General features: G+C 69.4%; 49 protein-coding genes, 6 pseudogenes and 1 other annotated feature (2 of these 56 cut by a window edge). Of the genes and pseudogenes, 28 read left to right on the forward strand and 27 right to left on the reverse strand.

Features of this window, described 5'->3' with window-relative positions:
• The 3 genes and pseudogenes from bpln_RS35955 to bpln_RS35960 form a co-directional block, all read left to right on the forward strand.
• On the forward strand, positions 1–9 hold the end of the coding sequence (locus bpln_RS35955) for a hypothetical protein (RefSeq protein WP_148654129.1). Its footprint begins 828 nt before the window's first position; only the last 9 of its 837 coding nucleotides appear in the window; the start codon falls outside the window, past its left edge; the stop codon is at positions 7–9.
• Positions 10–147: 138 nt separating this feature from the next.
• Positions 148–1,387 (forward strand): annotated as a pseudogene (locus bpln_RS34375) (IS3 family transposase).
• Positions 429–545 (forward strand) — a sequence feature (AL1L pseudoknot). It overlaps the preceding pseudogene by 117 nt.
• A 318-nt stretch (positions 1,388–1,705) precedes the next feature.
• Positions 1,706–2,458 (forward strand): hypothetical protein, encoded by a 753-nt coding sequence (locus tag bpln_RS35960; protein WP_148654130.1) that lies wholly within the window; start codon positions 1,706–1,708, stop codon positions 2,456–2,458.
• Between the two features lie 190 nt (positions 2,459–2,648).
• Here the strand turns inward: bpln_RS35960 and bpln_RS22445 are convergent.
• Positions 2,649–3,676: pseudogene (locus bpln_RS22445) on the reverse strand (IS256 family transposase); the annotation flags it as partial.
• A 322-nt stretch (positions 3,677–3,998) separates the two neighbouring features.
• Between bpln_RS22445 and bpln_RS34380 the strand changes: the two are divergent.
• Complete coding sequence (locus tag bpln_RS34380; protein ID WP_148654131.1) at positions 3,999–4,601, forward strand: c-type cytochrome; 603 nt, start codon at positions 3,999–4,001, stop codon at positions 4,599–4,601.
• On the opposite strand, the gene bpln_RS22455 is transcribed toward bpln_RS34380, so the two are convergent.
• Positions 4,564–5,784: an ISL3 family transposase gene (locus bpln_RS22455; RefSeq protein WP_055139483.1), complete on the reverse strand. Its 1,221-nt coding sequence runs from the start codon at positions 5,782–5,784 to the stop codon at positions 4,564–4,566. The two genes, bpln_RS34380 and bpln_RS22455, sit on opposite strands and share 38 nt — an antisense overlap.
• A 569-nt stretch (positions 5,785–6,353) precedes the next feature.
• Between bpln_RS22455 and bpln_RS22460 the strand changes: the two genes are divergently transcribed.
• A complete protein-coding gene (locus tag bpln_RS22460) occupies positions 6,354–7,382 on the forward strand; it encodes a LacI family DNA-binding transcriptional regulator (RefSeq protein ID WP_338025997.1) in 1,029 nt (342 codons plus the stop codon).
• Between the two features lie 272 nt (positions 7,383–7,654).
• The gene (locus tag bpln_RS22465; RefSeq protein ID WP_042627480.1) at positions 7,655–9,439 is read left to right on the forward strand and encodes an IlvD/Edd family dehydratase; all 1,785 of its coding nucleotides are present in this window, start codon (positions 7,655–7,657) and stop codon (positions 9,437–9,439) included.
• Between the two features lie 226 nt (positions 9,440–9,665).
• Here the strand turns inward: bpln_RS22465 and bpln_RS22470 are convergent, their stop codons facing one another.
• The 4 genes from bpln_RS22470 to bpln_RS22485 form a co-directional block, all read right to left on the reverse strand.
• Positions 9,666–10,400, reverse strand: coding sequence for a FadR/GntR family transcriptional regulator (locus tag bpln_RS22470; protein WP_055140050.1), 735 nt, complete (start codon positions 10,398–10,400; stop codon positions 9,666–9,668).
• Between the two features lie 166 nt (positions 10,401–10,566).
• Positions 10,567–11,415: a fumarylacetoacetate hydrolase family protein gene (locus bpln_RS22475; RefSeq protein WP_055140051.1), complete on the reverse strand. Its 849-nt coding sequence runs from the start codon at positions 11,413–11,415 to the stop codon at positions 10,567–10,569.
• 43 nt (positions 11,416–11,458) lie between these two features.
• Entirely contained in the window at positions 11,459–12,193 is a 735-nt protein-coding gene (locus bpln_RS22480) for an SDR family oxidoreductase (RefSeq protein WP_055140052.1), read from the reverse strand.
• 345 nt (positions 12,194–12,538) lie between these two features.
• Entirely contained in the window at positions 12,539–13,618 is a 1,080-nt protein-coding gene (locus tag bpln_RS22485; RefSeq protein WP_055140053.1) for a linear amide C-N hydrolase, read from the reverse strand.
• Positions 13,619–13,640: 22 nt separating this feature from the next.
• On the opposite strand from bpln_RS22485, the gene bpln_RS22490 reads away from it, so the two are divergent.
• Complete coding sequence (locus bpln_RS22490) at positions 13,641–14,378, forward strand: pyridoxal-phosphate dependent enzyme (protein WP_244131881.1); 738 nt, start codon at positions 13,641–13,643, stop codon at positions 14,376–14,378.
• 14 nt (positions 14,379–14,392) lie between these two features.
• Here the strand turns inward: bpln_RS22490 and bpln_RS22495 are convergent, their stop codons facing one another.
• Positions 14,393–14,953 carry a DUF4337 domain-containing protein gene (locus tag bpln_RS22495; protein ID WP_042627485.1) on the reverse strand — a complete coding sequence of 187 codons (561 nt, stop codon included), beginning with the start codon at positions 14,951–14,953 and terminating at the stop codon, positions 14,393–14,395.
• Between the two features lie 242 nt (positions 14,954–15,195).
• On the opposite strand from bpln_RS22495, the gene bpln_RS22500 reads away from it, so the two are divergent.
• Both bpln_RS22500 and blaOXA read left to right on the forward strand, forming a co-directional pair.
• The gene (locus bpln_RS22500) at positions 15,196–15,696 is read left to right on the forward strand and encodes a methylated-DNA--[protein]-cysteine S-methyltransferase (RefSeq protein WP_042627486.1); all 501 of its coding nucleotides are present in this window, start codon (positions 15,196–15,198) and stop codon (positions 15,694–15,696) included.
• Between the two features lie 138 nt (positions 15,697–15,834).
• A complete protein-coding gene (blaOXA, locus tag bpln_RS22505; protein WP_063891315.1) occupies positions 15,835–16,680 on the forward strand; it encodes a class D beta-lactamase in 846 nt (281 codons plus the stop codon).
• A gap of 101 nt (positions 16,681–16,781) precedes the next feature.
• Here the strand turns inward: blaOXA and msrA are convergent, their stop codons facing one another.
• From msrA to msrB, 3 genes are read right to left on the reverse strand one after another with little or no spacing between them, the layout of a single operon-like run.
• The gene (msrA, locus tag bpln_RS22510) at positions 16,782–17,546 is read right to left on the reverse strand and encodes a peptide-methionine (S)-S-oxide reductase MsrA (RefSeq protein WP_055140055.1); all 765 of its coding nucleotides are present in this window, start codon (positions 17,544–17,546) and stop codon (positions 16,782–16,784) included.
• 43 nt (positions 17,547–17,589) lie between these two features.
• Positions 17,590–19,620, reverse strand: coding sequence for a cytochrome c biogenesis protein DipZ (locus bpln_RS22515; RefSeq protein WP_042627487.1), 2,031 nt, complete (start codon positions 19,618–19,620; stop codon positions 17,590–17,592).
• A gap of 33 nt (positions 19,621–19,653) precedes the next feature.
• Entirely contained in the window at positions 19,654–20,157 is a 504-nt protein-coding gene (gene msrB, locus bpln_RS22520) for a peptide-methionine (R)-S-oxide reductase MsrB (protein WP_042627488.1), read from the reverse strand.
• Positions 20,158–20,530: 373 nt separating this feature from the next.
• Between msrB and bpln_RS22525 the strand changes: the two genes are divergently transcribed.
• From bpln_RS22525 to bpln_RS22535, 3 genes are read left to right on the forward strand one after another with little or no spacing between them, the layout of a single operon-like run.
• The gene (locus bpln_RS22525; protein WP_055140056.1) at positions 20,531–21,265 is read left to right on the forward strand and encodes a response regulator transcription factor; all 735 of its coding nucleotides are present in this window, start codon (positions 20,531–20,533) and stop codon (positions 21,263–21,265) included.
• Entirely contained in the window at positions 21,265–22,776 is a 1,512-nt protein-coding gene (locus bpln_RS22530) for a sensor histidine kinase (RefSeq protein WP_055141177.1), read from the forward strand. Before bpln_RS22525 ends, bpln_RS22530 begins: the two co-directional genes overlap by 1 nt.
• Before the next feature lie 55 nt (positions 22,777–22,831).
• Entirely contained in the window at positions 22,832–23,467 is a 636-nt protein-coding gene (locus bpln_RS22535) for a DNA-3-methyladenine glycosylase I (RefSeq protein WP_055140057.1), read from the forward strand.
• 33 nt (positions 23,468–23,500) lie between these two features.
• On the opposite strand, the gene bpln_RS22540 is transcribed toward bpln_RS22535, so the two are convergent.
• Positions 23,501–24,217, reverse strand: a complete 717-nt coding sequence (locus bpln_RS22540) for a GNAT family N-acetyltransferase (protein ID WP_055140058.1) — start codon at positions 24,215–24,217, stop codon at positions 23,501–23,503.
• A gap of 137 nt (positions 24,218–24,354) precedes the next feature.
• A complete protein-coding gene (locus bpln_RS22545) occupies positions 24,355–24,999 on the reverse strand; it encodes a DsbA family oxidoreductase (protein ID WP_042627492.1) in 645 nt (214 codons plus the stop codon).
• 220 nt (positions 25,000–25,219) lie between these two features.
• Between bpln_RS22545 and bpln_RS22550 the strand changes: the two genes are divergently transcribed.
• Positions 25,220–26,191, forward strand: a complete 972-nt coding sequence (locus bpln_RS22550) for an SMP-30/gluconolactonase/LRE family protein (RefSeq protein ID WP_055140059.1) — start codon at positions 25,220–25,222, stop codon at positions 26,189–26,191.
• Between the two features lie 415 nt (positions 26,192–26,606).
• On the opposite strand, the pseudogene bpln_RS34385 reads toward bpln_RS22550, so the two are convergent.
• Positions 26,607–27,200: pseudogene (locus bpln_RS34385) on the reverse strand (nucleotidyltransferase family protein); the annotation flags it as partial.
• 116 nt (positions 27,201–27,316) lie between these two features.
• Positions 27,317–27,952, reverse strand: coding sequence for a TetR/AcrR family transcriptional regulator (locus bpln_RS22560; protein ID WP_042627495.1), 636 nt, complete (start codon positions 27,950–27,952; stop codon positions 27,317–27,319).
• A gap of 83 nt (positions 27,953–28,035) precedes the next feature.
• Between bpln_RS22560 and bpln_RS22565 the strand changes: the two genes are divergently transcribed.
• Positions 28,036–29,160, forward strand: a complete 1,125-nt coding sequence (locus bpln_RS22565; protein WP_055141178.1) for an MBL fold metallo-hydrolase — start codon at positions 28,036–28,038, stop codon at positions 29,158–29,160.
• A gap of 154 nt (positions 29,161–29,314) precedes the next feature.
• On the opposite strand, the gene bpln_RS22570 is transcribed toward bpln_RS22565, so the two are convergent.
• Positions 29,315–30,319, reverse strand: coding sequence for a GlxA family transcriptional regulator (locus bpln_RS22570; RefSeq protein ID WP_055140060.1), 1,005 nt, complete (start codon positions 30,317–30,319; stop codon positions 29,315–29,317).
• 173 nt (positions 30,320–30,492) lie between these two features.
• Here bpln_RS22570 and bpln_RS22575 point away from each other — a divergent pair, with 173 nt between their 5' ends.
• Complete coding sequence (locus tag bpln_RS22575; protein ID WP_042627497.1) at positions 30,493–31,134, forward strand: HD domain-containing protein; 642 nt, start codon at positions 30,493–30,495, stop codon at positions 31,132–31,134.
• Between the two features lie 15 nt (positions 31,135–31,149).
• Here bpln_RS22575 and bpln_RS22580 read toward each other — a convergent pair whose 3' ends face one another.
• Positions 31,150–31,659, reverse strand: a complete 510-nt coding sequence (locus tag bpln_RS22580) for a GAF domain-containing protein (RefSeq protein WP_055140061.1) — start codon at positions 31,657–31,659, stop codon at positions 31,150–31,152.
• On the opposite strand from bpln_RS22580, the gene bpln_RS35965 reads away from it, so the two are divergent.
• Positions 31,651–31,944, forward strand: a complete 294-nt coding sequence (locus tag bpln_RS35965; protein WP_420807381.1) for a methyl-accepting chemotaxis protein — start codon at positions 31,651–31,653, stop codon at positions 31,942–31,944. The genes bpln_RS22580 and bpln_RS35965 overlap by 9 nt on opposite strands.
• Before the next feature lie 367 nt (positions 31,945–32,311).
• On the opposite strand, the pseudogene bpln_RS38460 reads toward bpln_RS35965, so the two are convergent.
• The 4 genes and pseudogenes from bpln_RS38460 to bpln_RS22595 all read right to left on the reverse strand — a co-directional run.
• A pseudogene (locus bpln_RS38460) lies at positions 32,312–33,283 on the reverse strand (Lhr family helicase); the annotation flags it as partial.
• A 120-nt stretch (positions 33,284–33,403) separates the two neighbouring features.
• Positions 33,404–36,502 (reverse strand): annotated as a pseudogene (locus bpln_RS38465) (Lhr family ATP-dependent helicase); the annotation flags it as partial.
• A gap of 192 nt (positions 36,503–36,694) precedes the next feature.
• A pseudogene (locus tag bpln_RS38470) lies at positions 36,695–37,420 on the reverse strand (DEAD/DEAH box helicase); the annotation flags it as partial.
• 307 nt (positions 37,421–37,727) lie between these two features.
• Positions 37,728–38,585 (reverse strand): helix-turn-helix transcriptional regulator, encoded by an 858-nt coding sequence (locus bpln_RS22595; protein WP_042627499.1) that lies wholly within the window; start codon positions 38,583–38,585, stop codon positions 37,728–37,730.
• A 136-nt stretch (positions 38,586–38,721) separates the two neighbouring features.
• Here bpln_RS22595 and bpln_RS22600 point away from each other — a divergent pair, with 136 nt between their 5' ends.
• The 3 genes from bpln_RS22600 (at position 38,722) to bpln_RS22610 (ending at position 42,004) form a co-directional block, all read left to right on the forward strand.
• Positions 38,722–39,570 carry a carbon-nitrogen hydrolase family protein gene (locus tag bpln_RS22600; protein WP_055140063.1) on the forward strand — a complete coding sequence of 283 codons (849 nt, stop codon included), beginning with the start codon at positions 38,722–38,724 and terminating at the stop codon, positions 39,568–39,570.
• A gap of 288 nt (positions 39,571–39,858) precedes the next feature.
• Positions 39,859–41,214 carry an APC family permease gene (locus bpln_RS22605; RefSeq protein WP_042627501.1) on the forward strand — a complete coding sequence of 452 codons (1,356 nt, stop codon included), beginning with the start codon at positions 39,859–39,861 and terminating at the stop codon, positions 41,212–41,214.
• A gap of 163 nt (positions 41,215–41,377) precedes the next feature.
• Complete coding sequence (locus bpln_RS22610) at positions 41,378–42,004, forward strand: LysE family translocator (protein ID WP_042629336.1); 627 nt, start codon at positions 41,378–41,380, stop codon at positions 42,002–42,004.
• Between the two features lie 118 nt (positions 42,005–42,122).
• Here bpln_RS22610 and bpln_RS22615 read toward each other — a convergent pair whose 3' ends face one another.
• Positions 42,123–42,641, reverse strand: coding sequence for a metal-dependent hydrolase (locus bpln_RS22615; RefSeq protein ID WP_055140064.1), 519 nt, complete (start codon positions 42,639–42,641; stop codon positions 42,123–42,125).
• Positions 42,642–42,910: 269 nt separating this feature from the next.
• On the opposite strand from bpln_RS22615, the gene ggt reads away from it, so the two are divergent.
• Positions 42,911–44,644: a gamma-glutamyltransferase gene (gene ggt, locus bpln_RS22620; RefSeq protein WP_055140065.1), complete on the forward strand. Its 1,734-nt coding sequence runs from the start codon at positions 42,911–42,913 to the stop codon at positions 44,642–44,644.
• Here ggt and bpln_RS22625 read toward each other — a convergent pair.
• The 3 genes from bpln_RS22625 to bpln_RS22635 all read right to left on the reverse strand — a co-directional run bounded on the left by bpln_RS22625 (position 44,625) and on the right by bpln_RS22635 (position 47,236).
• Positions 44,625–45,581: a dihydrodipicolinate synthase family protein gene (locus bpln_RS22625; protein WP_082465401.1), complete on the reverse strand. Its 957-nt coding sequence runs from the start codon at positions 45,579–45,581 to the stop codon at positions 44,625–44,627. The two genes, ggt and bpln_RS22625, sit on opposite strands and share 20 nt — an antisense overlap.
• A gap of 272 nt (positions 45,582–45,853) precedes the next feature.
• Positions 45,854–46,747 (reverse strand): LysR family transcriptional regulator, encoded by an 894-nt coding sequence (locus bpln_RS22630; RefSeq protein ID WP_055140066.1) that lies wholly within the window; start codon positions 46,745–46,747, stop codon positions 45,854–45,856.
• Positions 46,748–46,960: 213 nt separating this feature from the next.
• A complete protein-coding gene (locus bpln_RS22635; RefSeq protein ID WP_042627506.1) occupies positions 46,961–47,236 on the reverse strand; it encodes a hypothetical protein in 276 nt (91 codons plus the stop codon).
• Between the two features lie 266 nt (positions 47,237–47,502).
• Between bpln_RS22635 and bpln_RS35970 the strand changes: the two genes are divergently transcribed.
• The 4 genes from bpln_RS35970 (at position 47,503) to bpln_RS22650 (ending at position 49,381) form a co-directional block, all read left to right on the forward strand.
• Positions 47,503–47,739 carry a hypothetical protein gene (locus tag bpln_RS35970; protein ID WP_123863716.1) on the forward strand — a complete coding sequence of 79 codons (237 nt, stop codon included), beginning with the start codon at positions 47,503–47,505 and terminating at the stop codon, positions 47,737–47,739.
• A 135-nt stretch (positions 47,740–47,874) separates the two neighbouring features.
• A complete protein-coding gene (locus bpln_RS22640) occupies positions 47,875–48,078 on the forward strand; it encodes a cold-shock protein (protein WP_015877559.1) in 204 nt (67 codons plus the stop codon).
• Positions 48,079–48,350: 272 nt separating this feature from the next.
• Positions 48,351–48,617 carry a translation initiation factor IF-1 gene (gene infA, locus bpln_RS22645; protein ID WP_042627507.1) on the forward strand — a complete coding sequence of 89 codons (267 nt, stop codon included), beginning with the start codon at positions 48,351–48,353 and terminating at the stop codon, positions 48,615–48,617.
• 539 nt (positions 48,618–49,156) lie between these two features.
• Positions 49,157–49,381 carry a hypothetical protein gene (locus bpln_RS22650; RefSeq protein WP_055140067.1) on the forward strand — a complete coding sequence of 75 codons (225 nt, stop codon included), beginning with the start codon at positions 49,157–49,159 and terminating at the stop codon, positions 49,379–49,381.
• 270 nt (positions 49,382–49,651) lie between these two features.
• Here the strand turns inward: bpln_RS22650 and bpln_RS22655 are convergent, their stop codons facing one another.
• Positions 49,652–51,082 (reverse strand): hypothetical protein, encoded by a 1,431-nt coding sequence (locus tag bpln_RS22655; RefSeq protein WP_148654133.1) that lies wholly within the window; start codon positions 51,080–51,082, stop codon positions 49,652–49,654.
• 430 nt (positions 51,083–51,512) lie between these two features.
• Between bpln_RS22655 and ppk2 the strand changes: the two genes are divergently transcribed.
• Together ppk2 and ilvA are read left to right on the forward strand one after the other, a co-directional pair.
• Entirely contained in the window at positions 51,513–52,448 is a 936-nt protein-coding gene (ppk2, locus tag bpln_RS22660) for a polyphosphate kinase 2 (RefSeq protein WP_042627509.1), read from the forward strand.
• Between the two features lie 208 nt (positions 52,449–52,656).
• Complete coding sequence (ilvA, locus tag bpln_RS22665) at positions 52,657–54,285, forward strand: threonine ammonia-lyase, biosynthetic (RefSeq protein ID WP_244486988.1); 1,629 nt, start codon at positions 52,657–52,659, stop codon at positions 54,283–54,285.
• A 58-nt stretch (positions 54,286–54,343) separates the two neighbouring features.
• On the opposite strand, the gene bpln_RS22670 is transcribed toward ilvA, so the two are convergent.
• Together bpln_RS22670 and bpln_RS22675 are read right to left on the reverse strand one after the other, a co-directional pair.
• Positions 54,344–54,934, reverse strand: coding sequence for an IMPACT family protein (locus bpln_RS22670; RefSeq protein WP_055140068.1), 591 nt, complete (start codon positions 54,932–54,934; stop codon positions 54,344–54,346).
• A 190-nt stretch (positions 54,935–55,124) separates the two neighbouring features.
• Positions 55,125–55,940, reverse strand: coding sequence for a class I SAM-dependent methyltransferase (locus bpln_RS22675; protein ID WP_055140069.1), 816 nt, complete (start codon positions 55,938–55,940; stop codon positions 55,125–55,127).
• Positions 55,941–56,232: 292 nt separating this feature from the next.
• Between bpln_RS22675 and bpln_RS22680 the strand changes: the two genes are divergently transcribed.
• Both bpln_RS22680 and bpln_RS22685 read left to right on the forward strand, forming a co-directional pair.
• Complete coding sequence (locus tag bpln_RS22680) at positions 56,233–56,643, forward strand: YybH family protein (protein WP_055140070.1); 411 nt, start codon at positions 56,233–56,235, stop codon at positions 56,641–56,643.
• Positions 56,644–56,728: 85 nt separating this feature from the next.
• On the forward strand, positions 56,729–56,764 hold the 5' portion of the coding sequence (locus tag bpln_RS22685; protein WP_055140071.1) for a purine-cytosine permease family protein. The gene runs 1,422 nt beyond the window's last position; only the first 36 of its 1,458 coding nucleotides appear in the window; it begins with the start codon at positions 56,729–56,731; the stop codon falls past the right edge of the window.

Genomic DNA, 56,764 nt, shown 5'->3' on the forward strand with positions numbered 1-56,764 from the left:
GCCGAGTGAGGGAAAGGGTTTTGTCACGTTGCCGTTCGGACTGACATCAAGAACAGCAGAGATACACTGTCAGCTGGCGTCGGACGGATTTTGGGCATGAACCGCACTGGATTTTGTGGAGGCTCGTATTCTTGAGAGAATCGAGCTATGAACAAGAAGCCAAGCAAGTTTTCCCCGGAAGTCCGAGAGCGCGCTGTGCGCCTCGTACGCGAGCAGCGTAGCGAGCACCCGTCGATGTGGGCGGCAGTCGAATCGATTGCGCCGATGATCGGCTGCACGCCGCAGACGTTGTTGGATTGGGTTAAGCGCGACGAGGTCGACCGTGGAGAGCGCGATGGCGTGAGTACGGCCGAGCGTGAACGCATCAAGGCCTTGGAGCGCGAGGTCAAGGAACTGCGCCGGACCAATGAGATTCTCAAACTGGCGAGCGCGTTTTTCGCCCAGGCGGAGCTCGACCGCCGTTTCAAGTCCTGAAGGCCTTCATTGATCAGCATCGCGACACCTTCGGGGTCGAGCCGATCTGCAAGGTTTTGCGGATTGCCCCGTCGGGCTACCGACGCCATGCAGCACAACTTCGCGATCCGTCGAAGCGCTGCGCCCGCGCGAAACGCGATGAGCTTTTGCAACCGGAGATCAAGCGTGTCTGGCAGGCCAACATGCAGGTCTACGGCGTGCCGAAGGTCTGGAAGCAGATGAACCGGGAGGGCATTGCAGTGGCACGCTGCACGGTCGGACGGTTGATGAAACTGCAGGGCTTGCGTGGCGCAGTTCGCGGTAAGCGTGTTCGCACGACGATTCTCGAGGTGACCGCGCCGCGCCCGCTGGACCGAGTCAACCGGCAGTTCAAGGCTGACCGACCGAATCAGCTCTGGGTGTCGGATTTTACGTATGTCTCGACATGGCAAGGCTGGCTGTACGTGGCATTCGTGATCGACGTGTTTGCCCGCCGTATTGTTGGCTGGCGCGTCAACTCGTCGATGACCACGGACTTCGTTCTGGATGCACTTGAACAAGCGCTGTACGCCCGCCAACCGGGTGAGGACGGGACTTTGATTCATCATTCGGCGTCAGAGGGTCTCAATACGTCAGCATCCGCTACAGCGAACGGCTGGCTGAGGCCGGCATCGAGCCGTCGGTCGGCAGCCGGGGCGACAGCTACGACAATGCGCTGGCCGAGACGATCAACGGCCTGTACAAGACGGAACTGATTCATCGGCGCGCCCCTTGGAAAACGAGGGAATCCGTCGAACTGGCAACGCTGGAATGGGTCGCCTGGTACAACCGTCATCGGCTGATGGAACCGCTCGGCTATATCCCGCCTGCTGAAACTGAGGCAAACTACTACAGGCAACTCAGAAATGCCGCTGACGTGTCCGCATTAACTTAAACCAACCAGCCTCCACGATTCCCGGTGCGGTTCAGGTGCCGTCTGGATTTGTGGCGGAAGACATCAATGGAAATCTGCTCTTAAATACGAACGGCAACCCGATAACATCGTTCAGTCTAAACTCTCAAGGTCAAGCTATCGTAGAAATCAAGACTGGCGGAGCTTCGTTGACTTCGAATCAGTCAATCGTATATCCGGCTGTGCAGGCTGGAGTAGCAACGCCCGTGGGAGGCAAAGCGACAGGCACGTTTGGCGCACCGCTTCCCAGCACACTTTCGCCTACACCGGTCATCGTTCTGCGAAAAAAATGAGTTAAATATGAATACTTTTAAATCTAATATTTATGAAATATGTAGCGAGGTGGCCGGAGAATTTCCAGGGTGGAAATTTGTATCTGGTCGATTCAAGAACGGGGCGTTGAAACACTCAGAACTGATCATAGATCCTGGTTTATTTTTCGAGCGCGGCTTCACAAGTATGCAACCCTCCATTTGCATACGAAACAAGCGTTGTGAGGCCTTGTATTCAAAGATTTTCGAAATAAAGAAGCCCCAAATTATACCTGTGTCTCTAGTCAATTTTCAGGTCATCGCTGATTCTCTGGAATACATGCCTGAGGCAATGAGAGTCAGGTGCTTGATTTGCGAAGACAAGATTTCTTACTTGATGGCGATTAAAGGATCGACGGATGCCAGCGAGGAAATGAAGATGAATTTACAGAATGCGGCGGTTGGCGTTGGAGATGCTCGATCAGTTCTTGTAAACATGGTGAAAGATGGTATTTCATTTATCGCGAATCACTACGATTTAAGCAGTGAAGAGAATCTCCTGCGGGGGTTGCCAGCGAAGTACCTGACACGGAACAAGATTCCATACGATGAGATGGAAAAGCAAAAGGGGGTAATTCTTTGCGTCGTTCGCATTCTCCTCGGTGATTTCGACTTCGTTGAGCGCTATGCGGACGCTGACTTCAAGACGATTTTCCCCAAGCGTACGGACGAACTCGACAGGATTGTCGCGGCGTTGCCGGAGTTGAAGAAACTTTACGCCGAAGCCGGTTCGGTCATCTAGGGAAACACTGATCAATTCGTCTCGGTGGTCATCGCAGACTGGGCCGAGGGCGTTATAGAAGGAAATTCACGGAAAGGTGCCAAGCTCATGAAGCGGCAGATCGGTTTTGCAGAAGCGGAACGCCTGGGCAAGAAGCGCGTGACCCGGCGTCAGCGCTTCCTGGATGTCAACGCCGACTGAAAACTGACCCGTAGAACGGTACGACGTGTTCCCATGCACGCTGCCACGATGGCACGATGATCGGGTATTTCTCGCCCCAGGGGCCTTCAGCGAAGTCCTGTAGCGCCTGTCTTGCCGCGTCTTCACTGGCGGCCGCGTAGATCGGGCGCAGTGCTGCCGCGAGGCCCTTGCGGTCCTTGTGGCTGGCGTACTCGAGACTGTTACGTATCAAATGCACGATGCAGGTCTGGACCGTCGTCTTGGGATAGGCAGCACCGACCGCCTCGGTCGGACCCTTCAGGCCGTCGACCACGGCGATCAGGATGTCCTGGCATCGCGAGCCTTGAGTTCGTTGAATACCTTGAGCCAGAACTTGGCGCCTTCGGTCTGCTCGATCCAGAGGCCCGGCACGTCGCGCTGGCCGTCGGCCTGGATGCCCAAGGCCAGATAGACGGCCTTGTTGCCGACCACGCCGTCGTCGCGGATCTTGACCCGCAGCGCGTCGAAGAACACCACCGGATACATGGGCTCGAGTGAGCGGCTTTGCCAGCTCAGTGCTTCGGCCATCACCTCGTCCATGACCGAGCTGATGAAGTCGGGCGAGACCTCGGTACCGCAGCTTTCGGCCAGAAACGCCCGAAGCTCGCGCACGCTCATGCCGCGCGCGTACATCGCGATGATGCGTTCATCGAATCCGGTGAAACGGCGCTCGTGCTTGGGAATCAGGATGGGCTCAAAGCTACCGTCTCGATCACGGGGGACGTCGAGCCGGACTGGGCCGCGATCGGGGATGACCGTCTTGCCGCTGGCGCCGTTGCGCTCGTTGGCTTGGCCGGGTGGCTTGGGCTGGCCCGGCGGGTAACCCGGATGCAGATTCATCTCGGCGCCCATCGCGCGTTCGATGACCGCCTTGTTGAATGCCAGCATCAGATCCTGCACTTCGGATGGCGACATCGGCCCCTTGACCAATCGGTCCAGCAGTTCCTTGGGCAGTTCAGGCAGCGCCCCTCGGGCCGCAGCTTGACGCGCCACCGTTTGCCTTTTCTTCTTCATCGGCATACCCATGACTTTTACACCTCATGATATGCCTCGCCCACGAAATCACGGATAGGCCCAAGAACGCTATCGACATCAGTTGCGAGCGCTCGTCTTCGCTCAGTACCAGTTCTGCCTGCGGTCGTCCCATTGGCATGCTGACGTTTCCCATTTCGTTGACGCCAACACGCCAGGCGAATATGGATTGGCTAACAACGGAACGGAACACCAGCCGTGGGGACGTCACCTTCGAGGCAGGTGACAAATCCGTAATCGACGCGTCACGGTTCGGCATGCAGGGCCGCGGAGAATAGGCGTTCCACAAACGCTATGCGGCATAAACATCGTGTTTTCCCTTCGTTCCAGAATTGCGACAGTTGTTGTCACCGTTGCAGCGTTGTTCGTTTTGCTCGCCGCTGCGGGGTTGGCCTTCATGTACTCCGGGGTGTATGACGTCTCGGCAAGTTCCGCAGACAATCCGATCGTAGCGAAACTGCTGCACGGAACATACGAAGCCTCGTTGCACCGGCACGCTGGATCGGACGTTGCGCCTGCCGACCTGCTATCGCTTGAAAACATTCGTCTGGGTGCGCGAACTTACGACGCGAGCTGTGCCCTCTGCCACGGTGCGCCAGACCGGCCGCTGAGTTCGATCGGACAGGGTATTCAGCCCTCCGCGCCTTCACTCCTGGCAGCGAGCCGGCGGAATAATCCGATGCTGATGTTTTGGACGATCAAGCATGGCGTGAACATGACGGCCATGCCTTCCTTCGGGAAGACGCAGTCGGATCGGGCGATTTGGCAAGTGGCCGGGTTTATCTACGCCGAGCGCGGAATATCGAAGGAGAAATACGACCTGCTCTTGGGCGGTAGCGCACACGCCGACAACGCTGCCGCACCTATTAAAAGGTTCATCGCGGATTACCGGGGAACGCGGCGCGGATTTTGAGGAAGAAATACTCCTCGTCGCGATACCCATAAGCGCGGCGCTTGATGACCTTGATCGTGTTGTTGATGCCCTCGACCACGCTGGTATTGAGCGGGTGCCGGCAGCGCGCGACGATGCCGTGCCAATAGCCTTGCAGGCGCCGGGCGAACAACTCGAGCGCAGCGATCCCGCTTTGCGCCGCCTGCTCTATCCAATGCTCCCAGGCCTTTTGGGCCCACGCCGGTTTGCGATAGAACCAGAGCCGCTTGAGTTCATCGCGTAGCAGATAGACACATAACAGCGGCTGGTTGGCCTCCAGCAACTCCTTCAGATGCACCGACTGTTCCGGTTTGAGATTGCGCCGGTTGCGCAGCAGCAGCCAGCGGCTGGACTTCAGAACCTTTCGCGCCGGCCGGTCGTGGCGCAGTTGATTGGCTTGATCGACACGAACGCGGTCAATGACCTCGCGTCCGTATTTGGCAACGACATGGAACAGGTCGTAGACGATCTCGGCCTGTGGGCAATGCGCATTGATCTCCAGCTCGTAGGCCGTCGTCATGTCGATGGCAACCGCTTCGATGCGCTTGGCGACGCCTGGCGGAAGCTGCTCGAAGAAGGCTCGGGCCGTCTCGCGTGAGCGTCCCTGACCGATCCACAGCACTTGACGGCCAATCGGATCGACGACCACCGTGGCGTAACGGTGACCTTTGTGAAGTGCGAATTCGTCCATCGCCAAATAGCGGATGGATGACCAGTCCGGATCCCTTACTCGAGCACGCAAACGGGCCTTGTCGATCGATTTGACTGTATGCCAGCCTAAATCGTAAAAGGCCGCCACTGCCTGCACACTGGCCGCCTGAAGCAGCTTCTCGCAGGCTTTGGCAAACCGCTCCGTGACACGCTGGTAGCGGCCCAACCAGTCCAGTTTCTCCAGTCTCGGACCGCCACAGTGATCGCACCACACTCGTCGACGCGGCACGTGCAACACGACACGATATTCAAACAGTGGCAGATCGCGCACTCTGCGAATCGACGTCTCGTGGATCTGCGAGCAACGCGCCCCGCATTGCTCGCAGAGCATCACCTTGCCTACCGGTTTCAGATACAGCGCGAGCGTGCGGCCTTCGCCTTGTGGCCACTCCACCCGCTCCAGCCGATAGCCCGTCCAGCAGCCCAGCGCTTGCAATGCCTTGCGATCGAGCACTTCATCCTCCAACGCCTTGCTTGAAAGACGTCAGATTACAAAACTGCTCGCCACGGCTCCACGGAATCCTGCGATGAACCTATTAAAAGCCCGACACCCGAGCCTGGCAAAGACTGACTGCAAGGCATCGCGAGGCGGAGCATGTGCGATTCGCCAGAACATGGGTACGACCTGCTTCACGTTGCGGGCAAGTACGGGCGCGAGGTGATCGTAGCGTGACGAGGAGTGCGTCTTCCTCGAGATCCGCGCCGCGTTTCCCGGTAACCCCGATGAACCTTTCATCGACGTTCGGCCGCGCCGTCGCCTTCGCGGCCCGCCCGAAACGAGGAGCCGCACGCGCGAACTGCCATCGCTTTCGTCAATGATCCCGGCGATCGATTCGCGATTGCGCCCGCCACGCGCCGCATGAATCACCAGACGAATGAGGCATCGCGCAATTTCGCCTCAGGCGGTCCCGGATCGGAAGGGAGTCCCGTATGATGTCGGCCGAATTGAGCACCGAGACCTTTTCGTCGCCCAAACCTGCGGGACTCCTATCGATGGCCAATGCCAGTCAAACCGTTCCAGCAATGCATCTGATCCGCCCCGACGGGCCGCCGCGCATGTCCGACGTCGCGAAGCTCGCGGGCGTGTCGAAGATGACGGTGTCGCGCGTGCTCGCCGGCCATGCCGTGGTGGCGGCCGAGACGCGCGAGCGCGTGCTGCGCGCGGTCGAGGCGCTCGGCTATGTCGCCGACGCGGCGGCGGGCACGCTGTCGTCGGGGCGCTCGGATTTCGTCGCGGTGCTGGTGCCGTCGCTGTCGAGTTCTAACTTCTCGGACACGGTGCGCGGGCTGTCGGCGGCGCTCGAGCCGAAGGGCTTGCAACTGCTGATCGGCGACACCGATTACGACATCGAGCGCGAGGAGCGCCTCGTGCGTTCGCTGCTGCGCTACCAGCCGCGCAGCGTCGCGCTGACGGGCGCATTCCACACCGAGGCCACCACCGCGCTGCTGCGGCGCGCCGGCGTGCCGATCGTCGAGATGTGGGACCTGCCGGCCGATCCGATCGACGCGGCGGTGGGCTTCTCGAACCAGCGCGCGGCGCGCGAGATGCTGGTCTATCTGCATGCGCGCGGCTATCGCCGGATCGGCTTCATCGGCGGCGCGAGCAACGCCGACCGGCGCGGCGCCGAGCGGCTCAAGGGCTACCGGCTCGGCATGCGCGCGCTCGGCCTCGGCGAGCCGCGCGTGGTGCAGCTCGGGCAGTCGCCGGCCACCATGGTCCACGGCGGCCCGGCACTCGACCAGCTGCTCGAGCGCTGGCCCGATACCGACGCGGTGATGGCCGTCAGCGACCTGTCCGCGTTCGGCGCGATCATGCAGTGCCACCGGCGCGGGCTGCGCGTGCCCGAGGACATCGCGGTGGCCGGCTTCGGCGATTTCGAGGTGGCCGAATGCTCGCGTCCCAGCATCACCACGGTGACGGTCGATGCGCACGGCATCGGCCTGATGACGGGCGACGTGCTGTGCGCGGCGATGGCGGGCGGCACGGCCGCGAGCGCCGCCACGCGTCATTTCAAGATCCGTTATTCGGTGGTGCCGCGCGAGAGCGCGTGAACCCGAGGGCGGCGCCGCGCGGGGCCATCGGGGTGCCCCGGCACCGGCCACTGCCCGTGTCGCCGAACCGTTTGCCAACACTCGCGGACCGGCTTCAGGCGTGCTACCATCTGCGGCGAGGTTACCGGTAACCAAATGAGTCGATCCGATCGCGTCGATCCGACCGAAATCGACGCGACGACACCGGGACACGTATCGAGAGGAGACGGTCGCGGCAGGGCGCCGGCGCGGCACCGCGACGTCGGGAACGACCAGGACACGGAGAAGGCAAGATGACGCAAAACACCACGCGGCGGCTGCGCAGCCAGGAGTGGTTCGACGATCCGGCGCACGCCGACATGACGGCGCTGTACGTCGAGCGTTTCATGAACTACGGGCTGACGCGCGAGGAAATCCAGTCGGGCCGCCCGATCATCGGCATCGCGCAGACGGGCAGCGACCTCGCGCCCTGCAACCGCCATCACATCGCGCTGGCCGAGCGTACCAAGGCCGGCATCCGCGACGCGGGCGGCATCCCGATGGAATTCCCCGTGCATCCGCTCGCCGAGCAGAGCCGCCGGCCCACCGCCGCGCTCGACCGCAACCTCGCCTACCTCGGCCTCGTGGAAGTGCTGCACGGCTTCCCGCTCGACGGCGTGGTGCTGACCACCGGCTGCGACAAGACCACCCCGGCCTGCCTGATGGCGGCCGCCACCGTGGACATGCCGGCCATCGTGCTGTCCGGCGGCCCGATGCTCGACGGCTGGCACCAGGGCAAGCGGGTCGGCTCGGGCACCGTGATCTGGCATGCGCGCAACCTGCTCGCGGCCGGCGAGATCGACTACGAAGGCTTCATGGAGCTGACCACGGCCTCGTCGCCGTCGATCGGCCACTGCAACACGATGGGCACCGCGCTGTCGATGAACAGCCTCGCCGAGGCGCTCGGCATGTCGCTGCCGGGCTGCGCGAGCATTCCGGCCGCCTACCGCGAGCGCGGCCAGATGGCCTACGCCACCGGCAAGCGGATCGTCGACCTCGTGCGCGAGGACGTGCGGCCGTCGCAGATCATGACCAAGCCGGCCTTCGAGAACGCGATCGTGATCGCCTCGGCGCTCGGCGCGTCCACCAACTGCCCGCCGCACCTGATCGCGATCGCGCGCCACGTGGGCGTGGAGCTGTCGCTCGACGACTGGCAGCGCGTGGGCGAGGCGGTGCCGCTGATCGTCAACTGCATGCCGGCCGGTGACTATCTCGGCGAGAGCTTCCACCGCGCGGGCGGCGTGCCGGCCGTGTTCCACGAGCTGTCGAAAGCGGGCCTCGTGCATCGCGACTGCCGCACCGTGTCCGGCGACACGATCGGCCGGATCGCGGACCGCTCGGCCACCTCGGACCGCGACGTGATCCGCACCACCGACGCGCCGCTCAAGCACGGCGCCGGCTTCATGGTGCTGTCGGGCAACTTCTTCGACAGCGCGATCATGAAGATGTCGGTGGTGGGCGAGGCGTTCCGCCAGACCTACCTGAGCGAGCCGGGCAGCGAGAACGCGTTCGAGGCGCGCGCGATCGTGTTCGACGGCCCGGAGGACTATCACGCGCGCATCAACGATCCGTCGCTCGAGATCGACCAGCACTGCATCCTGGTGATCCGCGGCACCGGCACGGTCGGCTATCCGGGCAGCGCCGAGGTGGTGAACATGGCGCCGCCGGCCGCGCTGGTGCGCGACGGCATCACCTCGCTGCCGACGCTCGGCGACGGCCGCCAGAGCGGCACCTCGGCGAGCCCGTCGATCCTCAACATGTCGCCCGAGGCGGCGGTGGGCGGCGGCCTCGCGCTGCTGCGCACCGGCGACCGGATCCGCGTGGACCTGAACGCGCGCAAGGTGGACGTGCTGGTGGACGAGGCCGAACTCGCGCGCCGCCGCGAGACCGCCGGGTTCTCGGTGCCGCCCTCGCAGACGCCGTGGCAGGAACTGTATCGGCAGACGGTCGGCCAGCTTTCGACGGGCGGCTGCCTGGAGCCGGCCACGCTGTACCTGAAGGTGATCGAGACGCGCGGCAACCCGCGGCATTCGCACTGAGCGCGCGGCCGGTGGCGCGTGCCGTCGGAGGGAAGGCGGCGCGTGCGGCCGGCGCGTGGCGAGTGTGAAGGACGGGAGGGGCGGCTGCATGGCGCCCCGCGTATGAGTCGTGAGTCGTGAGTCGTGAACGGCGCGTGGCGCGGGTTCGTCGGCGTCGATGCGCGAGCGCGCGGCGGGGCATGATCGGCGGCGGCCTGGCCCGCCACCGCCGCGCGCGCGACCCGCGTTACTTGAACTGCCCCGCGAGCCGCTGCTCGGCGTGCTGCATGTGCAGCCCCATCGCCAGGCTGATGCGGCGCACGTCGCGCTCGTTGAGCGCCGCGTAGATCTCCTCGTGTTCCTCCATCGACTCGGCCCACCACGGCGCGCTGAGGAAGTGCTGTTCGAGCGTCATGTAGAGCGGCGTCGTGCGATGGATCCAGAGCTGGTCGAGCAGCACCACGTAGGCGCTGTTGCCCGACGCCTCGGCCAGGCTCAGATGGAACTGCCGGTCGTATTCGTTCAGTTGCGGATCGCCCACCTTGCTGCCGCGCAGCTTGTCGAGCCAGCCGAGCACGGTCTCGATCTGCGCGTCGGACGCATGCCGCACCGCCTGCACGGCGATCTCGGGTTCCAGATAGGCGCGCGCGCGGATCACGTCGAACGGCGACACCGCATGCATGCGCGCCGCGGGCGCCGCGGCGGCCGGCTGCGCGGCCGCGGCGGCAGCAGTGACCGCCGCGCTAGCGCCGCGCTGCCGGACGAAGATGCCCGAGCCGCTGCGTACTTCCACCATGCCCTCGATCTCGAGCGCGATCAGCGCCTCGCGCAGCGACGAGCGGCTCACGCCGAGCCGCGCGCTGAGGTCGCGTTCGGCCGGCAGCCGTTCGCCGACGATGAATTCTCCCGCCTCGATCAGTTCGGTGATCTGCGCGGCGATCTGGCTGTAGAGCCGTTTCGTTTCGATCGGCTGGAAGGGCATGGCGGGATTCGTCGGAGGGTTCGGGTGGTCGGGTGGACCGGCGTGCGGGGCGCCGCGGGTGGGCGCGGGGCGCACATTATAGGGCAGGCGCCCGGCGGCGAACCCGCGACGCGGGCCGCCGCCGGGCGCCGGCGTGCGCGCTCTGCCCGGATCGGCGCGGGCGTGCTTACAGCTTGAACGGCACGACCGTCTGCTGCTGCTCGCCGAGCCCTTCGATGCCGAGCCGGATCACGTCGCCGGCGCGCAGGAACTGCGGCGGGTTCATGGCCATGCCGACGCCGGGCGGCGTGCCGGTGGTGATCACGTCGCCGGGCATCAGCGTCATGAACTGGCTCAGATGGCTGACGATCTCGGCCACGTCGAAGATCATCGTCTTCGTCGAGCCGTCCTGCACGCGCTTGCCGTTCACTTCGAGCCACATCGCCAGGTTCTGCGCGTCGGGGACTTCATCGCGCGTGACGAGCCACGGGCCGATCGGGCCGAACGTATCGCAGCCCTTGCCCTTGTCCCACTGCGGCGTGCGTTCGAGCTGGAAGTGGCGCTCGCTGACGTCGTTGATCGTGCAGTAGCCGGCCACGTGCTCGAGCGCCTGGTCCCGCTCGACGTAGCGCGTGACGCGGCCGATCACCACGCCCAGTTCCACTTCCCAGTCGGTCTTCTCGGAGCCGCGCGGCAGCATCACCGGATCGTTCGGCCCCTGGATGCACGAGATCGCCTTGGTGAACACCACCGGCTCCTTCGGCACCGGCATGCCGGTCTCGGCCGCGTGGTCGGAGTAGTTGAGGCCGATCGCGAGGAACTTGCCGATGCCGTTGAGCGGGCAGCCGTAGCGCGGCGAGCCTTCCACGACCGGCAGCGAGGCGACGTCGAGCGCGCGCAGCTTCGCGAGCGTGGCGGCATCGAGCGTGGCCGGCGTGATGTCGGCGATCACGCCGCTCAGGTCGCGCAGCTTGCCGTCCTGATCGACGAGGGCCGGCTTTTCGTGGCCGGGCTGGCCATAACGGGCGAGTTTCATTGAGTCTGCTCCTGGTGAATCCGGGTGAAAACGAATGGCGCGGTCAGATGGTCATGCCGCCATCGACCGAGTAGGTCTGGCCGGTGACGAACGCGGCGTCGTCGCTGGCGAGGAACGTGACGATCGGCGCGATTTCCTCGGCGCGCGCGATGCGGCCCATCGGCTGGCGCGCGACGAAGGCCTTGCGGGCCGCCTCGGGATCGTCGTAGGCGTTGATGCGCTGCTGCAGCGAGGGCGTATCGACGGTGCCCGGCGAGATCGCGTTGCAGCGGATGCCCTGCAGCACGTAGTCGGCGGCCACCGCCTTGGTGAGGCCGATCACGGCCGCCTTCGAGGCGCCGTACACGAAGCGGTTCGGCAGGCCGCGGATGCTGCTCGCCACGCTGGCCATGTTGACGATGCTGCCGCCGCCGTTCTTGAGCATGGCCGGCAGCGCGGCGCGGATGGTCCAGAACATCGAGCGCACGTTCAGGTCGAACGCGAACGACCAGTCCTCGTCGGTGGCCTCGAGGATCGTGCCGTTGTGGACGAAGCCGGCGCAGTTGAACAGCACGTCCACGCGCGGCAGCGTGGCGAAGAACGCGTCGATCGCCGCGCGGTTCATCACGTCGAGCGGGGCGGTGCGCACGTTGGCGACGCCGTCGAACGCGCCGAGCAGTTCGGGCTTCACGTCGGTCGCCCAGACCTGCGCGCCGTCGCGGGCCAGCGCATGCACCGCCGCCTGCCCGATGCCGGCGCCTGCCGCCGTGACCACGGCTACCTTGCCTTCCAGTCTCATCGTGTCTCCTGTTTCGTGTCCGGGAATGGTCCGCCCGTGAATTGGCCGGACCAGTGGGCCAGTCGGGATCTTAGCGGGGAACGGGAGAGGAGGCAACGCGGGGCGGGGTGGGGTTTGTGCCTAGACAGGTGAGGTTGCGTGGAATTGGATGGCATATCGGCAGGATTTCGGGCCGCTTGCGGGAATTTTCGGGCAGGATGAGGCAGGCGCGAGGCCGCGCCGATGCCGGCGCCGCCGAGGCAGTGAGCGACGGTTGGATCAAAAAATATATTTTTTTGGTCTGACTGCTTGGCGGCTGATCGGTTCGTCGCGAGGTCCGACTGCGCAGCAGCCGGACCTCGCGCGTCAGAGCGATTTTCCGGCGTCGAGGCCCAGGAACGTGAACGGCGGCGCGGCCCGGAACTCGCCCGACACTTCCCCGCTGAAGGTATTGCGCTGGTCGCGGCCGAGGTCGAGGCGCCTGACGGGCGCGCCGGCGGCGAAGTCGAGCTTCTTCAGGTCGACCCAGAACGTGTTCGGCGTCAGGGCCGACTCGAAGAAGTAGAGCAGGCGCTTGTGGTCGGCCACGGTGCGCCAGCGCGTCGACGAGATGTTCGGCTCGTTTTCGGTGCTGATCCCATACGGCACGGACACGTTGCGGATCACGCTGACGACGCTGGCGAGCGCGATGGTCGGGTCCTCGCTCTTCGGGATCGCGTTGACGTAGAACGAGGCGCGCGCGAAGCGGTCGGCCGCGCGATTGGTGCCGGGCAGCCAGGCCGTGCCGCCAATCCGCTGCCAGTAGGCGTTCAGCGCGAGCTGTTCGTCGAAGGTCGGCGAGTTCGTCATGACCTGATACTGCCGGCCGTGGTGGATCACCTGCCTGCCGTCGATGTACTCGATGATGGCGCTGTCGCCGCCGGCATCCGACATCGACAGGTGCAGCGTGGCCAGCCGCTGCTCGCCGGGAACGCTGTCGGTGACGATGGTGAACGGCTCCTTGCCAAGCGCGTCCACGGCCTCGGCCACGGTCGCGAAGTTGTCGAGCACGTACTGCGCCCAGGCGGCGATGGTGAGTCCCGGCTTCGAGCGCGGTCCGAACGGCGGGTACTGCGATTCGACGAGCCAGAGCAGTTCGGCGGCGAGGCCCTTCTCGTTCATGCCGTCGGTGGTGGCGACGTCGTAGGCGGTGGCCACCACGCTGCCGTATTTCGCGACCCATTTCAGCGAGTTCGGGCCGGCCTCGCCGCTGCGGGCGATGCCGCGCGGCAGGACGTAGAGATGGGTGGCGATGTCCTGTTTCCAGTCCATCGAGCGCGCCGTGATGACGTCGTCGTTGGCGCCCAGATAGACCACGCGCGTGCAGGCGAGCGCGGCGATCGGCATGGCGGCCAGCGCCGCCGCGGCGACGAGACAGGGCAAAACGCTGCGAAGCGGGTGGCGCATGTCATCTCCTGTTCGGTGCTTGGTGAAGCGTGTCGAGGGCTGTTCGCGCGCGTTCACGGCCAGCCGTCGAGGCGTCGTTCGCCAGTATATTTCGCCCGAACCGGCGCCATGCGACGAATCTTCGAATCCGCCGTCACCCCTGAACGCCGCCGCGAACGCCGCGCCTGCGGCGCCGCAAGCGCGGGCCGCCGGATCGGGCGCGCTGGACGTCCACGCCTTCGACCATCCCGCGACGCTGGCCGGGCAGGGCACGCTCGCCCTCGAACTCGACGCGCAGCTGCCGGACCTCGACACGGTGCCGGTGTCGGTCGGCGGCGGTGGGTTCGTCGGCGGCATCGCGGCGTGGTTGGCCGGGCGCGTCAAGGAGGTGGCGGTGGAGCCGGCGCGCTGTCCGACGCTCCATCGCGCGCTGCGGGCGGGCGAGCCGGTCGACGTCGAGACGGACGGCCTCGCCGCCGATTCGCCCGGATGCCGGCGCGTGGGCGGCGTGCCGCTCGCCGTGCTGCATCCGGCCGTGAGCGATGCGGTGCTGGTGGCCGACCAGCCTATCCGCGAGGCTCGGCGCAGCCTGCGGGTCACGCTCAGCATCATCGCGGAGCCCGGCGGCGCGACCGCGTTCGCGGCACTGGCGCCGGGTGCCTGCGTGTGCTCGCCGCGGCGAGCGGATCGCCGTGATCATCTGCGGCGGCAACGCCGATCCGGCCTCGTTCGCATGAGGCGCGGCGGGGCGGGAGTCGGCGTGCGTCGGTGCCCGCCCTGAAGCCGGCGCGCCGCCTAGATGTTCAGGAACGCCGCGATCGACACGCCCACGCCCGCCAGCCCCGCGAAGCCGACCAGCACGAACAGCCGCCGGCTGCCCGTCAGCGAGGTGATCGCCGCCAGCGAGATCGCCGCGCTGATCAGCGCGAGCGCCTGCCCGAACATGTGCTGCGGGTGTTCCTTGCCCTCCGATTTGTGGTTCGCCTCCTCCACCTGCCGTTCGAGATCCTTCGCCTTGTCCGAGATGTCCTTCTTGCGCGCGTTGTACTTGTCGATCTGCTCGCGGAAGCGCGCCTGCTTTTCCGGGCCGGCCAGCTCGGCCGCGACTTCCATCATGTGGCCTTTGTTCGACTGCGCCTGATAGAGGTTCCATTGGTCGCTGGCCTTGCTCTGCAGCAGCACGGCGTCGTTCTTGTACATCAGCGCCTGCGTCTGCAGCACGCCTTCCTCGTAGTGGAGCAGGCTGGCCAGCGCGGCGAGGATCGCGGTGAATACCGCGACCCAGCGCGAGAGCGGATCGCCCGAGCGGGCGGCGTGTTCGACGGCATGATCGTGGGGAGCGTGTTCGTGGGACATCGTGGGTGTCGGTGCTTCGTGTAAGCGATGAAAGCATCGCGCGGCAGGCGCGAGCGGGTGGGAATCAACGGGTGATTATGGCAGGCTCGCGTGTCGTCCCGCCACTGGCCAATAGCGGGAATCGCGGCCCGCGCGGGCCGGCCGGCGCCGCGAATGCAAGCGCAGGTTCCGGACGGTGGGGCGCACACGTTTGCCGTTACACTGGTGCCTGTCAATCGGGGAACAGGAGCGAGGGGAAAGCGATGTCTCAAGTATGCATGCGGGTGCCGTCGCCGGTCGGCGAACTGACGCTGGTGGCGCGCGGCAGCAAGCTCGTCGCGATCCTCTGGGACAACGACCGGCCGACGCGCGTGAAGGTCGGCGCGATGCGCGACGACGACGCGAATCCCACGCTCGTCGAGACGGCGCGCCAGCTGCGCGAATACTTCGCCGGCGAGCGCACCGTGTTCGAGATCGACCTCGAATTCCACGGCACCGAATTCCAGAAGCGCGTCTGGCATGCGCTGCTGACGATCCCGTTCGGCGAGACGCGCAGCTATCGCGACATCGCCGTGCAGATCGGCAACCATCGCGCCACGCGCGCGGTGGGCGCCGCCAACGGCCGCAATCCGCTGTCGATCGTCGCGCCGTGCCATCGCGTGATCGGCACCTCGGGCGACCTGACCGGCTTCGCCGGCGGCAAGGACCGCAAGGCCGCGCTGCTCGCGCTCGAAGCGAGTTCGCGGCAGCCTGCGCTGTTCTGAACGCCGGCGCGCCGGCCGCGAGGCGCGATTTCCCCTGCGTTGTTCCGCCCCGTTTCCTGCCCCACCTCATTCATACCAACAGAGAGAACCTCGATGCCTTCATCGGATTTCCGGAGCGCGCGGCCGGCGCGGGCCGGCATGCGCCGTTTCAACCGGGCCGGCGCGGCCCGCGCGCTCGGCGCGCTGACGCTGCTGGCCGCGGCGCTGGCGAGCCGGCCCGCCGACGCCGACACGCGCACGCTCTGCACGATCGTGGCCGACGCCACGACGGGCAGCGTGCTGGCCGAACGCGGTGACGGCTGCGCGACGCGCGTGACCTCGGCCTCCACGTTCAAGATCGCGCTGAGCCTGATGGGCTTCGACGCCGGCGTGCTGACCGACACGCAAACGCCCACGCTGCCGTTTCGCGCCGGCTACCCCGACTGGGGCGGCGACGCATGGCGCCAGCCCACCGATCCGGCGCGCTGGATGCGCTACTCGGTGTTCTGGTATTCGCAGCAGATCACGCGGCGGCTCGGCCAGGCGCGCTTCGCCCGGTACACGAAGCGCTTCGGCTACGGCAACGCGGACGTGTCGCCCGGTCCCGGCGAGTTCGCCGGCATGCAGGGCGCCTGGAATACCGGATCGCTGCGCATCGCGCCGCGCGAACAGATCACGTTCCTGCGCGCGATCGTGAACCGCACGCTGCCGGTGAGCGCGCACGCGTTCGAGATGACCGACCGGATCACGCTGATCGACGCGCAGCCCGACGGCTGGATCGTGCATGGCAAGACCGGCACCGGCTCGCCGGGCAACGACGGCCGTTTCGATCGCGCGCATGCGTATGGATGGTTCGTCGGCTGGGCGTCGCGCGGCGGCCGCAGCGTCGTGTTCGCGAACCTGATCCAGGACGACGCGCCGCACGACGTGAACGCCGGCCTGCGCTCGCGCGATGCGCTGCTGGCCGAGTTGCCGGCGTTGGCGGCCGGGGCGCCAGCGCATTGAACGCCGGAACGCCGGAAACGACGCGGCCGGGACGTGTCGCTCGACACGCCCCGGCCGCGCTCACCGGCTCGATGCCGTCATGGCTTTGCACGCCGCGCGCCTCAGGCGCCGTTTTTCGCGTACAGCACCGGCGTGTCGATGTACAGCTTCGGATAGCCGGCCTTCAGCGCGGCCACCTTCGGCAGGTCGTTGATCACGATGTACGGGTACTCGGGGTGCCGCACCAGGAAATCCTGGTGATAGCCCTCGGCCGGATAGAAGCGCTTGTCGGCCTCGATCTTCGTCACGATCGGCGCGGAGAACACATGGGCGTCGGTCAGCTGCGTGATGTAGGCGCCCGCGATCGCCTTCTGCTGCGCGTCGACGGGGAAGATCGCCGAGCGGTACTGCGTGCCGGTGTCGGGGCCCTGGCGGTTCAGTTCGGTCGGATCGTGCGCGACCGAGAAGAAGATCTGCAGCAGCCGGCCATAGGTGATCTGCGTCGGATCGTAGACCACGCGCACCGATTCCGCGTGGCCGGTGTCGCCCTCGCTGACGGTCTCGTACTGCGCCGTCGAGGCCGCGCCGCCCGCGTAGCCGGCGGCCACCTGCTTGACGCCGGCCACGTGCTCGAACACGCCCTGCACGCCCCAGAAGCAGCCGCCCGAGAACACCGCCGTCTCGGTGTGCGAGGCGCCGGGTTTTTCGTCGAGAGTGGGCGCGGGCAGCGGCTTGGCCGCCTCGGCGAGCGCGGCCGGCTGCCAGCCGAACAGCACCGCGGCGACCGTGCCGAGCGCGGCGGCGCCGCCGGCCAGGCGCGTGATCAGGCGGGCCCGCGAGCCGCGGCGGCGGGGGGAAGTGGCAATGTCGTGTCGGGTCGGGTTCATGGTGTGGGTTCCTTGCGCAAGTCGGATATCGGGGGTGCCGCGTTCAACCGAACGTGAACGCGAACGCCTGCACGCCGGGGTCGAGGAATTCGATCGAGAACGTGTGATCGGTGATCGGGCCGCTCTGCCGGATCAGTTGATAGAGACGCTGGCCGGTCACGGTGCCGGTGCCGTCGGCGCTCACGTCGGCGCCGTGCGAGGCGCCCGGCGCGATGCCGTCCACCGTCACGCGGAACCGCACCGGCGCGCCGTTCTTGCCGGGGCCGAGCACCAGATGCAGGTCGCGGGCATGGAAGCGGTAGACGATCCGGCCGCCCGGCTTGGCGAGCGTGGCCTGCTCGTCGCCCACCTTCCAGCTGCCGGCCAGACCCCAGTCGTCGAGGCCCGGTTGCGCGGGCGCCGCGTAGTCGTACACGTTGTCGTGCAGCTCGCCGCCCGGCGACGCGAAGTGCTCGGCGCGCGCGTAGCCTACGTAGGTTTCCGGCGAGCGCATGTCGGCGTTGTCCGCGGCGGCCTGGGCGCCGCTCGCCGCCGGGCCGTCGATGCCGACCGGCACCTGGGCCGCGTCGGGATGGCCGGCCTCGACGAGCAGTTGCTGGATCGCGCGTTCCGATTGCACATAGTCGCCCTCGCCGAAGTGGTGGTAGCGGACCCGGCCCTGCGCGTCGATGAAGTAGTGCGCCGGCCAGTATTCGTTGTTGAACGCGCGCCAGATCGAGTAGCCGTTGTCGATCGCCACCGGGTAGGTGACGCCGAGGTCACGGGTGGCCTTCTTCACGTTGCCGATGTCGCGTTCGAATGCGAATTCGGGCGCGTGGACACCGATCACCACCAGGCCGTCGTTCTTGTACTTGCGCGCCCAGGCCTTCACGTAGGGCAGCGTGCGCAGGCAGTTGATGCACGAGTAGGTCCAGAAGTCGATCAGCACCACCTTGCCGCGCAGCGAGGCGTTGGTGAGCGGCGGCGAATTGAGCCACTCGGTTGCGCCCGACAGCGACGGCAGCGTGCCTTCCACCGGCAGCGCCGGGGCCGACACGCGCAGCATCGACGCGTCGTGGCGCGCGGCGCTGGTGGCCGCGGACATCATCGCGTTCGCGGCGGGGGCGCCGCCGTCGTGCTGCGCGCCGCTGGCGGCGGCGCGCATCGCGTCGCCTGCGGCCATCATCGAGGGGCCGCGACCACCGGCGGCCGCGTCGTTGTCCGCGCCATTCGCGGCAGCACGCATCGCATCGCCCGCGGCCATCATCGCGGGACCATTGCCGGCCGCCGCGTCGGCCGCCGTCATGGCCGGGCCGTTCGCATCGACCACGGCACCGCCCGCGGCGCCATGCATGGCGTTGCCGCGCGGCGCGAAGCGATCGACGAGCGATTGCTCGAGGCCGCCGGTGGCGATCGTCGAGACCTGCGTGAGCACGCCGGTGTCGAGACCGAGCGCGATCGCGCCCACGCCGGCCAGCATCGCCGCGCCGAGCCCGCGGCGAATCCATTCGCCGGCGCCGAGCGAGCGCTTCATCGCCGCGAACAGCTTGCCGCCCACCAGCAGCGCCGCGGCCAGCGAGGTGGCCGCGCCGGCCGCGTAGGCCACCAGCAGCAGCGTGGTGCCCACGCTCGCGCCGCGCAGCGCGGCGCCGGTCAGCACGAGGCCGAGGATCGGGCCGGCGCACGGCGCCCACAGCAGGCCGGTGGCCACGCCGAGCAGCAGCGACGCGCCGATGCTGCTGCGGCCCTCGCCGTCGGCCGTCGAGGCCACGCCGGTCAGCCGGTTGCCGAGCGCCACCAGCGGGCGCGTCATGTGTTCGGCGAGGCTCGGGAACAGCAGCGTCAGGCCGAACACGCCGACCATCGCGATCGCGAGCCAGCGGCCGGCCTGGTTGGCCTGCGCGATCCAGCCGCCGCCGACGGCGGCCAGCGTCGCGACGGCCGCGAACGTCACGGCCATGCCGGCCAGCAGCGGCAGGCCGTTGCGCGCGAACGGGCGGTCCGCGCGGGCGAACACGAACGGCAGCACCGGCAGGATGCACGGGCTCACGATGGTGAGCACGCCGCCGAGATAAGCGAGGATCACGAGCAACATGGCGAAGTCCTTGTAGGAAGACGGTGGGCGGGCTCAGGCCGACGACGGGCGGAACGTCATCGCCGTGCCGTTCATGCAGTAGCGCAGGCCGGTCGGCTTCGGGCCGTCGTTGAAGACGTGGCCGAGATGGCCCGCGCAGCGGCGGCAGTGGACTTCGTCGCGCACCATGCCGAACGAGGTGTCGGTCGAGGTCACCACGGCGTGGTCGAGCGGCGCCCAGAAGCTCGGCCAGCCGGTGTGGCTGTCGAACTTGGTGGCCGACGAGAACAGCGGCAGCGCGCAGCCGGCGCACGCGAAGGTGCCCGAGCGGTGTTCGTCGTTGAGCGGGTTGCTGTACGGGCGCTCGGTTCCCGCCTCGCGCAGGACCGTGTACTGTGCCGGCGTGAGGCGCTTGCGCCATTCGGCGTCGCTGAGCGTGAGTTCGGCCGGGGCGGCGGGCTTGGGCGGCTGTTGCGCGAACACGCCGTTGCGCGTGATCGCGGCGACGGCGCCGGCGATCGCGGCGCCGGTGAGCAGGAAACGTCGGCGGCTGGTCATGGTGGACTCCTGTCGGACGGTGGATGACTTGCCGCACAGCGTAAGGACCCCACGGTCGCGAAGTCCTCACGGAAAGTTAAAGTTTTCGTGATAACTCGGCGACGCGAGCGTGGCCGAGCCGCCGTCCGGCCGCGGGCGGCGGTGCAACCGGCGCCGGGCGCGGGCGCAACCGGTGCCGCGCCGCCGCAACATCGCACCGGGGCCACGTTGGAGCGAGATTGGGGCCAGGCTGGCGCCAGCCTGGTACCACGCGGCAACCACGGCGAAACATCACGAAATCGTGACGACTCGCCGCCGCGAATGCCCGACAATCGGGCCATGCCGAACGGTGCCGGCGCAGGCCGGCACCGTCCCTTCACTTCCCATCACGCGTATGGATCCACTGAAACGCATCCTGATCGTCGAAGACGATGCCGACATCGCGAACGTGCTCGCGCTGCACCTGCGCGACGAGCGCTACGAGGTCGTCCACTGCGCGAACGGCGACGACGGCCTGCGGCGCCTGGAGCAGGGCAACTGGGACGCGCTGATCCTCGACCTGATGCTGCCCGGCGTGGACGGCCTCGAGATCTGCCGCCGCGCGCGGGCGATGGAGCGCTACACGCCGATCATCATCATCAGCGCGCGCTCGAGCGAGGTTCACCGGATCCTCGGCCTCGAACTCGGCGCCGACGATTATCTCGCCAAGCCGTTCTCGATGCTGGAGCTGGTGGCGCGCGTGAAGGCGCTGCTGCGGCGCGTCGAGGCGCTCTCGCGCGACACGCGCGCCGAGGCCGGACGCGTGGACGTGGGCGGCCTGACGCTCGATCCGCTCACGCGCGAGGCGGCGGTGGACGGCGCCGCGATCGACCTGACGCCGCGCGAATTCGACCTGCTCTATCACTTCGCGCGCCATCCCGGCAAGGCGTTCTCGCGCACCGACCTGCTCAACGCCGTATGGGGCTACCAGCACGAGGGCTACGAGCACACCGTGAACACCCACATCAACCGGCTGCGCGCCAAAATCGAGGCCGATCCGGCCCAGCCGGCGCGGATCCTGACGGTCTGGGGCCGCGGCTACAAGCTGGTCGCGCCGGGGCCGGCGGCCGACATGGGCGGTCACGCATGATGCGGCGCCTGAGTCTCACCCAGCGCCTGTCGCTGGTGTTCTCGGTGCTGCTGCTGGCCTGCTGCGGCGCCTCGGCGTGGCTGCAGATCCGTTCCAGCGACATGCACGAGAAGGAGGTGGTGCAGCGGCTGTCGCGCGACCTGGCCGGCCACATCGCGCAGAGCACCATGCTGATGGACGACGACGGCCTGCGTCAGGACGCGGTGCGCCAGCTGTTCGGCCAGCTGATGGGCGTGAATCCGAGCGTCGAGGTCTACCTGCTCGACAACGAAGGGCGCATTCGCGGCGACGACGCGCCGCCGGGCCGGGTGCGCCGCGATCGCGTCGATCTCGCGCCGGTCAAGCGCTTCCTCGCCGGCCAGCCGCTGCCGATCCTCGGCGACGATCCGCGCAGCCTCGACGCGCGCAAGGTGTTCAGCGCCGCGCCGCTGCAACTGCCGGGCCACGCGCCGTCGGGCTACATCTACGTGGTGCTGCTCGGCGAGGCGCACGACGAGCTGGCCGCGCGGGTGGCGGCCAGCACGGTGCTGCGCACCACGCTCTGGTCGATCGCGCTGGTGGCGCTGCTCGGGCTGCTGGCCGGCCTGACCGCGTTCGCGCTGATCACGCGGCCGCTGCGCCGCTTCTCCGACGCGATGCGCCGCTTCGATGCGAACGGCGAGCCCGACGCGCAGCCGTCGCTGCCGCACTGGTCGGCGGCCGGCGCGCGCGACGAGATCGCCGTGCTCGAAACCACCTTCGAGCAGATGGCCGCGCGCATCGGCGAGCAGTGGCGCGCGCTCAAGCATCAGGATCGCCAGCGCCGCGAGCTGATCGCCAATCTCTCGCACGACCTGCGCACGCCGCTGACCTCGCTGCACGGCTACCTGGAGACGCTCGCGCTGAAGGGCGCCACGCTCACGCCGGAGGAGCGCGAGCGCTACCTGTCGATCGCGCTCGCGCAGAGCGGCAAGGTGGGGCGGCTCGCGCGCGCGCTGTTCGAGCTGGCGCGGCTCGAATCGGGGCTGGTGCAGCCGGTGCTCGAGGACGGCTCGCTCGTCGATCTGGTGCAGGACGTGCTGGCCAAGTTCGAGCTGACGGCCAAGGCACGCGAGGTCACGCTCGACGCGCGGATCGAGCCGCGCCTGCCGAACGTGCATGCCGATTTCGGCATGATCGAGCGCGTGCTGACCAATCTGCTCGACAATGCGCTGCGCCACACGCCGGAAGGCGGCCATGTGGCGGTGGAGCTGGCCGCGCACGACGGCGCGGTCAGCGTGACGGTGCGCGACACCGGGCCGGGCGTGCCGGCGGCGCTGCGCGAGCGGCTGTTCCGGCGCTCGGTGGGGGCGTCGGTGAGCAGTTCGGACGGCGCGCCGTCCGCGGGCGAGGCGCATCGCGGCGGGCTCGGCTTGTTGCTCGTGCAACGGATGCTGCAGCTGCACGACAGCGAGGCGCGGCTCGTCGACGATCCGCGCGGCGGGGCCGTGTTCACGTTCGCGCTGCGGGCGGTGGGCGCGGCCGCGCGCTAGCGCCGGCGCCGGCGGCGGCTGGAATCTCAACCTGGAAAACGGAACGAACACGAGCGTGGAGCAAGACAACCCGGGGCTGATTCTCGATCGGCATGGCGTGCCGCGCTGCTACTGGCAGCCGGACATGCCCGACTATCACGACGCCGAATGGGGCGTGCCGGTGGACGACGAACAGCGGCTGTTCGAGAAGATCTGCCTGGAAGGCTTTCAGTCCGGCATGGCCTGGATCACGATCCTGCGCAAGCGCGAGAACTTCCGCGCGGCGTTCGACGATTTCGATTTCCGGCGCATCGCCGAATATGGCGAGCCCGACATCGAGCGCCTGATGGCCGATGCCGGCATCGTGCGCAACCGCGCCAAGATCCGCTCGGTGATCAACAACGCGCACCGCGCGATCGAGGCGGTGGAGACGTTCGGTTCGCTGGCCGGCTGGCTCTGGCAATACGAGCCGAAGCCGGGCGCGCGGCCCGCCACGATCGATCTCGACTACTGGAAGCGCAACCCGACCTCGCCCGAGTCGCATGCGCTGTCGGCGGAGATGAAGCGGCGCGGCTGGACCTTCGTCGGGCCGACCAACATCCATGCGCTGATGCAGGCGGTCGGCATGATCAACGATCACCTGACGGGCTGCGCCTGCCGCGAGACGGCGGAACTCGCGCGCCGGCGCTTTCGGCGGCCGGCCTGCCGCTGAGCGGCGCGGCCCGGAGGCTGCAAGCGGGGTCGTTCAGCCGGCCGTGTCGCGCAACTCGGCGAGCGAGCGCCGCTGGCGCCCGTCGGCGTCGAAGTTCTCCGGCGCGAGCCAGCGGTCGAGGGCCCGCTTCACGCGCGGCCATTCGGTGTCGATGATCGAATACCAGGCGGTGTCGCGCGAGCGGCCCTTGTAGACGATCGCCTGCCGGAAGATCCCTTCGAAGCTGAAGCCGAGCCGCTCGGCGGCGTGCCGCGACGGCGCGTTCAGGCTGTCGCATTTCCATTCGTAGCGGCGGTAGCCGAGCGTGTCGAACGCGTAGGCCATCAGCAGGTATTGCGCCTCGGTGGACAGCGGCGTGCGCTTCAGGTCCGGCGAGAACGTCACGCTGCCCACCTCGATCACGCCGTGCGCCGGGTCCTGCCGCATCAGCGCGAGCGTGCCGACCGCGCGGCCGGTGGCGCGGTCGATCACCGCGTAATGGCGCGGATCGGTGCTGCGCGCGGCGCTCTCGGCAAAGCTGCGATAGGCCTCGACGCTCGCGAACGGGCCGACGAACAGGTAGGTCCAGTCGCGGCCGTCCGGCGCGCCGAGGTAGGCGGCGGCCAGATCGTCGGCATGGCGCGCCGCGTCGAGCGGTTCGAGCCGGCAGTAGCGGCCTTCGAGCGTGACGGCGGCGGGCAGCGCGCGCGCGGTCCAGCCTTCGACGGCCGGGCCGATCGGCTGGCCGTGTTCGTTGGTGCGGGTGGACATCGTTTCCTCGGCGAGTAACAAAAAGATGCGCTCACTGTAGTGGCGCCGTGGCTCCAGGGGAAGAACCACTCGCGGCGGGAACGATGGTGCCACGCACGGGCGGCGGGCGGGGCTGCCCGTCGCGCCCGCCGGCTCGGTCAGGCCGCTTCGGCGAGGATCTGCCGGATCGCGCGCTCGAACGCTTCGGCGGGCTGGCCGCCCGTCACCAGATAGCGTTCGTTGAAGATGATCGACGGCACCGAGCTGATGCCGAGCGCCTGCGATTCGCGCTCGGCCGCGCGCACCTCGTCGGCGTAGGCGCCGCTCGCCAGCACCTCGCGCGCGCGTTCGGCGTCGAGCCCGACGGCCTGCGCGGCGGCGGCCAGCACTTCCGGATCGTCGGTGCGCCTGCCTTCGCCGTGGTAGGCGCGCAGCAGTTCGAGCTTGAGCGGCAGCTGCTTGCCTTCGAGGCCGGCCCAGTGCAGCAGGCGATGCGCGTCGAAGGTGTTGTAGATGGCGTCGCGCTTGCCGAACGTGAAGCCCACGCTCGCGCCGCGCTCGCGGATCATGGCCTGCGATTCGGCGATCTGCTCGGGCGTGCGGCCATATTTCTTGCCGATGTGTTCGACGATCGATTCCCCCTCCGGCCCCATGTTCGGATTCAGTTCGAACGGATGCACGCGGATCTGCACGTCGGCCGCGTCGCCCACGCGCTCGAGCGCGATCAGCAGCGAGGACAGGCCGACCGCGCACCACGGGCACGCGATGTCGGACACGAAATCGATGGTCAACGGTTGAGACATGGTGAAAATCCTGGCGGAATGCGAGAGGCGGACAGGGTAGCGCGAATCGCGCGAGCCTGCTGGCGGCGGCCTGGGCGCGGCCGTGCCGTGCCGGCCGCCCACTATCTGGGCCGCGCCGTCCGTGTTTTGCGTTTCGCGGCGCGACCGTGTATCAGAGCGGAACGGCGGCTGCCGCGGCGACGCGGCGGCCGGCCACGAACCGTCACCCGACCGACTACCGATGACCGATACGACCGTTTCCTCCGATCCGACCCGACCCGCCGGCGCGCCGGCCGCCACCCTCCTGGTCGATGCACGCCACGTGCTCGGCGAATGCGCGACCTGGTGCGGGCTCGCCCGTGCGTTCTACTGGACCGACATCGAGGGCGCGCGGCTCTGGCGCCACCGCCCCGGCGCGACGCCCGAGACCGAAAGCTGGCCGATGCCCGAACGGCTCGGCTGTTTCGCGCTGACCGACGAGCGCGACGTGCTGGTGGTCGGGCTCGCGTCGCATCTGGCGCTGTTCGACCTGCGCGACGGCCGCTTCGAGCGCATCGTCGAGGTCGAGCCGGACCAGCGCTCGCGCCTGAACGACGGGCGCTGCGACCGCGCCGGCAATCTGGTGTTCGGCATGAAGGACGAGAACGATCCGCTGCAGGCCGCGACGGGTTTCTACCGGCTCAACGCCGACCGTTCGCTCGAACGGCTCGCGCTGCCGCCCGCGGCGATCGCCAACAGCATCGCGTTCTCGCCCGACGGCACGCGCATGTACTTCTGCGACACGCTCACGCGACAGATCATGATGTGCGATTACCGCGCCGACGGCCCGGTGGCGAACGTGCGGCCGTTCGTGGCGCTGGCCGACGCGACGGGCGGCCCGGACGGCTCGACCGTCGATGCCGACGGCGGCCTCTGGAACGCGCAGTGGGGCGGCGCGCGCGTGGTGCGCTACGACGCGAACGGCGTGGAGACGGACCGCATCGCGATTCCCACCGCGCAGCCGAGCTGCCCGTCGTTCGGCCCGGCGCCCGAGCGCGCCGACGAGCCGGCCGACGGCGCCGAGGGCTGGCGCACGCTCTACGTGACGAGCGCGCGCGAGGGCCTCGACGGCGACGCGCTCGCCGCCGATCCGCACGCGGGCGGCGTGTTCGTCGCGACCACGGCCTATCGCGGGCTGCCGGAAGCGCGCTTTCCGCTGCGCGGCGCGCGCTGAGCACGGCGTGGCCCTCGCGCGTGAGGCGAGGGCCGTGACCTGACGGGCAGAGACTAGGCGTGCCCGCGCCGGTTCTCCGCCCCGCGATCTAGGTTTGTCGACGCGCCGCCGCGAGCCGCTGGCGTAGCAGCGGCAGCGCCACGTCGGTCCAGAACGCCGGCGAAACCATGCCGCTCGACATGCCGCCGTGCGCGAACGCCGGCACGTGAACGGGCTCCGACAGCGCCAGCGGCTGCCCGGTCAGCCCGGCATAGGCCAAGGCGATGCATGCATCGAGCGCTTCGTCCGATTCCGGCAGCGGCGTGCCGGCCAGCCGTGCGCGCAGCGCGTCCCACAGATACGGATCGCCGCGCAGCCCCCATCGCGCGGGCGGTGGCGCGAACAGCGCGGCAAGGCCACCATGCGTAGTTGCGTGCGCAACCAGATCCTCACGCGTATCGACGTCGCGCAGCACGCCGGGATCGTCCACCTCGATGCGCGCGACCGGATGCGCGCCGAGCAGCGCGCGCGCGCCGGCATCGCCGTCGAGCGCGGCGAGCGCCTCGCCATGCACGGCCGCGAAGCCGACCGGATGGCCGCGTCGGCCGCCGTGATGCGGGGCCGCGATGCTCGCGCGGCCGGACGTGATGGCCTGCGCCACGGCGCGGATCGCGGCCGGATCGATCCACGGCATGTCGCCGAGCGCGACCAGCCAGCCGCCCGCGTCGCGCGAGGCACGCACGGCGGCGGCGAGGCTCGCGCCCATTCCCTGTATCGCCTCCTCGGCCACCAGCACGCGGCAGCCCGCGTCGGTCAGATGCGCCGCGAGCCGCCCGGCACCGGGCCGCACCACGGCATGGACCTCCGGCGTCACGGCGAGCAGGTGCCGCGCGGCGGCCACCACCACCGGCGTGCCGTCGGGCAGCGCGGCAAGCAGCTTGCTGTCGCGGCCGCTCGGATCGAAGCGGGTGCCGAGGCCGGCGGCGAGCAGCACGCCGACGGGCGCGGGGGATCGGGCGGGTTCGGACATCCGGGGAATCGGGAGCGGAAGGTGAGGGCGATTGTGCGATCGGCCGGGGCGAATCGCAAGCGAGCAGCGGGGCAGGACGAGCGATGCAAGCGGCGATGGATGAACCCCGCGCCGGCTCAACCGCCGGCGGCCTCGCCGCATGCATAGCGAGCGAGGAACATGTCTGCCGCCGATTCGGCGAGCCGCGTGCGCGCTTCGCCATCCACGGCCGGCTGCCCCATCGCCACCTGCGGCCAGAACGCGAACGATTTCACGAGCCCCTGCAACTGCTGCGCGGCGAACGGCGGATCGTCGGTGGCGAGGCGCCCGGCGGCGGCGGCCTCGCGAATCCAGACGGTCAGGTCCTCCTCGCGCTCGCCGAGCCGCGCCACCATCTCCCTCGCCCGTTCGGGCGAATGCATCGCGGCCGAGATCGCGATGCGCACCAGCGCCAGGAACGTCTCGTCGCTGAGCAGCCGCAGCTTGCGCAGCAGCAGGTCGATCAGCTGGCCGCGCAGCGGCGCGTCGGGCCGATAGGCGGGCGCGTCGCCGGCGCGCGTCGAATCCCACAACCGCTGCAGGATCGCCGCGAACAGCGCCTCCTTGCTCGGGAAGTGGTTGTAGACGGTCCGCTTCGACACCTGCGCGCTGGCCGCGATGCGGTCCATGCTGGTCGCGTCGTAGCCGGCCGACAGGAATTCGTCGATCGCCGCGCCGACGATCGACGCGCGTTTCCGGTCGGTCAGCCGGGTGGGGGCAGCGTGGGAGTCCATCGGCGAATTTTACACCGCGTGGTTTACTTTTCTCGAAAACAAACTACACTAACAAGTCTACTTTTTTGTATCGGACCGATTCGATGACTTCCCTGACCCGCTGGTTCAGCCGCATGCTCGGCATGGCCGCCGCGCGGCGCTCGCAGACGTGGGCGGCGGCGTCGCCGCAGCACGACGGCGAGCGCTTCCGCAACGTGCGGCCGCGCCCGGCGGAGGGAGCCGGCAAGATGCTGTCGATCGCCTGGAACGTGCTCGTCAACAAGCCGGGCGGCACGGCGCCGGCCGCCGCGCTGCCGGTGGACGCGCTGACGCGCGCCGAACTCGAGGCCGCGCCCGATCGCAGCCTGTTCCGGCTCGGCCACTCGACCATGCTGCTGAAGCTGCGCGGCCGCTTCTGGCTGACCGATCCGGTGTTCGCCGAGCGCGCCTCGCCGTTCCGGCGGTTCGGCCCGAAGCGCTTCCACGCGCCGCCGATCGCGCTGGCGGACCTGCCGCCGCTGGCCGGCGTGATCCTCTCGCACGATCACTACGATCACCTCGACCGCGAGACGGTGCTGGCGCTCGCGGCCACCACCGGCGTGTTCCTCACGCCGCTCGGTGTGGGCGAGCGGCTGATCGAATGGGGCATCGACGCGGCGAAGGTCCGCCAGTTCGACTGGTGGCAGGGCACCGAACTCGACGGCATCGCGTTCACGGCCACGCCCGCGCAGCATTTCTCGGGGCGCAGCCTGTTCGACGGCGATCGCACGCTGTGGGCGTCGTGGACCATTGTCGACGGCGACCTGCGCGTGTTCTTCAGCGGCGACACCGGCTATTTCGACGGCTTCCGCGAGATCGGCGAGCGTCTCGGCCCATTCGACGTGACGCTGCTGGAGACGGGCGCCTACGACGCGCAATGGCCCTACGTCCACATGCAGCCCGAGCAGACCGTGCAGGCCCACGTGGACCTGCGCGGCCGCTGGCTCGTGCCGGTCCACAACGGCACGTTCGATCTGGCGATGCACCGCTGGCAAGAGCCGTTCGAGCGCGTGTTCGGGCTCGCCGCCGCGCGCGGGATTGCGCTCGCCACGCCGCGCATGGGCGAGCGGCTCGATCTGCAGGCGCCGCATCGCGGCGAACGCTGGTGGCGCGCCGTGGCCGACGCGCCGGTGAAGCCCGCGCGCCCGCGCGGCTGGCGCTGCGGCCGCGAGGACGCGTCGGGGGCCTGAGGCCGCCTTGCCTCGATCGGTGGCGGGGCCGGGCGGGGCGATCCGGTTGGCGTGAACGAACGGCGACGCGTCTCAAGCCGTCGGCGATACCTGATCGCTCCTGCTTCGTTCGCGTTTGATCTGGACTCCGGATCTTTTCGCCAGCCCGCACTCGCTACCGTTCTTCCCGCCGATACCGTTTCCGGTACTCGGCCGGCGTGACCCCGACGTGCTTCGAGAACGCGCGGCGCAGCACGTCGGCGTTCGCGAAGCCGCATTTGGCGGCCACCTGCTTGGGCGTGTCGCCGGCCGTCTCGATCAGCTCGCGCGCCGCGTTCACGCGCGCCAGCTCGACCCACGCGGCGGGCGTGACGCCGACCTCGGCATGGAACAGCCGCGCGAAGTGGCGCGGGCTCAGCCCGGTGCGTCCGGCCAGATTCGTCACGCTGTGATCGAGCCCCGGCTGCGCGGCCACCCAGCGCTGCACGTCCTGCAGCACCGAGCGGCCGGCCGGCTGCGTCTGGCCGTTGCGGCTGAACTGCAGCTGCCCGCCCGGGCGCTTGAAGAACATCACGAGCTGGCTCGCCACGCGCTTCGCGATCTCGCGGCCAAGATCCTCCTCCACCAGCGCGAGCGCCAGATCGAGCCCGGCCGTCACGCCGGCCGCGGTGCGCAGCCGGCCGTCGCGCACGTAGAGCGCGTCGGCCTCGATCGTCGCGCTCGGGCAGCGCTGGGCCAGCGCCGCCACCGAGGCCCAGTGCGTGGTCGCGCGCCGCCCGTCCAGCAGCCCCGCGTCGGCCAGCACCAGCGCGCCGGTGCAGACCGAGCCGAAGCGCCGGCACTGCCGTACCGCCTCGCGCAGCCAGGCCGGCACCGCGGCCGGCACGCCCGTGCCGCCGGCCTGATTCGCGGCGGCGATGCCGGGCGCGCCCGCGACGAGCAGCGTATGCAGCTCGGGCAGCGCCTGCCCGACCACGCCCACCACCCCGTCCGGCACGAGCCGCACCCCCGACGAACTGACGATGTAGCCCGGCTCGCAGGCCAGCACGAGCAGCCGGTACGCCTCGCGGCCCGCCTCGATATTTGCCTGCGCGAACACGTCGAGCGGCCCGCTCACGTCGAGCAGCTGCACGCCCGGCACGGCCAGGATCGCGATGGTTCTGACGCTCGTCCTGCTCATGGAAATCCCCTTGTCAATCCTCTTGTCGATGCGCTGGCCGGCGCGGTTCGCGCGCGGTCCGGGTGCCCTGTCCGAATGGTACGCGATTTGGCAGAAATTGGCGCATCACATCGATTGATGCCAAACCCCGCGAGCGCGAGAATGAATCCCGAAGTCCTTACCAGGAGAAGATCATGAGTGTCGACATTGGCGGCATCGCCGTCCCCGACAGCCGTCTCGCGCGGGAAATCACCGAATTCGTGCGCGATACCGAGAGCCCGCTGCTGTTTCATCATTCGAGCCGCGTGTTCTATTTCGGCGCGATGGCCGGCCGCAAGCGCGGCCTGAAGTTCGATCCCGAGCTGCTCTATGCGGGCGCGATGTTCCATGACGTCGGGCTGATGCCGTCGCACAGCAGCGCGCACGAGCGCTTCGAGGTGGACGGCGCGAACGCGGCGCGCGAGTTCCTGCGCCAGCGCGGCATCGCGCAGCACGACATCGATCTGGTGTGGACCGCGATCGCGCTGCACACCACGCCGGGCATTCCGCAGCACATGCATCCGGTGGTCGCGCTGGTGACGGCCGGCGTGGAGATGGACGTGCTCGGCCTGACCTATCACGAGTACGACGACCACGAGCGCGAGGCCGTCACGCACGCCCATCCGCGCCCCGAACATTTCAAGGAAGACATCATCCAGGCGTTCTACGACGGCATCCGCCACAAGCCCGACACCACGTTCGGCAACGTGAAGGCCGACGTGATCGCCGACAAGGAGCCGCATTTCCATGCCGGCAACTTCTGCTCGGTGATTCGCTGCTCGGCCTGGAAGGGTTGAGCGCGGCGCGCGTGTTCAGTGATGCCCGGCCCAGCGCAGCCGGCGGCTGCGGGTGGCGAGGTTGACGCGGTCGGAGACGAGTTCGGCGAGCAGCCGCAGCGTGTCGCGCTGCGGCTGCACGAGGCGCCGCGGCTTCAGGTCGAGCACGCACGGCGCGCCGAGCGCGTAACCCTCGTAGTCGCGCAGCGTGGCGCCGGCGTAGAAGCGCAGGCCGGGGGCGCCCGCCACCAGCGGGTTGGCCGCGAAGCGCGGGTCCGCGGCGGCGTCTTCCACCACCAGCGGCTCCGGCTGCCGGATCGTGTGATTGCAGAACGCCCAGGCACGCGGCGTCTCGGGCGGCAGCGGCAGCCCGTGGCGCGCCTTGAACCATTGCCGGTGGCGCGTGAGCAGCGTGAGCAGCGCGATCGGCGTATCGAACAGCCGGGCGGTCAGCGCGGCGTCGGCGTCCAACGCCTCGTGCGCGGGCGTGTCCGCGAGCTGGCTGCGCGCCACGGCGTGCAGCCGCGCGGCTTCGTCGTGCGGCACCGGGTGGTCGGGCGGCGTTGCCCCGACGGCGCCGGCCAGGCGAACCGCGTCAGCGAGAAGATGGGCCACGTGCGCGAGGCGATCCGCCGCGTCGCCGACATCGTCGCCGAGATCTCGGCGGCCTCCGACGAGCCGGCGCGCGGTATTGAGCAGATCAATCAGGCCGTCACGCAGATGGATGCGCTCACGCAGCAGAACGCGGCGCTCGTCGAGCAGGCCGCGGCGGCCGCGCAGTCGCTCGACGAACAGCCGGCGGCGCTCGGCGACGCGGGGTGTTCCGCCTGACGGGCGGCAACATGAACGCGGGGTACGCGACGGTCACGGCATCGCGCTCGCTCGCGCCGGCCGCCGCGTGATCGCAGGCCGACGATCGGAATCAGGACACGCCGGGCTTCGCGTCCGGCGTTTTCGTTTGGCAAGGGGCAGGGCGAGGGCGAGTGGTGGCGCGATATGGGCGACCGGCGCCGGCGAACCTGCTTTCGCGGGGTGTCAGGCGGTGCCAGGTGTGGCCACGCGGCGCCGGCCATCGTCGCGCGCGTGACGATCGATTGCCTGCGAGGCCGCGCGCAGCGGATCGACGGCTCATGCGTTCGATGCAGGCGTGTCGGCCGGCCTGCGCCGCTTCATCCGCATGGTGCGACCGGCGCGTCCGTCAGCGCCGCCGCGCGAGCTTCAGGCGCGCCGTCTCGTGCTCGGCCGCAGGCAGCGTGTCCTCGTAGATGAACTCGCCGCCGACCAGCGCGGCCACCGCCGCGCCGTCGCGATAGAGCACGCGATTGCCGGCCAGCGCCGGCACCTTGCGGCCCGGCAGCAGCGTGCCGGCCAGGTTCAGCGGATCGGCGCCGCTGACCACGGTCCACTGTCCGTTGGCCGGCTGCCGGCGCACCTCGCGCAGCACCGGGATCGCCTCGGGCAGCGCGAACTGCTCGCCCGCGAGCCCCGCCACGAACCGCCCGCCGCGAATCTCGCCGCGCGCTTCCAGCCGCTGGTACACGCGCAGCAGCTCGCGCCACGACGGCAGCCACGCGGCCTCGCGTTCGAGCAGCCGCCAGAACACCACGCCGTAGCGGCGCAGCAGCGTCCAGGCGATGTGTTCGAGCGCCTCGCGCGGCGGCGCGGCCGAACTGGTCGAAGGCGGCGGCGCGACCGCGCGATCGCCGCCGCCGTCGATGCCGCCGGCCGCCGCGAACGCGCCGGCCTGCGCGCCGTCATCCGCCGCAGCCGTCATCCGCACCGGCCGCCGCACCAGCGCCCAGCGCCCGGCGTCGTCCATGCCGCCGATCAGCGCGCCGCCGCGGCGCGTGCGCGGCGAGTAGTAGGCACTGCGCTTGACCGCGGGCCGCAGCAGCGCGCGCAGCCCGGCGAAGCTGTCGGCGTTCACGCGGCCCGCCGCGACGAGTTCGCCGAGCGCCTGCTCGAGTTCGACGGGCAGCAGGCGCGCGTCGTCGACGAGTTCGTCGAAGAACATCGCGCCGTGCGCGGCCAGCGCGTCGTGGACCCGCTGCGCGCGCGCCGACAGCGCCGGCTGCGCGCGCTCGTCGTGCAGCGCCTGCCAGGCGCCGACGTTGCGGCGCGGCAGCAGCACGATCGGCGTGGTCTTCACGGGGCCGCCCGAGGTTTTCGCGGCGGCGGCTGCACGCGGGCCACCCGTTTCCTTGCCGGCGAGCCGCGCGGGCAGGCGGTCGCCCGGTGCCGAGGCCGCCGCGCGCGTCGTCGCCTGCGTACCAACTGCCCGGGCCGGCGACGGCGGCGCGATGCGGGTCCAGACGACGCGGCCCGAACGGCACAGCTCGTCGATGCCGCCCGTCGCGTAGTCGGCCACGCGCGCCGGCAGCAGGTCGTCTTCCCACGCGCCGGCGGCGGCCTCGAAGCCTTCGAGCTGCTCGATCACGGCGGCCAGCGCCTCGCGGCCCATGCCGCGCGTGTCGGCGCCGACGTGCTGCCAGTGGAACAGGAAGCGCATGAAATCGGCGCGCTCCACGGGCTCGATCTCGCGGCGCAGGCGCTTGACCGTATAGCGATGAATCCGCGCGAGCAGATGGCGCTCGCACCATTCCTCGGCGAGGGCGCCCGGCGTGAAGCGTCCGCGCATCACGTAGCCCTCGCTTTCGAGCGCGAGCAGCGCGGCCTCGACGGCGGCCTCCGGCAGCCCGAGCGGCGCGGCGATCGCGGCGACCGGCAGCGGCCCGAAGCCGGTCAGCCGCGCGCGGATCACGTCGACCAGCGCGGCCTCGGCCGTCCACGCCGGCCCGGCGCGCTTCGGCGCGGCGAGCGCCGGCTCGAGACGCGCCTCGGGATGCAGCGCGCGCAGGCAGGCCACGCGTTCGGCGCCGAGCCACAGCGCGCGGCCGTCGGCGAGCCGCAGCGCGGCCACGCGCCTGCCGGCCGCCAGCTTCGTCAGCGCCGCGAGCCAGCCGTCGTGCCGGCGTGCTTCCTCGTCGGACACGCAGGCCAGGCTCACCAGCGCGTCGTGGACTTCGTCGGCGTCGCGCACGGCCGGCCACGCTTCCTCGCGCACGGCGGCGATCGCGTCGGCATCGAGCGCGCCGAGATCGTCGGCCGATTCGGGATCGGTCCAGCGGCGCGCGAGCACGGCCTGGGTACGGCGTTCCTCGAGCGGCGCGTCGTCGAGGAACGCGTAGGGCTTGGCGTTGAGGATCTCGGCGGCGAGCGGCGAGGGTGCCGGCAGGTCGCGCGCGATCAGCTCGACCTCGCCGGCCTCGATGCGCGCGAGCAGCGCGAGCCAGCCCTCGGTGTCGAGCGCTTCGTGCAGGCAGTCGTCGAGCGTCTGGTCGACGAGCGGATGGCGCGGCACCTCGCGCTCGCCGACGAGGTTCTCGGCGCAGGCCACCTGATCGGGGAACACCGTCGCGAGCAGGTCCTCGCTCTTCATGCGCTGCAGTTGCGGCGCGGTGCGGCGGCCGCCCGTGTAGCGCGGCAGCGCGAGCGAGGTGGTGGCGTTCCAGCGCCAGCGCACGCCGAACAGCGGCGCGTCGAGCAGCGCCTGCACGAGCACGTGCTCGGCCGTGGCGGTGCGCAGGTAGCGCCAGACGTCGGACAGCACGAAGCTGTGCGCGAGCGACAGCGAAAGGATGATCGCGTCGTCGGTGGCGGCCGCCTGCAGCTCGAAGTTGAACGCGCGGCAGAAGCGCTTGCGCAGCGCGAGCCCCCAGGCGCGGTTGATGCGGTTGCCGAACGGTGAGTGGATCACCAGTTGGGTGCCGCCCGATTCGTCGAAGAAGCGCTCCATCACGAGCGTGTGCCGGGTGGGCAGCGCGCCGAGCGCGGAACGCGCGCGCGCGAGATACTCGACGATCTGGCGCGCGGCCTCGGGCGCCAGGCCGAGCGTGCCGGTGAGCCAGGCGAGCGCGGGGGCGAGGCGGCTTGGGGCGAGGTCGCGTGCGGTGTCGGCGGTGGCGGCGGCCGAGTCCGGGGGCGGCGGGTTCGCGGCCTGGCGCGGCGCCGTCGCGTGGCTCGCGCGGCTTGCGTTCGCGGCCTGCGTCGCCGGCGCGGCCTTTGCGCGTCTGGCGGCGTTCGCCGGCTTGGTCGAGGCCGGCCCGTCGATGGTCTGGTCGGCGCCGGCCGCATCGGTCGCCGGTGGCGCGCCGCCATCGCTGGCCATGCCGCGTGCCACGTGATCCGTCGACGCTTTTGGATTCGCCTTCGTGCCTGCCGTCCCCCCCGCGCGCGCCGCGTCGATCGCGCGCGAGGCCGCCGGCCCCGCCGCGTCGAGTTCGCCCTGTTCGAGCAGCGCGTCGATTTGCGCGCGCAGCCGCGCCACGCCGACCGACAACTCGTCGCTGCGCCCCGGCGCCTCGCCGAGCCAGAACGGGATGTTCGGCGCCTGCCCGCGCGCGTCCTCCACGCGCACGCGGCCCGACTCCACGCGCAGGATCCGGTACGACTGGTTGCCGAGCTGGAACACGTCGCCGGCTAGGCTTTCCACCGCGAAATCCTCGTTGACGGTGCCGATCTGCGTTCCCTGCGGTTCGAGCAGCACCGAGTAGTCGGCGCTGTCGGGGATCGTGCCGCCCGAGGTCACGGCGGTCAGCCGCGCGCCGCGTTTGGCACGCACCGTGCCGGTGCTGCTGTCGCGATGCAGGTAGGCGCGGCGTGCGCCGAGCCGGTTCGAGAAGCCGTCGGCCAGCATCGCCAGCACTTCGTCGAAGCGCTCGCGCGACAGGTCCGCATAGGGCGCGGCATGCGTGAAGCGCCGCCAGAGTTCGGTCTCGTCCCATTCCGCGCAGACCACCTCGGCCACGATCTGCTGCGCGAGCACGTCGAGCGGCGCGCGCGGCACGCGCAGCCGGTCGAGTTCGCCGCGCGCCACGCAGTCGAGCAGCGCCGCGCACTCCACCAGCTCGTCGCGTGACAGCGGGAACAGGCGCCCCTTCGGCGTGCCGCCGACCTGGTGGCCCGAGCGCCCGACGCGCTGCAGGAACGGCGCGATGCCGCGCGGCGAGCCGATCTGGCAGACCAGCTCGACGTCGCCGATATCGATGCCGAGTTCGAGCGAGGCGGTGGCGACGAGCAGCTTCAGCTTGCCGTGCTTGAGGCGCTGCTCGGCGTCGAAGCGATATTCCTTGGCGAGGCTGCCGTGGTGCGCGGCGATCACGTCGTGGCCGAGCCGCTCGCCGAGATGGCGCGCGAGCCGCTCGGCCATGCGCCGGGTGTTGACGAACACGAGCGTCGTGCGATGCGCGGCCGCCAACTCGGCGATGCGGTCGTAGACGCGCTCCCAGACGTCGTTGGCCATCACCGGCTCGAGCGGCACGGGCGGCAGTTCGAGCGCGAGATCGCGCGCGCGCGCGTGGCCGACGTCGACGATCGCGCAGTCGGCGGGCGAGGCCGCCGTGGTCGATGGCGTTGCGTCAATCGTGGCCGCCGGATCGGCGCCGGCCGCGCGCTTGCGTTGGCGTTTGCCCGCCGCCGGTTTTTCGGACGCGCCGGATTCGCCGGATTCATCGGCGCGCGCGGCATCGGGGGCGATTGCGTCCGCCGCGGCGTCATCCACTCCACCCGCCGGCCGGTCCCGCGCCGCATCCTTGCCGCCCACCAGGAACCGCGCGACCAGCCCTATCGGCCGCTGCGTGGCCGACAGCCCGATGCGCGGCAGCGGCCGGCCCACCAGCGCGTCGAGCCGTTCAAGTGTGAGCGACAGGTGGCTGCCGCGCTTGTTGCCGGCCAGCGCGTGGATCTCGTCGACGATCACGGTGCGTACCGTCGAGAGCATGCGCCGCCCCGATTCCGACGACAGCAGCACGTACAGCGACTCGGGCGTGGTCACGAGGATATGCGGCGCGCGCTTGCGCAGCGCGCTGCGTTCGGCCTGCGTGGTGTCGCCGGTGCGCACGGCGGTGCGGATCTCGGGCACCGGCAGGCCGAGCCGCGCGAGTTCGTGCGCGATGCCGGCGAGCGGCGCGTCGAGGTTCACGCGGATGTCGTTCGACAGCGCCTTGAGCGGCGACACGTACACCACCAGCGTCTCGTCGGGCAGCATGCCGTCGTGGGCGAGCGCGTCGCGCACCAGATCGTCGATCGCGCAGAGGAACGCCGTGAGGGTCTTGCCCGAGCCGGTGGGCGCGGCCACCAGCGTCGAGCGGCCAGCCTTGATTAGCGGCCAGGCGCGCGCCTGCGCTTCGGTGGTCGCGCTGAACGTGCGCGAGAACCAGCCGGCGACGGCCGGATGGAACGCGGCGAGCGGCGCGGCGGCCGGGAGGGCGGCGGTGGCATCCCTCGAAACGGCAACGGGTACGGGCAACGGATCGGGCAAGTGGATAAGCGTGACGCAGGGTGAAGGATCGACGTCCAGTGTGCCAGACCCGCGAGGCGTCTGCCGGGGGCCGGATCGGGACGATTCGGGACCGATCCGGGACGGTCCGCCTGCGAGGCAGGCTGCCAGCGGGCTGCCAGCGGGCACCTTCACGAGATGGGGGCAGGCGCGGCGATCGCAATGGCAGCTGGACCGATTGGCAGGCCCGACGTCGATTCGCTGCGCCGCGCGCATCGCACGAAGTCACGCCGGGCATCGTCCGCACCGCCCGCACCGCCCGCACCCAGCGCGGTATTCAACCCGCTGCCTGGCGCCCCGGCTCGTAGAACAGCGCGAACAGCTCCGACTGGGAACTGACGCCGAGTTTCGCGTAGATATGTTTCTTGTGCGCGCGCACGGTCTCGAACGAGATCGTCAGCCGCTCGGCGATCGCGCGCGTCGAGAATCCGCTCAGGCCGAGCCGCACCACTTCCACCTCGCGCGCGGTCAGCGGCGCGTGCCCGCGCTGCTGCACGACGCGATCGAAATGCTCGACGTAGCCGGCCTCGTCGCGCGCGGCCACCGCCGCGGCGGCATCGACGGCCTCCACGGGGCCGGCCGCAGCGCTTTGCGCGCTGCCGCCGGTAAAGGTTTCGTAAGGCAGGCGCTGGCGCATCAGCGCGATCACCCACGGCGCCACCAGCGCGAAGGTGGCGAGATCGCGCTCGCCGTAGCGGCGCGTCGCGCCGAGCGAGAAGATCAGCGTGTGGCTGGCGTCGATCGCATGATTGAATTGCACCTCGTCGCCGATGATGTTGCGCTTGAAATAGCGCTGGTAATAGTCGGTCATCCTGAAGTTGTCGGGCGCGACCGATTCGAGCGTGACGAGCCCCGAGGCGGGCCGCTCGCAGGCGGCGATATAGAACGGGTCGAGCTGGTAGAGCGCGCCGAGGTAGCTCTGGAACATCTGGTCGACGGTGCCGTCCGGCGTCGGCGATTCGGCGCACACGAGCGGCGCGCGATCGCGCGCGAACAGCAGCCCGACCCAGTTGTCGAACGGCGCGAAGCGCTGCAGCACGCGGGCGAGGCGGGTCCAGAAGTCGGCGCTGTCGATCGCGTCGATCAGCGTCGCGACGTGATGGTGGAACGCGAGATCCTGCCAGTCGAGTTCCATGTGTCCTCCGATCGTGGTAACCCAGGTGGGGAATTCCTGGACAAAAATAACGTCCCGATAATAGCGCCACGCCGCAGCCCGAGCGGCCGGCGAATGCGAGCGCGAGTCTATCGGCCCGCCATACTGGAGGCAAGCAATGCAAATCGAACTCGCCCAGATTCCGGTCGCGGACGGCATCGTCGCACCGAACCTGGCCCGCGTGACCGAGGTGATCCGCGCGCGGCGCGACGGCACCGACCTGATCGTCTTCCCCGAGACCACGCTGACGGGCTTTCCGACGCGCGAGAACGTGCGCGACGTGGCCGAGGCCATCGACGGCCCGTCGATCGCCGCGGTGCGCGAGGCGGCCCGCGCGGCCGGGGTGGGCGTGGCGGTGGGCTTCGCGGAGCGCGACGGCGAGCGCTGCTTCAACACCACGTTGCTGATCGACGCGCGCGGCGAGATCGCGCTGCGCTACCGGAAAACCCACCTCTGGGCGTCCGACGTCGGCGTGTTCGAACCCGGCGATCGCTACGCCGTCTGCGAATTCAACGGCCTGACGGTGGGCCTGCTGATCTGCTACGACATCGAGTTCCCGGAGACGGCGCGCGCCATCGCCTCGCTCGGCGCCGACCTGCTGATCGTGACCAACGGCAACATGGATCCGTTCGGCCCCGTGCATCGCCGCGCGATCGTCGCGCGCGCGATGGAAAACCAGATGTTCGCGGCGCTCGTGAACCGGATCGGCGACGGCGACGACAACCTGAGCTTCCCCGGCGAGTCGGCGCTGATCGGCCCGTCGGGCGACGTGCTGGGCGAGTTGCGCGGCGAGGACGCGGTGCTGTGCGTGACGCTCGATCCGGCGCTGCTCGCCGTGAGCCGCGAGCACTACAGCTATCTGCACGACGCGCGCGTGGGCCTCGTGCTCGAGGACGATCCGCAGGATGCCGCGGCGGTGCCAGCCGCGCCGTTCGACGGACGCGGCCGCGTGATCCGCGCGCGCTGAGCGGCGCGCGGGCGCCCCGGCGTGTCCTTCGCGGGGCACCGCCGGGCGCGCCGGCGCAGATGATCCGCCGCGCGCTTTGCATCGTTTCGCTTTTTGTTTTCCGTGGTTCGTCGCAGTTCGTCGTAGTTTGCTTTTCGCAGTCCGTTTTCGTCGTACCCACCCTGATCCCCCATGCCGCCGCCGCGGCGACCGGGCGTGCCGACCGGCCACGCCGTCACGCGGCGCGACGCCGTGCAACCTGGTGTTTTGCGTTCGGACGCGCCTCGCGCGTTCACAGGAGACCCGACCATGACTCAATCCTCCCCGTCGCGGCCCGCGGCCGGACACGCGCCGCACCTGAAGCGCGCGCTCGGCCTGCCGTCCGTGCTGCTGTTCGGCCTCGCCTACATGGCCCCGCTGATCGTCTACGGCACCTACGGCGTGCTGGCCGGCGCGAGCCGGGACACGGCCGCGCTCGCCTATCTGCTCGCGCTGATCGCGATCGTGTTCACCGCGCTCAGCTACGGCAAGCTCGCGCGGCTGTTCCCGGTGGCGGGCTCGGCCTACACCTATACGCGCAAGACCTTCAACGCGCATCTGGGTTTCCTGATCGGCTGGGCCACGCTGCTCGATTATTTCTTCCTGCCGATGGTGATCTGGCTGATCGGCGCGGCCTATCTGGGCGCGGCGTTCCCGTCGATTCCGGCGTGGCTCTGGATCGTCGCGTTCATCGTGCTGACCAGCGCGCTGAACATCCTCGGCATCGAGCTCGCGAACCGCTTCAACATCGTGTTGATGCTGGTGCAGCTGGTGATCGTCGCGCTGTTCGTGGTGCTGTGCTGCCACTACGCGCTGGCCGCGGCGGGGCCGGGCGGGCTGGCCGCCGCGCAGCCGTTCTTCAACGCCCGCGTGCCGCTGTCGGCCACCATGGCCGGCGCCGCGATCGCCGCGTATTCGTATCTCGGCTTCGACGCCGTCTCGACGCTGACCGAGGAAACCGTCGACCCCGAGCGGACGATTCCGCGCGCGATCGTGCTGATCGCGCTGATCGGCGGCGCGATCTTCGTGATCGCGGCCTACACGCTGCAGCTCGCGCATCCGGGCGCCGTGTTCAAGGATCCCGATTCGGCCGCGTTCGAAATCGCGAAGAAAGTGGGCGGCGACCTGTTCGTGTCGGTGTTCCTCGCCGGGCTGATCCTCGCGCAGTTCGCCTCCGGGATCTCGGCGCAGGCCAGCGTCGGCCGGCTGCTCTACGCGATGGGCCGCGACGAGGTGCTGCCGCGCCGGATCTTCGGCTACATCCACCCGCGCTTCCAGACGCCGGCGCTCAACATCGCGTTCGCCGGCGTGGTCGGGCTGATCGCGCTAAAGCTCGACGTGGCCACCTCCACCTCGTTCATCAACTTCGGCGCGTTCCTCGCGTTCACGGCCGTCAACCTCTGCGTGATGCGCCAGTACCTGACCACGCCGCCGGCGCAGCGCCGCTTCGGGCCGATCGGCGGGCTGCTGTTCCCGGCGCTCGGCGCGATCGCCGACGTCTGGCTGCTGGTGAGCCTCGAGAAATCGGCGCTCGTGCTTGGCGCGATCTGGTTCGTGCTCGGGCTCGTCTATCTCGGCTGGCTGACGCGCGGCTTCCGGCAGGCGCCGCCTGAAATCGCGGTCTGATGCGCTGGCGGCGCGACCCGGCGAAAGCCGTGGCGAACGGATCGCGCCGGGGGCCGCCGCCTCGATTATCGATGCGCTGCAAGCCGTTCCCCGCCGCCTTACAATCGACGCGCGTGATGTGCGGCCGGCCCGCGCGAGGCCGGCTCGAATGAAGGAGATGCAAGTGGTGGATCTGCAGACGCTCGGCACGTTCGTCGTGATCATGGTGGGGCTGTTCCTGGTGCCGGGGCCGGCGGTGCTGCTGGTGCTGTCACGCACCGCGCAGGGCGGGCGCCGCGCCGGCGTGATGACGAGCATCGGCGTGGCGATCGGCGATTTCCTGCATGCCATCGCGGCGGCGGCCGGCCTGTCGGCGCTGCTGATGACCTCGGCGCTGGCCTTCAACGCGGTCAAGTACGTGGGCGCCGCGTATCTGTTCCATCTCGGCTGGCGTGCGTGGCGCGAGCCGGCCGGCGACGCGCGGCTGCCCGTGCTGGCCGGCGTCACGCCGATGCGTGCCTGCCTGCAGGCGGTGGTCACCGAGCTGCTGAATCCGAAGACGGCGCTGTTCTTCATCGCGTTCCTGCCGCAGTTCGTGCATCCGGAGCGCGGTCAGGCGTTCCTGCAGTTCCTCGAACTCGGCCTGGTGTTCGCGGTGGGCGGCGCACTCTATACCGTGCTGCTCGTCATGGCGCTGCGGCCGCTGCGCCATCTGCTCGGCCGGCTGCCGGCGCTGCGCCGCCTGCAGGGCAAGCTGATCGGCACGCTGCTGATCGGGCTCGGGCTCAAGGTCGCCGCGCAGAGTCGCTAGGCGGCCGGCGAGGCAGGCGGGCCGTTCGAAGGCCCGCTTGCGGCCGGTGCCGTTCCCAGCGGGCGCGCCGGCCGCCGTCGCATCAGGTTGCACACACCGCCTGCCGTCGCGGCGCCGGTCACACCATCCTCAGCCATCTCAGCCAGTGTTCGAGCAGTGCATCGCGCTGCCACGCAGCCTGCGCGACCCATAACGCCCCCACCCACGCGAGCGTGACGACGATCAGGTCGCAGCGTCCGCTCTTCCACCAGTTCAGCGAATGCCGCTGCAGGATCCACGGCACGCCGAGCGGATTCGGCCAGTCGGCGAGCAGGTGCATGAGGCCGCCGCAGGCGAAGCCGAACAATGGCGGTGCCCACGGATGCCGCGCGCGCAGCGAGCGGTCCGCGAACCACAGCAGCGCGAGCCAGCCGAGCCCCCAGTGCGTCGCGGTGCGATGCTTGATCCAGAGGCGTCGCCGGCGCGTCCACCACGCCACCTCGAGCCAGTCCGGCGCGGTGCCGCCCGCCACGCCGGCGACGAACGCGGCCAGGCTGCCGGCATGCCACGGCCCGGCGGCACCCGCCTGCCAGACCAGCGCGGCGGCGATCAGGCCGGCGGCCCAGCCGGTCGCACGATGAGCGTTGTGTGATGCCATGCGGAACGAGGGTGGCGAAGGTTGCGCTGCAAAAATCAGGGGCGCCATCTTCTCAGATCGGCACGCGCCGCGATACGTCCGGCAGCGAATATTTCGCTGTTGTCCGCATCGGCCGATAACGCCACCGAACCGCCGCGAGCCTTGCCGCTGGCACCGAAAGTTGCAGCGCATCATGCGCCACGCCGTTTTGTTTTCGCGTGCCGGCTCATGCTATAAGCGCAAATCGGCCTTGCTTCAGCCCACCAATGACACTTCATGAGGGATGCGCAATGATCGTCACGCTTCATGTCACGCTTCATCGTTTCAGGATTTCCGCCGCCGCGGCCTGCTTCGGCGCGGCCGTCGCCGGTTTCGCGCCGGCCGCGCCCGCGTTCGCCAAGACTTCGTTGCATGCGCAACTAACAGCGGCGGCCGTGGCGGTTGCCGACCAATACAGCGCCGATGCCGCCCAGGCCATCTTCAAGGAGGGCGGCAACGCGGTGGACGCCGCGGTCGCGATCGCCTTCACGCTGGCCGTCACCTATCCCGAGGCCGGCAACATCGGCGGCGGCGGGTTCATGACGCTGTTGGTCGGCGGCAAACCCTACTTCCTCGACTATCGCGAGCGCGCGCCGCTCGCGGCCACCCGCGACATGTACCTCGACAAGGACGGCAACGTGATCAAGGGCATGAGCCTGGTCGGGCCGCGCGCGGTGGGCGTGCCGGGCACCGTGGCCGGCATGTGGGAGGCGCAGAAGCGCTTCGGCAAGCTGAGCTGGCGGCAGGTGCTGGCGCCCGCGATCCACTACGCGAAGGACGGCTTCGTGGTGGACGAGCAGCTCGCGCGGCGCCGCGACGACGCGTCGAAGGAGTTCGGCGGCAAGACCAACTTCGATCGCTTCTTCGGCGCGATGAAGGCCGGCCGGCCGTTCCGCCAGCCCGATCTGGCCGCCGTGCTGCAGCGGATCTCGGCGCAGGGCGCGAAGGGCTTCTACGAAGGCCCGACCGCCGCGAGGATCGCCGCCGCGATGCAGCCCGGCGACGGCCTGATCACCACCGAGGATCTCGCGCAGTACCGGGCCGTCTGGCGCCAGCCCGTGGAAGCCGGCTGGAACGGCTATCGCGTGATCACGGCGCCGCCGCCCAGCTCGGGCGGCGTGGGCCTCGTGCAGTTGCTGAAGATGAAGGCCGACCTCGCGGCCGACTTCAAGGGCGTGCCGCTGAACTCGGCGCAGTACGTTCACCTGATCGCCGAGATCGAGAAGCGCGTGTTCGCCGATCGCGCGCAGTATCTGGGCGATCCCGATTTCTACAAGGTGCCGGTGGCGCAGCTGATCGACGACGCCTATCTCGCCAAACGCGCGGCCGAGGTCAACCCCGACACGCCGTCCGACACCAAGAGCGTGCAGCCGGGGCTCGGCACGGGCATGCCCGAGAAGGCCGAGACCACGCACTTTTCGGTGGTCGACAGGTGGGGCAACGCGGTGTCGAACACCTACACCATCAACGGCTATTTCGGCTCGGGCGTGGTGGCCGAGGGCACCGGCATCGTGCTCAACGACGAGATGGACGACTTCTCCGCGAAGCCCGGCGTGGCGAACATGTTCGGCGTGGTGGGCAGCGACGCGAACGCGATCGGGCCGAACAAGCGCCCGCTCTCGTCGATGTCGCCGACGATCCTGACGAAGGACGGCAAGGTCGCGCTCGTGATCGGCACGCCGGGCGGCTCGCGCATCTTCACCTCGATCTTCCAGGTGATCACCAACGTCTACGATTTCGACCTGCCGCTGAAGGAGGCCGTCGGCGCGTTCCGTTTCCACCATCAGCTGCTGCCGCCGAACACGATCTTCTGGGAGCCGTACCACCCGATCACGGGCGAGCTCGCGCAGCAGATCGAGGCGAAGGGCTACACGCTGAAGGGGCAGGACTTCAGCGGCGACATCCAGGTGATCCGCGTGGACGGCGGCACGCCGGAAGCGGTGGCCGACCCGCGCGGGCGCGGCGTCACGCGCGTGATTCGCTGAGCGGTGCCGGCACGGCGCCGGCCGCCGGGTTGGCCTGCGCAGGCGCGGGCGCCGCGCGTGAGGCGGCCGGCCGCTCGGCGCGCAGGCGCTCCAGCGTGGCCTGCGCTCGCCGCAGCTCGGCCACGAGCGGCGGCGAAGCCGGCGTGATCGGCATCCGCACCTCGGCCGTGATGCCGTGCGTACACGACAGCATCGCCTTGATCGCGGCCGGGTTCGGCGCCGAGAACAGCAGCCGCAGCACCGGCTGCATCGCGTCGAAGCGCGACTGCGCCTCGGTCACGCGGCCCGCCTCGTGAAGCTGCTGCACCTCGACGAACAGGTCGGCGCAGACGTGCACGCTCGCCAGCACGCCGCCCGCGCCGCCCGCCGCGAGACAGCGGGCGAACGCGTCGTCGGTGCCGCACAGCACCTCGAGCGGGGTGGCGCGCAGTGCCTCGAAGTGCGCCGGCACGCATTCCTTGATGCCGACCAGGTTCGGATGGCAGGCGAGTTGCGCGACGGTGGCCGGCTCGATCGTCACGCCGCAGCGATGCGGCACGTCGTAGAGCATCACGGGGCGCCGCGTGCGTGCCGCGATCTGCCCGAAATGCCAGAGCAGGCCGGCCTGGCTCGGGCAGAGATAGGCGGGCGGCGGTACGAGATAGCCGGCCACGTCCTGCAGTTCCAGGCGGTCGATCTCGTCGACGAAATCGCGCGTGCTGATGCCGCCGACGCCGACGAACACGGGCAGCCGGCCGGCCGCGACGCCGGTGATGGCCTTCAGCGCGGCCGCGCGTTCCGCGTCGTCGAGCAGCGCGGCCTCGGCCGTGGTGCCGAGCGCGACGAAGCCGGCGATGCCGGTGTCGAGATACGAGGCCGTCAGCGCTTCGAGCGCGGCGAGGTCGAGCCGGCCGTCGCGAAACGGCGTGACGAGCGGGATCCAGATGCCCTTGAGCATGTCAGTGCCTCCCGGCGTGGCGGATGACGGGGCCGCGCGGGCGCGGGCGGGACGGCGGCGGAGGAACGGCGGACGGCGCGGTGGCCTGACGGTGGTTCATGCGATGGACGTTGACCCGGGCGGGTAGCGAGGATGTCGTCCAGCGTAGCGAGGCGCGCATTAAAACCGCGTAAAAAGCGGGGCGGCTCGCGTAAAGAGGTGGTGTGGGTGGACCGTGCGGTCGCGCTACGCGCACGGCACGATCGCCTTGGGGAAGGGAGGCCGGTGCTCGCTCAGGCCGCCCAGCCGTTGGCGATGCCCTGTTCGATCACGTCGAGGAACACGCGCTTCAGCGCGCTGCCGTCGTCGACCCAGATCAGCCCGAGCGGCGCGCGATACGACGGCAGCGCGAGCGGCCGCGCGACCACGTTCGGCGGCACGGCCGCGGCCGCCTCGGCCGGAATCAGGCCGATGCCGAGGCCGGCCGCGACGAGCGCGAGCATGGTGGTGTATTCGCCGAGTTCACGCGCGATGTCGAGCGTGACCTCGCGCGCGCCGAGCGCCACCAGCAGCGCGTCGAAGAAGCCGGGTGCGTAGCGGCGCGCGAGCACGAACGCGGGCTGGCCGCGCAGTTGCGCCGGCTCGATGTGCGCCAGCTGCGCGAACGCATGCGAGGCCGGCACGGCCACCACGAACGATTCCTCCATCACGACGCGCGAGGCCAGCCCGCTGGCGGCGAGCGGCAGCCGCGCGATGCCGAAGTCGAGCGTGCCGCCGTGCAGCGCGGCGATCTGGTCCGGCGTCGACATGTCCTTCAGTTCGAGCGCGATGCGCGGGTAGCGCGCATGCATGGTGCGGATCAGCGTCGGCAGCAGCTTCGGCAGTACCGACGAGACGAAGCCGAGCCGCAGCGTGCCGATCTCGCCTTGCGCCGAGAGCCGCGCGACCTGCGCGGCGCGCGCGGCCTGTTCGAGCGTGGCGCGCGCCTCGGGCAGGAACAGGCGGCCGGCGTCGGTCAGTGCCACCTTGTGACGGTCGCGATCGAACAGGCGCACGCCGAGATCGGTTTCGAGCGCCTTGATCTGCATGCTCAACGCGGGCTGCACGATGCAAAGGCGCTCGGCCGCCCGGCCGAAATGCAGTTCTTCGGCGAGCGCGACGAAGGCGCCGAGATGTTTCAGTTCCATCCGGTCATGACCGCGTGAGAAACAGGGTGCCGGAATTTTACGCGGGCCTCGGCGCGCCGGCACCGGACGGGCGGGGATGGGGGCGTGTCGTCGGCATGCGCCGGCGGTCGCGTCGGCTGAGGGGCCATCGTTCGAGACCGACGCTCGCGGGGCCAGTGGATCGCGCTGCAACGCGGCACGACGAGAGGCGCGCCGGCGATCGGCGGAAAACGCTCAGGATTGCATCCAGTTCTGCCCGTCGTGCCGGTCGATCAGGTCTTCCGCGTAGCGCAGCGAGGCACGGCGCGCGGCGCCGGCGCTCGGGAACGGCGGCGTCTCGCTGAGCTTGAAGGTATTGCTGAAAGTGAGCGTCGTGCCGGCGTCGCGCAGGCAGATCTTCACGGCGGCGTCGAAGCCGTTGTCGTTGTAACGGCCGGCGTTTTCCTGCGCGCCGGAATGCGGATAGATCAATGGGTAGATCTCGAAGCCGCGGTACAGATGCATGCTCATGTCTGGCTCCTGACGGTGAGGGTACGGTAAGGCGATGAACGCGACATTCCATGCTGCAGGCGCGGCTCGCGCTTGCAGCATGGGTGCGGAAGGTCGATCGGGAGGGATGCCTGAATGCCGCGATCGATGCGGCTTGCAGTCAGGATGACGGAATGATCGAGACCTGACGATCCAATTTATCATACGCCGATTGCCGTCATCTCCCGCGATTTAAATTTCTCGACGGCGCGGTTTTCGCTTGATTCGGCTCATGCACGATACGGGTCGTGGATGCAACGCGCGCGTGGGTTCGTGGCGAACCGGATCGACAGGTTCGCAGCGGCGGCACGGCCCTGTCGCGACAATTCGCGATCGCGATCGCGCGGCGTGCCGAACGGTTTTCGGTGCGATTTTCCGGCTCGGTTTTTCGACCTGTATTCAGCCTGATCCGCACCGGCGCGAAGCACCCGGCGCACCGAAACAACTTGACCAAATCGACAACAGCGCGTAAGGTCTACGGCTGAAGTCTTCAAGAAGCGCGATTGCTGCTCATCATTGACCGCGGACCGCGGTATTCGTTGTCCTCTCCCTCCTTGATCTTTCCGCACCCTGCCTGAGCGGGCGCGGAGCTTCGTTCGTCATTTACTCAAAGGAGCATCATGGATACCGGTATCGTCAAGTGGTTCAACGACAGCAAGGGTTTTGGTTTCATCTCGCCGGACAACGGCAAGGATGACCTGTTCGCCCATTTTTCCGAAATTCGCGGCGACGGCTTCCGTTCGCTGGCCGAAGGCCAGCGCGTGAGCTTCGAGACGAAGGTCGGCCAGAAGGGCCTGCAAGCGGCCAACATCACGCCGCTCTGAGCCGCGTCGAGCGCTCTGAAATCGTATCGCGCATCGCGCGGCAAGCGCACGATGCCTTTGGCGATGCCGCCTCCTGGCATCGCTTTCAAGCGGGCGGCGCCGAAGTCCACGCCCCCGGCAGCATCCTGCCGGCATGGTTGCGCCGGCCGGCAAGCGTTGAAGATCACGATCGATCGGCACCCGGTGCCGCATGTCGCGCCGGGTTTCGCGCCTCGCGCGGCATTGGCGTTTGCACGCCGTGCCGCCCTCACTCAGTCAACGGAGAGATCAATTTGGCGAAGGAAGAACTGCTGGAACTGGACGGCGTCGTCGAGGAAGTATTGCCCGACAGCCGCTATCGCGTGACGCTCGAAAACGGCGTCGTGGTGGGCGCCTACGCGTCCGGAAGATTGCGCAAGAACCATATCCGGATTCTTGCCGGCGATCGCGTCCGGCTCGAACTTTCGCCCTACGATCTGACCAAAGGCCGGATCAACTATCGTCACAAGGACGAACGTGCCGGAGCGAGCGCGCCGCGCGCGCGCACCTTCCGGCGCTGAGTCGCGCATCGTTCCACGCGCGGCACGGCATGTGCCTCGCGGCTTCACCGACAACGACGACGATACGGCGTGCCGCCCGCGGCGCGACCGACGGTGAAGCCGGCGAAGCGGCCCCTGAAACGGGTGGGCCGTTTCGATCAAACTCGACGCTGACGCAGCGCGGGTCGACACGGATTCGTGTCGTATTCTTGAATCGTGGCAAGGCGACGTGAGCGTCGCGCCCCGAACCCCGAGGTTGCCGTAGCGAGCCCGCGCATGCGATGCCGGCTCGCGTGCTTCCACGCCGATTCGCTCGCCGATTTCCACGTCGATTTCCACGTCGATTCGTTTCGATGGCTCGCCGCCGGCGTATTTTCGCTTGCCCATCCCGTTTTTTTGCTCGGAATCGTCCGGGCGACACCGGCTCAGACCCGATTTTCCCCGCCCGCCGCGCAGGATTGCCGGCGGTGCGAGCCCATAACGGCAGGATTCCTGACGATCAACCGGCCATGCCGGACCGTGTCACTACCGATCCATGCTCATGACAATATTCACTCATCATGCAACAAGCCAACATCAAACAATATCGCGGATACGCGGTTGCCCCTTCGGTCCACCGTCTGCCTGACGGCTGCTTTTCCTCCAACCTGACGCTCACGCGTGTTGATCCGCGCGGCGGGCCGATGTGCTACGAGTTCTACTCGCTCGACTATTTCGGCAGCGAAGAAGCCGCGCTGCGCCATTCGAGCCGCTACGCGTGCCACTGGATCGACACGCGGGGCTGAACCTGCGGTCCGCTTCCACTGCTTCCGCCTCGTGCCGCTGCCGGCGTGCAATGCCGTCGGGCTTGCGAGTCGTGGCGGGTGGCTGGCGTGGTTGGCGATCACGATCTCGTGCGCCTGCACCCGGGCCGGCCGCATCCCCTTTCCCGAGGCACCTGACGGCCGGCACGGCTCGGTGCCGTGGGTCCGCCATCGGCTTTTGTCCCGACGCCATCGCGCACCATCGCGCGCCATTCATTCGACGCACGGTGACGATCAGTCGGCCCGACCGCCTCAATCGGTTCCGGCCAGCAGCCAGTCCGCCAGTTCGTCGAATACGGGGCGCCAGTCTCCCGTTTCGCGCTGGCGCAGCACGACCACCTCCGGCAGCCAGCGCGTCCCGCGTCCGCCGTTGCCCCAGCGCCAGTCTCCCGACGCGTTGACGGCCACGCAGGTGCGCGCGCCGAGCAGCGCGGCCAGGTTTGCGACGACCGAATCGACGGCAACCACCGCGTCGAGTTCGCGGATGCAGGCGGCCGTGTCGCCGAAATCGGCGATGTCGGGCGCGTAGCGGCGCATGCCGTGCGGCAGGCCGCCGGCGAGCGCCTCGGCGGCGGGATGGTGCAGGCTCACGAACTGCACGCGCGCGGCCAGCACCGGGTTCGCCGCCAGTCGCTCGACGTCCGCGCGCGGCAGGCTGCGCCGTGCGGCCCAGCAGCGCGTCCCGGCGTCGAGTTCGGGCCGGTGGCGCTGCGAGCAGTCGTAAAACAATCCCACCAGCTTGCGGCCCGGCGCGGCGGCGCGCATCCCGCGAGCCCACAGCGCCGCGGCCCGCGCGCGCTCGGGCGGCACGCGCAGATAGGGCTCGAAACGCGCGCGCGGGTTCGCGCGGGCGGCGTCGAGCAGCGGCAGGTGCAGGAGCGTGGCGTGCCGGTCCGGCGCGAACACCGCGATCTCGCGGCGCAGCGAGTCGGGCAGCGGCTCGTCGATCGTCAGCGGGCGCGGCGCATCCACCACGCGGCAGTCGGGCAGCGACGCGCGCACCAGCGGCAGCAGCGGCGTATCGCAGGTGATCATGAGCCGCGCGCCCGCATGCAGCCAGTCGCGCGCGCAGGCGAGCAGCAGCAGCTGGTCGCCGAAGCCGAGCTGATGCGTGACCAGCACGCGCCGGCCGGCCGGGTCGCCGCCGCTCCACGGCGCGATGCCGGCGGGACGATAGCAGCCGCTCGAGGCCGGGTCCTCGCCGCGTCGCAGCCAGGCCTGGAAGCCGGCCGGCTCGCCGCGCCGGAGCCGCGCCTCGCCGAGCCGGTGCGCGGCAAGCGCGGCGGTGGCGGGGTCGCGTTCGGCGCTCGCCCGGAACAGCGCCGCGTCGAGCAGGCGGATCGCGCCGTCGAGGTCGCCGGCCATCGCCAGTTCTTGGCCAAGCCGCGCGTCGAGTCGCCCGCGCTGCGCCGCCAGCGCCGCATGGCGGCGCAGCGCGTCGGCGGCCTCGCGGTGCCGGCCCGCCAGCGACAGGGCGCGGACCCGCATCTCGATGAACTCGACGGCGCCCGGATCGATCGCGAGCGCGCGCTCGGCCCACGGCAGCAACTCGTCCTCGCGGCGCTGCGCGGTCAGTTGCCGGCAGATCTCGCGCAGGAACGGCGGAATCCCGCCGTCGCGCGCGGGGCGGGCGAGCGGGACGCCGAACCAGGGGTGGGGCGGGAGCGTCGAAGTCGGGCGCATGGGGCGTAGGCTCGGGCAGCGTGTTGATCCGGGTGCCGGCGCGGTCCGGACCGCGACCGACGGCGAACGGCCGGCGCCATGCATGACGCGGGGCCAGCGTGCATGGCCGCATCGGCTAACGGCTGGCATGCCGCGATGCAAGGCGTCGTGGCGAACCGCCCGAGCGCCCGATACGGCCGGGACGCGGGGCGCGCGACCCTCCCAGTGTAGGAAACCGGCGTGCGAATGGCGAACCGGCATCGGCGAACTGGCATCGGGGCGCCGCCACCCGGGCCGCCACCGGCCGCTGGCGATGCCCGCCCCGTGCCGCCCGGGCCCGGCCGGCGCCCGGATCGCCACGCCCCGGCTCGATTCCGGAATTAATGCATCTGACACGCGCGGCTGCGATAATCGGCGCACGAACGAATCTGACGTTTCATGGAGGTGACCGATGACCGACCCTCGAATCGAAGGCGACGCCGCCGAATTGCTAGCTCAGGAGCGCCAGCGCCGCCTGGAGGAAGATCTCGTCGATGCCTATGACGAAGAACTCGAAATGGAGCTCGACGACCGCCGCTTCGACGATCCGGACGCGATCTTCACGGCCGAGCGTCGCGAGGCGCGCAAGCAGTATTTCCGCGAACTGTTCCGCCTGCAGGGCGAACTCGTCAAGCTGCAGGACTGGGTGGTCGCCACCGGCCACCGGATGGTGGTGATCTTCGAAGGCCGCGACGCGGCCGGCAAGGGCGGTGCGATCAAGCGCATCACGCAGCGTCTGAACCCGCGCGTGTGCCGGGTGGCCGCGCTGCCGGCGCCGAACAACCGCGAACGCACGCAGTGGTACTTCCAGCGCTACGTCGCGCACCTGCCGGCCGGCGGCGAGATGGTGCTGTTCGATCGCAGCTGGTACAACCGCGCCGGCGTGGAGCGCGTGATGAACTTCTGCACCGACGCCGAATACGAGGAATTCTTCCGCTCGGTGCCCGAGTTCGAGAAGATGCTCGTGCGCAGCGGCATCCAGATCGTCAAGTACTGGTTCTCGATTACCGACGAAGAGCAGGAAACGCGCTTCCAGAGCCGCATCGAGGATCCGCTCAAGCAGTGGAAGCTGAGCCCGATGGACCTCGAGAGCCGCCGCCGCTGGGAAGCCTACACGATCGCCAAGGAGGAGATGCTGGCCCGCACGCATATCCCCGAGGCGCCGTGGTGGGTGGTGCAGGCCGTCGACAAGAAGCGCGCGCGCCTGAACTGCATCGACCATCTGCTGAGCCTCGTGCCTTACCACGAGGTCGAGCGCGAGCCGGTGCAACTGCCCGAGCGTGTCCACCACGCCGATTATCTGCGCCGGCCGGTTCCGGAGGAGATGATCGTTCCCGAGCGCTATTGAGCAGCCCGGACCGGGCGGGGATTGACAAAGCACGCCGCATCACGGATGCTCTCGCACATGAACCGTCACGCCTTCCCGATCGCGCAGATTATTCGCACCATTCATCGAATGGTGGGTTAGCGCGCGCAGGAAGCCGACACGAAACCCGCCCCCGAGGCGGGTTTTTCATATCCGTCTCCGGGCATGAATCCCAAGCCAGGAGCGCCCGATGTCATCGCCGTCCCCCCGCAGTCCGGAATCCGCCACACCGTCGCCCGCGCGTTCGTTCGTGCCGCTGACGGCACGCCCGTCCGCATCCCCGGCCGGCTCCGCGCCGGGCATCGACGATTACCTGAAGAAGATCCTCACCGCGCGCGTCTACGACGTGGCGGTCGAAACCGCGCTCGAACCGGCGCGCAACCTGTCCGCGCGCGTGCGCAACCGCGTCTGGCTCAAGCGCGAGGACAATCAACCCGTGTTCTCGTTCAAGCTGCGCGGCGCCTACAACCGCATGGTCCACCTGAGCGCCGACGCGCTCGCGCGCGGCGTGATCACCGCCTCGGCCGGCAACCACGCGCAGGGCGTCGCGTTCTCGGCTGCGCGCCTGGGCGTGAAGGCCGTGATCGTGGTGCCCGTCACCACCCCGCAGGTCAAGGTCGACGCGGTGCGCGCGCACGGCGGGCCGACCGTCGAGGTGATCCAGGCCGGCGAATCGTTCAGCGACGCCTACGCCCACGCGCTCGAGGTGCAGCGCCAGCGCGAGCTGACCTTCGTCCATCCGTTCGACGATCCCGACGTGATCGCGGGCCAGGGCACGGTCGCGATGGAAGTGCTGCGCCAGCACCAGGGGCCGATCCACGCGATCTTCGTGCCGATCGGCGGCGGCGGCCTGGCGGCCGGCGTGGCCGCCTACGTGAAGGCGGTGCGCCCCGAGATCCGCGTGATCGGCGTGCAGACCGAGGATTCCTGCGCGATGGCGCAGTCGATCCGCGCCGGCGAGCGCGTGACGCTGGCCGAGGTCGGGCTGTTCTCGGACGGCACGGCCGTGAAGCTGGTCGGCGAGGAAACCTTCCGGCTCTGCCGCGAGCTGCTCGACGACGTGATCACGGTGGATACCGACGCGTTGTGCGCGGCGATCAAGGACGTGTTCCAGGACACGCGCAGCGTGCTGGAGCCGGCCGGCGCGCTGGCCGTGGCGGGGGCCAAGCGCTACGCGGCGAATAACGGCATCGAGGGCGAGACGCTGGTGGCGATCACCTCGGGCGCCAACATGAACTTCGACCGGATGCGCTTCGTGGCCGAGCGCGCCGAGGTGGGCGAGGCGCGCGAGGCGGTGTTCGCGGTGACGATCCCCGAGGAGCGCGGCAGCTTCCGGCGTTTCTGCGAGCTGGTGGGCGAGCGCAGCGTGACCGAGTTCAACTACCGGATCGCCGACGAGCACGCGGCGCACATTTTCGTGGGCGTGCAGATCCGCCGCCGAGGGGAATCGGCCGAGATCGCGGCGAACTTCGCCGCGCACGGCTTCGAGGCAGCCGACCTGACCGGCGACGAACTGTCGAAGGATCACATTCGCTACATGGTGGGCGGGCGCTCGCCGCTCTCGCGCGACGAGCGGCTGTTCCGCTTCACGTTCCCGGAGCGCCCGGGCGCGCTGATGAAGTTCCTGTCGGCGATGGCGCCGAACTGGAACATCAGCCTGTTCCATTACCGCAACCAGGGCGCCGACCACAGCTCGATCCTGGTCGGGCTGCAGGTGCCGGGCGCCGATCACGCGGCGTTCGACCGGTTCCTGGCCACGCTCGGCTATCCGTATCACGAAGAGACCGCGAACCCGGCCTACCGGCTGTTCCTGTCGTGATTCCCGGCGCCGGGCCGCAATGGCCCGGCCGGGCCTGGCGCAGGCGAGCCCGCCGCGTTCACTCGAAGGCCGGAAAGCCGGCGCGCCCCTGCGTGGCGTCGAACAGCGTCTCGCGCGCGGCGGCCAGCTCGGTTACCGGCAGCCGCACGACGAGCCGCACGGTCATGCCGTAGGCGCTGTCCACCAGTTCGGCGCCGCCCTGTTCGATCCAGCGCCGCACGCGCGCCTCGTCGGGATAGCCGATCTCGATCGCGAGCCGCGCGAGCGCGATGCGCTCGACGCGCTGCGCGCCGAGCAGCGCACCGGCGATCGCGTCGGTGTAGGCACGCACGAGGCCGCCCGCGCCGAGCTTCACGCCGCCGTAATAGCGGATCACGGCGCCCAGCACGCCGTCCAGATCATGATGGCGCAGCACCTCGAGGATCGGGCGGCCGGCCGTGCCGGACGGCTCGCCGTCGTCGGACATGCCCGACTGGCCGCCCGCGAGCAGCGCCCAGCAGACGTGCGTGGCGCCGGGGTGCGCGTCGCGCAGGTGTTGCAGTTCGGCCATCGCGGCGTCGCGATCGGCCACCGGGATCGCGTGGGCGATGAACCGGCTCTTGCGGATCTCGATCTCCTGCGTGCAGGTTTGCGCGAGGGTGTAGGTCATGGTCGGGCGGCGATGCGGCTTCTCGGGTTCGGCGGCGCGTTCGCGGGGGGCGGCTCCGGCAGCGTCGTGCCGTAAGGCAGGAGGCGGGGCGAGCCCGGGCGTCGCGAGCGAAAACCCGACATTCTACGGCCACGCGCAATCGGGCGGCCCGCCGGCCATCTCGTGCATGCCGTGCGCGGATGGCGGCGGCTCAGGCCGTGCCGCCGTCGCGGGTCTGATAACGGGCCGCCCAGGCCGGCGGCGCATGCCGGTACAGCAGATGCAGGCCCTCGTCCAGCGAGCGCAGCTGCAGCCCGTGCCGTCCGGCCAGCATCGCGAGCGCGCGCGCCGAGAACAGCGAGAGATGGCCGTTGCGCGGCATGCAGTACCACCACGCGTCGATGCCGGCTTCCAGCACCGCGTCGGTGACGAGCAGCGTGGTGAACAGGATCGCGCCGTCGGCGGCGAGCAGCTGCAGCAGCGTCTGGAGCAGCGCGTGCGGATCGGGATGATGCTCGAACACCTCGAACGCGAGCACGACGCGGCTGGCGCCGGCGGGCGGCGCAGCGGCCGTGCCCGCCGCGTCTTGCGCATCGGCATACGGATCGAACGACGTGACGCCGGTGAAGCCGCGCGCGCGCAGCTCGCGTTCGAGCAGGCCGAGGCCCGCGCCGAAGTCGAGCAGCGGCGCGTGGGCCAGCTCGGGGAACTGCCGCGCGATCAGCTCGGCGTTTCCCAGCGCGCGCCGGCCGGCGTAGTCGGGATCCTGGCGCGCATAGTCGGCGTTGTAGATGTGGGCGGCGAAATCCTCGCGGCGCCAGTCGTCGAAACAGCGCGTGAACACGAAGCGGCAGCGGATGCAGCAGTGATAGTAGACCGGCACCCCCGCATACGGATCGATCTTGCGGCCGGCCAGGCGGTCGGCGCCGCCGACCGAAAAATCGACCACGCCGCAGAGCCGGCTCACGGCACCGCAGCACTTGCAGGCGGTTTCGGGTTCGGCGACACGCAGACGCTGTAACGGCATGAGAGGGCTCGTGGATCGACGCGATGCCGCCATGATGCCAAGTTTCGGACGGCCGCGCCCGCGCGCGTGGCCCGCATCGGCGCCGGGCGGGGAAAGCCGCCCGCAAGGCGCCCGGCACGCCGCGCCGGGCGGGCATTCCCGGATGGACAGCGCGGCTGCCCGGGCACGGTGCCGCCGTCCGGCTCACATCGATCGATGTCGATGTCAACATCGAAACGTTGGTATGGGTCGTGCTTTTTTGACTCACTACGATCGGCTCCAGTCCATCGACACACGAGCAGGGAGCCTTTCGATGAATCCGACCGGGCAGCAGGTGATGGCCGCCGCCGACGCGTTGATCGACGCGTTCGGCCGCCACGACCGCACGGCCTGCTTCGCCGCGTTCGCGCCGGAGGCGATCTTCGTGTTGCATCACGTCGCCGTGCCGCCAGGTTCGCGCGGCGCCTACGAGCGCCGCTGGCGTGAATGGGAGCGCGACGACGGCTTCGCCGTCCACGCCTGCGAGTCGCGCGAGCGCGCCGTGCAACTGGCGGGCGGCGACACGGCGATCTTCACGCACGCGGTGCGTACCACCGTGCGCATGCAGGCGGGCGAGGTGTGCCTCGACGAGCGCGAGACGATCATGTGCGCGCGCCGCGGCGAGCGCTGGCTCGCGATCCACGAACATCTCTCGCCGCTGCCGGCCGCCACCGACGACGTTTGAGCTGGAACGAAAAGCCGGACCGAAAAGCCGCAAGCGCCCGGCGCGAAGCGGCATATGAATCAGGATAACTGAACAAGGACGCCACATGGAACATCCCGGGACGGCGGACCTGAGCGGCGCC

This window comes from Burkholderia plantarii (assembly GCF_001411805.1).
Lineage (GTDB): Bacteria > Pseudomonadota > Gammaproteobacteria > Burkholderiales > Burkholderiaceae > Burkholderia > Burkholderia plantarii.

Coding starts and splice junctions, on each gene's coding strand:
- bpln_RS35960 (WP_148654130.1), top strand. CDS start 1,706: ATGAATACTTTTAAATCTAATATTTATGAAATATGTAGCGAGGTGGCC.
- bpln_RS22460 (WP_338025997.1), top strand. CDS start 6,354: ATGCATCTGATCCGCCCCGACGGGCCGCCGCGCATGTCCGACGTCGCG.
- bpln_RS22465 (WP_042627480.1), top strand. CDS start 7,655: ATGACGCAAAACACCACGCGGCGGCTGCGCAGCCAGGAGTGGTTCGAC.
- bpln_RS22470 (WP_055140050.1), bottom strand. CDS start 10,400: ATGCCCTTCCAGCCGATCGAAACGAAACGGCTCTACAGCCAGATCGCC.
- bpln_RS22475 (WP_055140051.1), bottom strand. CDS start 11,415: ATGAAACTCGCCCGTTATGGCCAGCCCGGCCACGAAAAGCCGGCCCTC.
- bpln_RS22480 (WP_055140052.1), bottom strand. CDS start 12,193: ATGAGACTGGAAGGCAAGGTAGCCGTGGTCACGGCGGCAGGCGCCGGC.
- bpln_RS22485 (WP_055140053.1), bottom strand. CDS start 13,618: ATGCGCCACCCGCTTCGCAGCGTTTTGCCCTGTCTCGTCGCCGCGGCG.
- bpln_RS22495 (WP_042627485.1), bottom strand. CDS start 14,953: ATGTCCCACGAACACGCTCCCCACGATCATGCCGTCGAACACGCCGCC.
- bpln_RS22500 (WP_042627486.1), top strand. CDS start 15,196: ATGTCTCAAGTATGCATGCGGGTGCCGTCGCCGGTCGGCGAACTGACG.
- blaOXA (WP_063891315.1), top strand. CDS start 15,835: ATGCGCCGTTTCAACCGGGCCGGCGCGGCCCGCGCGCTCGGCGCGCTG.
- msrA (WP_055140055.1), bottom strand. CDS start 17,546: ATGAACCCGACCCGACACGACATTGCCACTTCCCCCCGCCGCCGCGGC.
- bpln_RS22515 (WP_042627487.1), bottom strand. CDS start 19,620: ATGTTGCTCGTGATCCTCGCTTATCTCGGCGGCGTGCTCACCATCGTG.
- msrB (WP_042627488.1), bottom strand. CDS start 20,157: ATGACCAGCCGCCGACGTTTCCTGCTCACCGGCGCCGCGATCGCCGGC.
- bpln_RS22525 (WP_055140056.1), top strand. CDS start 20,531: ATGGATCCACTGAAACGCATCCTGATCGTCGAAGACGATGCCGACATC.
- bpln_RS22530 (WP_055141177.1), top strand. CDS start 21,265: ATGCGGCGCCTGAGTCTCACCCAGCGCCTGTCGCTGGTGTTCTCGGTG.
- bpln_RS22540 (WP_055140058.1), bottom strand. CDS start 24,217: ATGTCCACCCGCACCAACGAACACGGCCAGCCGATCGGCCCGGCCGTC.
- bpln_RS22545 (WP_042627492.1), bottom strand. CDS start 24,999: ATGTCTCAACCGTTGACCATCGATTTCGTGTCCGACATCGCGTGCCCG.
- bpln_RS22550 (WP_055140059.1), top strand. CDS start 25,220: ATGACCGATACGACCGTTTCCTCCGATCCGACCCGACCCGCCGGCGCG.
- bpln_RS22560 (WP_042627495.1), bottom strand. CDS start 27,952: ATGGACTCCCACGCTGCCCCCACCCGGCTGACCGACCGGAAACGCGCG.
- bpln_RS22565 (WP_055141178.1), top strand. CDS start 28,036: ATGACTTCCCTGACCCGCTGGTTCAGCCGCATGCTCGGCATGGCCGCC.
- bpln_RS22570 (WP_055140060.1), bottom strand. CDS start 30,319: ATGAGCAGGACGAGCGTCAGAACCATCGCGATCCTGGCCGTGCCGGGC.
- bpln_RS22575 (WP_042627497.1), top strand. CDS start 30,493: ATGAGTGTCGACATTGGCGGCATCGCCGTCCCCGACAGCCGTCTCGCG.
- bpln_RS22595 (WP_042627499.1), bottom strand. CDS start 38,585: ATGGAACTCGACTGGCAGGATCTCGCGTTCCACCATCACGTCGCGACG.
- bpln_RS22600 (WP_055140063.1), top strand. CDS start 38,722: ATGCAAATCGAACTCGCCCAGATTCCGGTCGCGGACGGCATCGTCGCA.
- bpln_RS22605 (WP_042627501.1), top strand. CDS start 39,859: ATGACTCAATCCTCCCCGTCGCGGCCCGCGGCCGGACACGCGCCGCAC.
- bpln_RS22615 (WP_055140064.1), bottom strand. CDS start 42,641: ATGGCATCACACAACGCTCATCGTGCGACCGGCTGGGCCGCCGGCCTG.
- ggt (WP_055140065.1), top strand. CDS start 42,911: ATGATCGTCACGCTTCATGTCACGCTTCATCGTTTCAGGATTTCCGCC.
- bpln_RS22625 (WP_082465401.1), bottom strand. CDS start 45,581: ATGCTCAAGGGCATCTGGATCCCGCTCGTCACGCCGTTTCGCGACGGC.
- bpln_RS22630 (WP_055140066.1), bottom strand. CDS start 46,747: ATGGAACTGAAACATCTCGGCGCCTTCGTCGCGCTCGCCGAAGAACTG.
- bpln_RS22635 (WP_042627506.1), bottom strand. CDS start 47,236: ATGAGCATGCATCTGTACCGCGGCTTCGAGATCTACCCATTGATCTAT.
- bpln_RS22640 (WP_015877559.1), top strand. CDS start 47,875: ATGGATACCGGTATCGTCAAGTGGTTCAACGACAGCAAGGGTTTTGGT.
- bpln_RS22650 (WP_055140067.1), top strand. CDS start 49,157: ATGCAACAAGCCAACATCAAACAATATCGCGGATACGCGGTTGCCCCT.
- bpln_RS22655 (WP_148654133.1), bottom strand. CDS start 51,082: ATGCGCCCGACTTCGACGCTCCCGCCCCACCCCTGGTTCGGCGTCCCG.
- ppk2 (WP_042627509.1), top strand. CDS start 51,513: ATGACCGACCCTCGAATCGAAGGCGACGCCGCCGAATTGCTAGCTCAG.
- ilvA (WP_244486988.1), top strand. CDS start 52,657: ATGTCATCGCCGTCCCCCCGCAGTCCGGAATCCGCCACACCGTCGCCC.
- bpln_RS22670 (WP_055140068.1), bottom strand. CDS start 54,934: ATGACCTACACCCTCGCGCAAACCTGCACGCAGGAGATCGAGATCCGC.
- bpln_RS22675 (WP_055140069.1), bottom strand. CDS start 55,940: ATGCCGTTACAGCGTCTGCGTGTCGCCGAACCCGAAACCGCCTGCAAG.
- bpln_RS22680 (WP_055140070.1), top strand. CDS start 56,233: ATGAATCCGACCGGGCAGCAGGTGATGGCCGCCGCCGACGCGTTGATC.